The 55,961-nt window shown below is 64.7% G+C and carries 51 protein-coding genes; 34 read left to right on the top strand and 17 right to left on the bottom strand.

The window, feature by feature from the left end; all coding sequences use genetic code 11:
* Window positions 1-254 precede the first annotated feature (254 nt).
* Complete coding sequence (locus DDZ17_RS18720) at window positions 255-821, bottom strand: RNA polymerase sigma factor (RefSeq protein ID WP_116368500.1); 567 nt, start codon at window positions 819-821, stop codon at window positions 255-257.
* Between the two features lie 321 nt (window positions 822-1,142).
* Between DDZ17_RS18720 and DDZ17_RS18715 the strand changes: the two genes are divergently transcribed.
* A complete protein-coding gene (locus tag DDZ17_RS18715; protein ID WP_116368499.1) occupies window positions 1,143-1,421 on the top strand; it encodes a putative quinol monooxygenase in 279 nt (92 codons plus the stop codon).
* 235 nt (window positions 1,422-1,656) lie between these two features.
* On the opposite strand, the gene DDZ17_RS18705 is transcribed toward DDZ17_RS18715, so the two are convergent.
* A complete protein-coding gene (locus DDZ17_RS18705; RefSeq protein WP_116368498.1) occupies window positions 1,657-1,935 on the bottom strand; it encodes a CopG family ribbon-helix-helix protein in 279 nt (92 codons plus the stop codon).
* A gap of 574 nt (window positions 1,936-2,509) precedes the next feature.
* Between DDZ17_RS18705 and DDZ17_RS18700 the strand changes: the two genes are divergently transcribed.
* The 15 genes from DDZ17_RS18700 (at window position 2,510) to DDZ17_RS18630 (ending at window position 22,404) form a co-directional block, all read left to right on the top strand.
* Window positions 2,510-2,857, top strand: a complete 348-nt coding sequence (locus DDZ17_RS18700; protein ID WP_116368497.1) for a DUF3127 domain-containing protein — start codon at window positions 2,510-2,512, stop codon at window positions 2,855-2,857.
* Between the two features lie 23 nt (window positions 2,858-2,880).
* A complete protein-coding gene (locus DDZ17_RS18695; protein ID WP_116368496.1) occupies window positions 2,881-4,842 on the top strand; it encodes an alkaline phosphatase D family protein in 1,962 nt (653 codons plus the stop codon).
* Between the two features lie 164 nt (window positions 4,843-5,006).
* Window positions 5,007-6,431: a serine hydrolase domain-containing protein gene (locus DDZ17_RS18690; protein ID WP_241505955.1), complete on the top strand. Its 1,425-nt coding sequence runs from the start codon at window positions 5,007-5,009 to the stop codon at window positions 6,429-6,431.
* A 95-nt stretch (window positions 6,432-6,526) separates the two neighbouring features.
* Complete coding sequence (locus DDZ17_RS18685; RefSeq protein WP_116368495.1) at window positions 6,527-7,828, top strand: sigma 54-interacting transcriptional regulator; 1,302 nt, start codon at window positions 6,527-6,529, stop codon at window positions 7,826-7,828.
* Window positions 7,821-8,438: a hypothetical protein gene (locus DDZ17_RS18680; protein WP_116368494.1), complete on the top strand. Its 618-nt coding sequence runs from the start codon at window positions 7,821-7,823 to the stop codon at window positions 8,436-8,438. Before DDZ17_RS18685 ends, DDZ17_RS18680 begins: the two co-directional genes overlap by 8 nt.
* Window positions 8,428-9,048 (top strand): chemotaxis protein CheB, encoded by a 621-nt coding sequence (locus tag DDZ17_RS18675; RefSeq protein WP_116368493.1) that lies wholly within the window; start codon window positions 8,428-8,430, stop codon window positions 9,046-9,048. Before DDZ17_RS18680 ends, DDZ17_RS18675 begins: the two co-directional genes overlap by 11 nt.
* Window positions 9,049-9,222: 174 nt before the next feature.
* Window positions 9,223-9,633, top strand: coding sequence for a response regulator (locus tag DDZ17_RS18670; RefSeq protein ID WP_116368492.1), 411 nt, complete (start codon window positions 9,223-9,225; stop codon window positions 9,631-9,633).
* A 1-nt stretch (window position 9,634) separates the two neighbouring features.
* Window positions 9,635-10,198, top strand: a complete 564-nt coding sequence (locus tag DDZ17_RS18665) for a chemotaxis protein CheW (RefSeq protein ID WP_116368491.1) — start codon at window positions 9,635-9,637, stop codon at window positions 10,196-10,198.
* Complete coding sequence (locus DDZ17_RS18660) at window positions 10,195-12,294, top strand: methyl-accepting chemotaxis protein (RefSeq protein ID WP_116368490.1); 2,100 nt, start codon at window positions 10,195-10,197, stop codon at window positions 12,292-12,294. The genes DDZ17_RS18665 and DDZ17_RS18660 overlap by 4 nt, the downstream gene beginning before the upstream one ends.
* Window positions 12,291-13,142, top strand: coding sequence for a CheR family methyltransferase (locus tag DDZ17_RS18655; RefSeq protein WP_116368489.1), 852 nt, complete (start codon window positions 12,291-12,293; stop codon window positions 13,140-13,142). The genes DDZ17_RS18660 and DDZ17_RS18655 overlap by 4 nt, the downstream gene beginning before the upstream one ends.
* 3 nt (window positions 13,143-13,145) lie before the next feature.
* Window positions 13,146-15,599 (top strand): FimL-related protein, encoded by a 2,454-nt coding sequence (locus DDZ17_RS18650; RefSeq protein ID WP_157976727.1) that lies wholly within the window; start codon window positions 13,146-13,148, stop codon window positions 15,597-15,599.
* Between the two features lie 36 nt (window positions 15,600-15,635).
* Window positions 15,636-20,837: a hybrid sensor histidine kinase/response regulator gene (locus tag DDZ17_RS18645; RefSeq protein WP_116368487.1), complete on the top strand. Its 5,202-nt coding sequence runs from the start codon at window positions 15,636-15,638 to the stop codon at window positions 20,835-20,837.
* A gap of 71 nt (window positions 20,838-20,908) precedes the next feature.
* A complete protein-coding gene (locus DDZ17_RS18640; RefSeq protein ID WP_157976726.1) occupies window positions 20,909-21,328 on the top strand; it encodes a hypothetical protein in 420 nt (139 codons plus the stop codon).
* 25 nt (window positions 21,329-21,353) lie between these two features.
* Window positions 21,354-21,758, top strand: a complete 405-nt coding sequence (locus DDZ17_RS18635; protein WP_116368485.1) for a hypothetical protein — start codon at window positions 21,354-21,356, stop codon at window positions 21,756-21,758.
* Between the two features lie 322 nt (window positions 21,759-22,080).
* A complete protein-coding gene (locus DDZ17_RS18630) occupies window positions 22,081-22,404 on the top strand; it encodes a hypothetical protein (RefSeq protein ID WP_116368484.1) in 324 nt (107 codons plus the stop codon).
* Window positions 22,405-22,419: 15 nt separating this feature from the next.
* Here DDZ17_RS18630 and DDZ17_RS18625 read toward each other — a convergent pair whose 3' ends face one another.
* The 3 genes from DDZ17_RS18625 to DDZ17_RS18615 form a co-directional block, all read right to left on the bottom strand.
* On the bottom strand, window positions 22,420-22,938 hold the full coding sequence (locus DDZ17_RS18625) for a hypothetical protein (RefSeq protein WP_116368483.1): 519 nt from the start codon (window positions 22,936-22,938) through the stop codon (window positions 22,420-22,422).
* 5 nt (window positions 22,939-22,943) lie between these two features.
* Window positions 22,944-24,278 carry an energy transducer TonB gene (locus DDZ17_RS18620; RefSeq protein WP_116368482.1) on the bottom strand — a complete coding sequence of 445 codons (1,335 nt, stop codon included), beginning with the start codon at window positions 24,276-24,278 and terminating at the stop codon, window positions 22,944-22,946.
* 103 nt (window positions 24,279-24,381) lie between these two features.
* A complete protein-coding gene (locus DDZ17_RS18615; RefSeq protein WP_116368481.1) occupies window positions 24,382-25,719 on the bottom strand; it encodes a DNA recombination protein RmuC in 1,338 nt (445 codons plus the stop codon).
* Window positions 25,720-25,886: 167 nt separating this feature from the next.
* Here DDZ17_RS18615 and DDZ17_RS18610 point away from each other — a divergent pair, with 167 nt between their 5' ends.
* On the top strand, window positions 25,887-28,055 hold the full coding sequence (locus tag DDZ17_RS18610; protein WP_116368480.1) for an FdhF/YdeP family oxidoreductase: 2,169 nt from the start codon (window positions 25,887-25,889) through the stop codon (window positions 28,053-28,055).
* Window positions 28,056-28,171: 116 nt separating this feature from the next.
* Here DDZ17_RS18610 and gmhB read toward each other — a convergent pair whose 3' ends face one another.
* Genes gmhB through glyQ form a run of 3 tightly spaced genes read right to left on the bottom strand, consistent with a single transcriptional unit; the run spans window position 28,172 to window position 31,821 of the window.
* Window positions 28,172-28,753 carry a D-glycero-beta-D-manno-heptose 1,7-bisphosphate 7-phosphatase gene (gmhB, locus tag DDZ17_RS18605; protein ID WP_116368479.1) on the bottom strand — a complete coding sequence of 194 codons (582 nt, stop codon included), beginning with the start codon at window positions 28,751-28,753 and terminating at the stop codon, window positions 28,172-28,174.
* On the bottom strand, window positions 28,754-30,868 hold the full coding sequence (glyS, locus tag DDZ17_RS18600) for a glycine--tRNA ligase subunit beta (RefSeq protein ID WP_116368478.1): 2,115 nt from the start codon (window positions 30,866-30,868) through the stop codon (window positions 28,754-28,756).
* Window positions 30,865-31,821 (bottom strand): glycine--tRNA ligase subunit alpha, encoded by a 957-nt coding sequence (glyQ, locus tag DDZ17_RS18595; protein ID WP_116368477.1) that lies wholly within the window; start codon window positions 31,819-31,821, stop codon window positions 30,865-30,867. Before glyQ ends, glyS begins: the two co-directional genes overlap by 4 nt.
* A 96-nt stretch (window positions 31,822-31,917) precedes the next feature.
* Between glyQ and DDZ17_RS18590 the strand changes: the two genes are divergently transcribed.
* The gene (locus tag DDZ17_RS18590; RefSeq protein ID WP_116368476.1) at window positions 31,918-32,811 is read left to right on the top strand and encodes a lysophospholipid acyltransferase family protein; all 894 of its coding nucleotides are present in this window, start codon (window positions 31,918-31,920) and stop codon (window positions 32,809-32,811) included.
* A gap of 65 nt (window positions 32,812-32,876) precedes the next feature.
* Complete coding sequence (gene djlA, locus DDZ17_RS18585; protein WP_116368475.1) at window positions 32,877-33,674, top strand: co-chaperone DjlA; 798 nt, start codon at window positions 32,877-32,879, stop codon at window positions 33,672-33,674.
* 15 nt (window positions 33,675-33,689) lie between these two features.
* On the opposite strand, the gene DDZ17_RS18580 is transcribed toward djlA, so the two are convergent.
* The 5 genes from DDZ17_RS18580 to def all read right to left on the bottom strand — a co-directional run bounded on the left by DDZ17_RS18580 (window position 33,690) and on the right by def (window position 39,482).
* Window positions 33,690-35,138 carry a TrkH family potassium uptake protein gene (locus DDZ17_RS18580; protein WP_116368474.1) on the bottom strand — a complete coding sequence of 483 codons (1,449 nt, stop codon included), beginning with the start codon at window positions 35,136-35,138 and terminating at the stop codon, window positions 33,690-33,692.
* An 18-nt stretch (window positions 35,139-35,156) separates the two neighbouring features.
* Window positions 35,157-36,533 (bottom strand): Trk system potassium transporter TrkA, encoded by a 1,377-nt coding sequence (gene trkA / locus DDZ17_RS18575; RefSeq protein ID WP_116368473.1) that lies wholly within the window; start codon window positions 36,531-36,533, stop codon window positions 35,157-35,159.
* A gap of 131 nt (window positions 36,534-36,664) precedes the next feature.
* Window positions 36,665-37,957 carry a 16S rRNA (cytosine(967)-C(5))-methyltransferase RsmB gene (gene rsmB, locus DDZ17_RS18570; RefSeq protein ID WP_116368472.1) on the bottom strand — a complete coding sequence of 431 codons (1,293 nt, stop codon included), beginning with the start codon at window positions 37,955-37,957 and terminating at the stop codon, window positions 36,665-36,667.
* A complete protein-coding gene (gene fmt, locus DDZ17_RS18565; protein ID WP_241505954.1) occupies window positions 37,957-38,973 on the bottom strand; it encodes a methionyl-tRNA formyltransferase in 1,017 nt (338 codons plus the stop codon). The genes rsmB and fmt overlap by 1 nt, the downstream gene beginning before the upstream one ends.
* 2 nt (window positions 38,974-38,975) lie before the next feature.
* Window positions 38,976-39,482 (bottom strand): peptide deformylase, encoded by a 507-nt coding sequence (def, locus tag DDZ17_RS18560; RefSeq protein WP_116368471.1) that lies wholly within the window; start codon window positions 39,480-39,482, stop codon window positions 38,976-38,978.
* Window positions 39,483-39,717: 235 nt separating this feature from the next.
* On the opposite strand from def, the gene DDZ17_RS18555 reads away from it, so the two are divergent.
* The 6 genes from DDZ17_RS18555 to aroE all read left to right on the top strand — a co-directional run bounded on the left by DDZ17_RS18555 (window position 39,718) and on the right by aroE (window position 45,225).
* The gene (locus DDZ17_RS18555) at window positions 39,718-40,743 is read left to right on the top strand and encodes a LysM peptidoglycan-binding domain-containing protein (protein ID WP_116368470.1); all 1,026 of its coding nucleotides are present in this window, start codon (window positions 39,718-39,720) and stop codon (window positions 40,741-40,743) included.
* Between the two features lie 163 nt (window positions 40,744-40,906).
* Window positions 40,907-42,046 (top strand): DNA-processing protein DprA, encoded by a 1,140-nt coding sequence (gene dprA / locus DDZ17_RS18550; RefSeq protein ID WP_116368469.1) that lies wholly within the window; start codon window positions 40,907-40,909, stop codon window positions 42,044-42,046.
* A 241-nt stretch (window positions 42,047-42,287) separates the two neighbouring features.
* Complete coding sequence (gene purE / locus DDZ17_RS18545; protein ID WP_116368468.1) at window positions 42,288-42,791, top strand: 5-(carboxyamino)imidazole ribonucleotide mutase; 504 nt, start codon at window positions 42,288-42,290, stop codon at window positions 42,789-42,791.
* Window positions 42,791-43,351, top strand: coding sequence for an L-threonylcarbamoyladenylate synthase type 1 TsaC (gene tsaC / locus DDZ17_RS18540; protein ID WP_116368467.1), 561 nt, complete (start codon window positions 42,791-42,793; stop codon window positions 43,349-43,351). The genes purE and tsaC overlap by 1 nt, the downstream gene beginning before the upstream one ends.
* Before the next feature lie 52 nt (window positions 43,352-43,403).
* Entirely contained in the window at window positions 43,404-44,312 is a 909-nt protein-coding gene (gene hemF / locus DDZ17_RS18535) for an oxygen-dependent coproporphyrinogen oxidase (protein WP_116368466.1), read from the top strand.
* Between the two features lie 76 nt (window positions 44,313-44,388).
* Window positions 44,389-45,225, top strand: coding sequence for a shikimate dehydrogenase (gene aroE / locus DDZ17_RS18530; RefSeq protein WP_116368465.1), 837 nt, complete (start codon window positions 44,389-44,391; stop codon window positions 45,223-45,225).
* A 6-nt stretch (window positions 45,226-45,231) separates the two neighbouring features.
* On the opposite strand, the gene DDZ17_RS18525 is transcribed toward aroE, so the two are convergent.
* Complete coding sequence (locus DDZ17_RS18525; protein WP_116368464.1) at window positions 45,232-45,789, bottom strand: gamma carbonic anhydrase family protein; 558 nt, start codon at window positions 45,787-45,789, stop codon at window positions 45,232-45,234.
* 84 nt (window positions 45,790-45,873) lie between these two features.
* Between DDZ17_RS18525 and DDZ17_RS18520 the strand changes: the two genes are divergently transcribed.
* The gene (locus tag DDZ17_RS18520) at window positions 45,874-46,116 is read left to right on the top strand and encodes a YheV family putative zinc ribbon protein (protein ID WP_116368463.1); all 243 of its coding nucleotides are present in this window, start codon (window positions 45,874-45,876) and stop codon (window positions 46,114-46,116) included.
* A 5-nt stretch (window positions 46,117-46,121) separates the two neighbouring features.
* On the opposite strand, the gene DDZ17_RS18515 is transcribed toward DDZ17_RS18520, so the two are convergent.
* The gene (locus DDZ17_RS18515) at window positions 46,122-47,444 is read right to left on the bottom strand and encodes an MATE family efflux transporter (RefSeq protein WP_116368462.1); all 1,323 of its coding nucleotides are present in this window, start codon (window positions 47,442-47,444) and stop codon (window positions 46,122-46,124) included.
* A 332-nt stretch (window positions 47,445-47,776) separates the two neighbouring features.
* Here DDZ17_RS18515 and coxB point away from each other — a divergent pair, with 332 nt between their 5' ends.
* Genes coxB through DDZ17_RS18495 form a run of 4 tightly spaced genes read left to right on the top strand, consistent with a single transcriptional unit; the run spans window position 47,777 to window position 52,112 of the window.
* The gene (coxB, locus tag DDZ17_RS18510) at window positions 47,777-48,931 is read left to right on the top strand and encodes a cytochrome c oxidase subunit II (RefSeq protein WP_116368461.1); all 1,155 of its coding nucleotides are present in this window, start codon (window positions 47,777-47,779) and stop codon (window positions 48,929-48,931) included.
* 15 nt (window positions 48,932-48,946) lie between these two features.
* Window positions 48,947-50,527, top strand: a complete 1,581-nt coding sequence (gene ctaD, locus DDZ17_RS18505; protein ID WP_116368460.1) for a cytochrome c oxidase subunit I — start codon at window positions 48,947-48,949, stop codon at window positions 50,525-50,527.
* A gap of 12 nt (window positions 50,528-50,539) precedes the next feature.
* Window positions 50,540-51,100, top strand: a complete 561-nt coding sequence (locus tag DDZ17_RS18500) for a cytochrome c oxidase assembly protein (protein WP_116368459.1) — start codon at window positions 50,540-50,542, stop codon at window positions 51,098-51,100.
* 46 nt (window positions 51,101-51,146) lie between these two features.
* Window positions 51,147-52,112: a cytochrome c oxidase subunit 3 gene (locus DDZ17_RS18495; protein ID WP_116368458.1), complete on the top strand. Its 966-nt coding sequence runs from the start codon at window positions 51,147-51,149 to the stop codon at window positions 52,110-52,112.
* On the opposite strand, the gene DDZ17_RS18490 is transcribed toward DDZ17_RS18495, so the two are convergent.
* Window positions 52,113-52,373 (bottom strand): DUF2909 domain-containing protein, encoded by a 261-nt coding sequence (locus tag DDZ17_RS18490; protein ID WP_116368457.1) that lies wholly within the window; start codon window positions 52,371-52,373, stop codon window positions 52,113-52,115.
* An 88-nt stretch (window positions 52,374-52,461) separates the two neighbouring features.
* Between DDZ17_RS18490 and DDZ17_RS18485 the strand changes: the two genes are divergently transcribed.
* The 4 genes from DDZ17_RS18485 (at window position 52,462) to DDZ17_RS18470 (ending at window position 55,572) form a co-directional block, all read left to right on the top strand.
* Complete coding sequence (locus DDZ17_RS18485) at window positions 52,462-53,232, top strand: SURF1 family protein (protein WP_116368456.1); 771 nt, start codon at window positions 52,462-52,464, stop codon at window positions 53,230-53,232.
* A 3-nt stretch (window positions 53,233-53,235) separates the two neighbouring features.
* Window positions 53,236-53,913, top strand: coding sequence for an SCO family protein (locus DDZ17_RS18480; RefSeq protein WP_241505953.1), 678 nt, complete (start codon window positions 53,236-53,238; stop codon window positions 53,911-53,913).
* Window positions 53,914-53,934: 21 nt separating this feature from the next.
* Window positions 53,935-54,840, top strand: coding sequence for a heme o synthase (gene cyoE, locus DDZ17_RS18475; RefSeq protein WP_116368455.1), 906 nt, complete (start codon window positions 53,935-53,937; stop codon window positions 54,838-54,840).
* A 72-nt stretch (window positions 54,841-54,912) separates the two neighbouring features.
* A complete protein-coding gene (locus DDZ17_RS18470; RefSeq protein ID WP_116368454.1) occupies window positions 54,913-55,572 on the top strand; it encodes an SCO family protein in 660 nt (219 codons plus the stop codon).
* A 54-nt stretch (window positions 55,573-55,626) separates the two neighbouring features.
* Here DDZ17_RS18470 and DDZ17_RS18465 read toward each other — a convergent pair whose 3' ends face one another.
* The gene (locus tag DDZ17_RS18465) at window positions 55,627-55,905 is read right to left on the bottom strand and encodes a hypothetical protein (protein WP_157976724.1); all 279 of its coding nucleotides are present in this window, start codon (window positions 55,903-55,905) and stop codon (window positions 55,627-55,629) included.
* Between the last annotated feature and the right edge of the window lie 56 nt (window positions 55,906-55,961).

The raw sequence follows: 55,961 nt of genomic DNA, 5'->3' as shown, positions 1-55,961 counted from the left end.
CATTACCCAGCCGAGGGACGATGCAGCTTGGGATATCCCGGATTCTGCCGGTTTCCCAACACGTCCGGAACGACACAATCCGGAATGAAACCCACCGCGGTTTACGGATTATTAAGCGAGACAACAAGCGTCTGCTGCGAGCCAGAGGTTGAGCTCTGATCTTTCTGAATGACTAAGGCCTCGGTCTATTTTAGCCAACCACTCTGTGGCTAATTCAATAGCGTTCGAATGAGTGGATATTCTATACACGTTACTCACGATACATGACCTCCCGATCTGCGCTTCTGGCTTTTGCCTTCTTCGCGATCATCCCGTCCCTGCAGCATGTGCAAGACGCAGTGCTTCATTCCCTTCGCGATATGTTTTTCCACTGTACTTTCACTTAACTCCAATTTTTCTGCGATTTCGCGCTGTGAAAAACCGTATACCTTTTTTAGTACAAATACGCGTCGACACTGCTGAGGTAACTGTCTTACTACCTCACAGAAAAGTGCAAACTCCTCGTCTGAAGCGACCTTGTCGTAGGAGGGATCTTCAGACGATTCCTGAGATGCAAGTGTTTCAATCCATCCTTCTTCAGTAGAAGTGGACAAGCGGGTTTCGGCTCGCTTGATGTAGTCGATTGCTAGATTTCGAGCTGTGCTAAGCATTAAAGCCCGATGATTTGATATCTGATTTTTTCTTTGGAATTTGCAAACCCTAACGTATGTTTCCTGAACGATGTCCTCTATTTCGTGAGGAGGTACCATTCGTGAAACTACTCGCGCAATTATCGACTTGCACGAAGCGAAAATTTCGTTGATCTGATTGTCGATAGTCATAGGGCCATCCTGATGCCACTACCTCTTAAGTTATAAAGGACGATCGACCGCAAGTTTTCCGCTAGTCGTGCTGATACTTCTCTAGTCGTCCGGTCGATCGCAAGAATTGAGGCGTCTTCAGCATGAAACTATTTCGGAGGAACTGCCGTCCTTGCAAACCTTCCGCGGCATAACTATGCATACTGGAAAAAGCTTTTTATGTTTGGCAGAGTGGAAATTCTTCGAGATTTTGTGCGGTAAGAGTGGTTCTTTAATTCAAGACAAGAATGTCTGCATTGAGGACACAGTGATAGAAGGAAGTAAGCTTTTGAAGGAAATACCATGCCTGTTGTTACATTGAACGGATACATAGAAATCCCTGATGAGGATTTAGATGCTGTGTTGGCTGCTCTTCAGAAACATATTGACGCCACCAAAGCAGAAGACGGGTGTATCGATTTTGAAGTACTTCAGGATAAGGCGAGACCTAACCGGTTCAATGTTTCTGAGGTGTTTAAAGATATTGAGTCATTTGAATATCATCAAGAACGAACAGCAAGCTCTCCATGGGCAGTACTAACAGCCAACGCGGTAAGGCACTACGAAGTTACCGATGGATAGCTTCATCTCGCATGGGTATATCGGTGAAAGGACGTACCGCTGGTGTCTACAGAGCGTCCGCCTTGAGGACTTTCACGACTGTGTTCAATTTGCATAGTATGAATATTGTCCTAAAGCTGTTGATAGGGAGCCAACTGCTGAACGGAACGCGCAGGGGCCGGGGGATTGACTGCCGCCAGGAAATCGTAGAGTCGGACTAGATCGGACTGCGCTTTACTCGTCCATTTCAGTGCTATCACTTGTGCGTAGGTACTGGATTCGGTGTCGCATTGCCCAAACTCTCTGCCCAGGATTGGATTGCCTGATGGTCGATCAGACGTCCAGCATCGACATCCTCCAGTGCCTCCCGAGTCAGCCGACTGCGCTCCTCTTCCCGATCGAGCCAGTCAGTCAGAGCCTGCTTGAAGATCCAGCTCTTGGAGCGTTCTAACCGATCGGCGATTTCATCCACACGATATGCTAGTTCAATGGAGACATGAGCAGTGACGGCGCGAGTCTTAGGCGTAGCGGTCATGGCGATCTCCTCTCAGTTCTGACCATAGTTTACTTAGCCACTATGAAGCATTTTTATTCATTTTGAATAGCTACGATTAATCACTGATAAAGAATACACAGAGGCGACCCTGCGTATCCCCCTAGGTCTTGGCCCGGCGTGAACTGCCATGGAGGCACTGATCGCTATCGCATTGGGGCCAGTAAGATTGAGCAAGGCCAGATTTGCTTTTAGTAGGAAGCCGGTGATTTGGCATGGGGGGTAATCAGCAGTGAGGCTGTTATCCCAGCGCTCGGTGACCACTACCACCAATTAATTGGCCAAAAAGGCCAGAGTTGCATGATGGTTAAGCAATGCATCAATGTATAATGACCCCTTTTGGGCTGCTGCTGAAGTAACGCATTGATTATTAATGAATTATTCAGTCTGGATGATATTGGGTGGTTTTGATCACATGGAGTGCGAATTCGCCTGTATTTCTTCTCTGGATAGACGAAAAAATCTTTTTAAATCAGTAGCATATAAGATCAAAATGAATAGAAGCCCACACCGTAGTGACAACCGCTACCCCACTCGCTGTAACAGGAGACAAGGCTTGGCCTACGAACTGACCGGAAAAATCAAACTCATCCAGGAGCCGCAAACATTCAACAGCGGCTTCACCAAGCGCGAAATGGTGGTGACCGTGGACGACGGTCGCTATCCCCAGGACATCAACCTGGAATTCGTGCAGGACAAGATTGCCCTGCTCGATGGCCTGCAGAGCGGCCAGGAAGTGACGGTGAGTTTTGATATCCGCGGGCGTGAATACAATGGCCGCTACTTCAACAACCTGCAGGGCTGGAAGGTGGTTGCGGCCGCAGCCGCGCCCGAGGCTGCAGCTGCCGGGGCGCCTGCCGGCGAAGAGCCCCCGCCCTACGGCGACGACGACATTCCCTTCTGACCCTCGCTGGGGTACCCGCCGGGATGACGGAACTGCCGCTGTTGCTCGCCGGCCCGCTGCTGCGCCGTGTAGAACGCGGTCGTTTTGTCGCCTGGCTGGCGACCAGCCAGCCCTGTGACCTGAAGCTCACCCTCTGCGCGCAGGAAGAAAGGGCAGAGCAGCAGTATTTGCTGCAGTCCCGGGACGACGGCCTGACCCACATGCAGGCGGGCCAGCGCCTGCATTTGCTGCTGGTGGATGTGGCGCTGGCCACGGAGCTGCCCTGTGATACCTGGGTGAGCTACCAGATGGCCCTGCGTCCCCGGGATGAGGCCACCGCTGATTGGCAGACCCTGGCCGAGCTGGCGCCCGATCTGTGCTACAGCGGGCGCGCCACGCCCGGCTTTCGCCTGTGCAGCCAGGTGCGCTCGGTGTTGCACGGCTCCTGCCGCAAACCCCATCACGGGGCTGGGGACGGACTGGTCACGGCGGATAAGCTGCTGGCTGCGCACTTCAATGGCGCCGCCGCGCCCGATGACCATGACACCTGGCCTGCCGCACTGGTGATGACGGGCGACCAGATCTACGCCGACGATGTTGCCGGCCCGCTGCTGCGACGCATCCACCACCTGATACCCCTGCTGGGCCTGCCGGATGAGCCTTTGGCCGGCGTGGGAGACGAGGTCAGGGCGGCCAGCGCGTCGGCCCTGTACCAGCACCCGGACTGCTACTACCACCGCGACCGCCTGCTGCCGCGCACCCCGCGCAATCGCGGGTTGATGAATGTGCTGTTTCGCGGTGCGGAAAAGCCGGTGTTCACCACGGCCAATGCCCGCAACCACCTCATCACCCTGTCCGAAATGCTGGTGATGTATGTACTGGTGTGGTCCCCGGCGCTGTGGCGTTACGGTACAGGTGGAATGCCACCGGGCCTGAGCCAGGAAGATCAGGACCTGTACCGGCAGCAGCAAGCGGCCGTCGATCGGTTTGCCGATGGCCTGCCGGCGGTGCAGCGCCTGCTGGCCCACCTGCCGGTGGCGATGATCTTTGACGATCATGACATTACCGATGACTGGAACCTGACCCGTGGCTGGGAGGAAAGCGCCTACGGGCATCCCTTCTCCCACCGAGTGATCGGCAACGCCCTGCTGGCCTACCTGTTGTGCCAGGGTTGGGGTAACGCGCCGGATGCCTTCCCCGCCGAGTTGCTGCAGCGGGTTGCCAATACCCTCAAGCTGCCGGGGGGCGAGGAACACGACAAACTGCTCACCGACTTGCTGCGTTTTGATTGTTGGCATTACACCTGGAATTTAAACCCACCATTGGTGGTGGCCGACTGCCGCACCCACCGCTGGCGCTCGGAATCCTCCGCCGATAAGCCATCGGGCCTGATGGACTGGGAGGCCCTCACCGATCTGCAGCACGACCTGAAGGGGCTGCCGGCGGTGCTGCTGGTTTCCTCGGCGCCGATTTTTGGCGTCAAGCTGATTGAGGTGATCCAGCGCATGTTTACCTTTATCGGCCTGCCGCTGATGGTGGATGCGGAAAACTGGATGTCCCACAAGGGCGCCGCCGCGGCCATTCTCAATATCTTTCGCCATTCGCGCACGCCCGGGCACTTTGTCATTCTGTCTGGCGATGTGCACTACTCCTTTGTCTACGACGTGGAACTGCGCGGGCGCCTGCGGGGGCCGGACATTTACCAAATCTGCAGCAGTGGGCTTTCCAACAGCTTCCCCGAGCGCCTGCTGGCAACCCTTGATCACCTGAACCGCTGGCTGTACTCGCCGCGCTCGCCGTTGAACTGGCTGACCCGCCGGCGCCGCATGCGGGTGATTCCGCGCAAGCCGGAGGGCACCGCCCACGGCCGCCGCCTGCTGAACGGCGCTGGCATTGGCCTGGTGGAACTGGACGAAGACGGCGTGCCGACCCGCATTTGCCAGCATCTGGCCGATGGCAGCGCGGTGGACTTCACCCGGCGTGAACAGGAGTCGCGCTGGCGCTAGCGGGTTGGCCTGAAGCCGCCAGAGGGAAAGCCGCAAGGCTGAAAACTCTGAGACTGAAAGCAATAAGACCTTCAGCTGCCAGACCTGCAAGCTGTCAGACCAACTGTGGCGATGCCTGCGGGCCTTCTTTACACTGCCGGTGCACCCTGATCAGGAGATCGCCCTTGCTTGCCTTTCTGCCCCGCGCCGCCCCAGCCATTGCGCTAGCCGCCCTCCTTGCCCAACCCGCCACCGCCAGTGACTACTTCAAGCCCCAGCGCCAGCTGATCCGCCACGGGGTAGAGGCGGTGCTGGCCTGCAATGGTCTGTTCACCTCGAAGCGCACGCTGGCGCAGGTGAAGCGCCAGGAGCTGGCCTACCTGGTGCGCTTTGACGGCGACACTGCGCCGGGCGAGTTGCAGGTGCATGCCAAGGCGCAGGCGGTGACCGTGGCGAACCCGGAAGGCGGGCAAGCGGTGAGCGCCGCCTTCCGGCCCGGCATCGGCTGTGTGGTGATGGCGCCCGAGCAACGCCTTGCGGATATCGATACCCTGCCCCAGCTGCTTATGCCACCACCGGCGGGCGACCCGGCCACCCTGCCCTGGCCGATGGGTGACAAGGTGCTTGATGCGCCGCTGCCTGCCGAGATCAGTGATGCTGCGCTGCAGGCGGCCTCCGACTGGGCCTTTGAGCGCGACACGCCGGAGCAGGACACTATCAGCCTGCTGATCCTGTACCGTGGCCAGATTGTGCACGAGCGTTATGCCGACGGTTTCGACCGGCACACGCGCACCCGCACCTGGTCCACCGCCAAGAGTATCGCCGCCACCTTGATCGGTCAGCTGGTGGATGCTGGCAAACTGAGCCTGGATGAACCCCTGGCGCTGCCCTGGGCGCCGGCGCTGGAAGGCGGCACCGATCCGCGCACGCAGATTACCCTGCGTCACCTGCTGCACATGTCCAGCGGCCTGTACCCGGTGGACAGCTTTGGCCTGGAATACGCCACTGGCTCCGGGCTCGCCTACTGGGCCGGCGCCAGCTCTGTGGCTGGCGCGCTGAATCGCGGCCTGGTACGTGCGCCGGGCAGCTTTTGGGACTACGAGAACTACGACACCCTGCTCGCCGTGCTGGCCATGAAGCAGGTGCTGGGCGAGGCGGCCTACCGCGAATACCCCCGCCGCGCCCTGCTCGACAAACTGGGCATGCGCAACACCCTGCTCAGCACCGATCGTTTTGGCGATTTCATTCTCAGCAGCCAGGTGTACACCAACGCCCGCGACCTGGCCCGCTTTGGCCAGCTCTACCTGCAACAGGGCCAGTGGCAGGGCGAACAGCTGCTGTCGAAAGACTGGATCGACTTTGTGCGTCGCCCGGCGCCGGCCACCGCCGACAGCGGCAACTTTTATGGCGGGCAGTGGTGGCTGGTGCCGGATGAGCGCAAGGGTGAGGTGCCCCCGGATGCCTACAGCACCGCCGGCAACCGCGGCCAGTTCGTGATTGTGGTGCCCTCTCACGAGCTGGTGATTGTGCGCCGCGGTCTGGACTATGGCGCCCAGGGTTTTGATCGCTGGGCGCTGGCGCGGGAAGTGATCAAGGCCGTGCGCCGCTGAAGCACAACTGACACTGGCCAGGGGTGGTCGGAGTCCCTATATTGGGGCCTTTGTGCCATTTGGCACCATCACCGATAACAAGAAGCAGCAGGGGCGTGAAGCAGCAAGGACTCTGGGATGCCGAGGGTAGCGGCATTGCACACCGCAGCGGTGCCAAGGCCGGCTACGTGCTGGACAACATGGAAGGCGCCGTGGATCGGGCTGCCTTTCTTGCCAAGACCCACATGCCCATTGCCATCATCGGCGCGCGGGGCACCGGCAAAATGTACGTGGCGCGGGTGGTGCACCAGGAATCCGGTGGCCTGCCCGGCCACTTTGCCGCCATCGACTGCCGCGAGTTTCGCAACTGCGAGAGCGCCAATCACGCCATCACCGCCGCCCTGTCGGCCAGCGCCGACAAAACCCTGGTGTTCAAGTATCCCCACTTGATGTGCGCCGACGCCCAGCAGCGCCTGGCGCGCCAGTTGCGCAGCCGCACCCTGGTGCAGGATGGCCAGCCACCCCGGCCGCTGTCGGGCGCGCGCTTTGTCGCCCTGTTGCCCGATTCCATCGAGCGCCTGGTGCGCACCCGCCAGCTGCAGGAAGGCCTGGCCAGTGTATTTGCCGGCTATCCCATCTACGTGCCGCCCATTCGCGACCGCCAGCGGGCGGTGCTGCGCTGGGCCGACAAAATCCTGCTGCAGGAGTGTGAAGACCGGGAGCTGTGCCCCCACCGTTTCACCGCGGATGCCGAGCGCGCCATGCTCGCCCATACCTGGGAGGGCAACATCAGTGAAATGCGCCAGCGTATCGGCCGCGCACTGGCCCGGGCCGAGGGTGGCAGGGTGAGCCCGGCTGATCTCGATTTGCTGGGGGCCCCGCAGCCCGGTGAGCGGCCGCTGCGGGAGCCAATTGTCGACGGCTTTGGCGGCGAGCTTTCCAGCCTTGGCCGCTACCGGCCGAGCGCGGCGGAAGCGCTGGAACAGGCGCTGGCGGAGGCTGTGCACCACGCGCTCTCCAGTGCGGCGCCGCCCCCCGTGGGGCAGTGGCTGGAAGATGAAATTGTGCTGGCGGTGCTGGCGGAGTGCGGTGGGCAGTTTGCTCACTGTGCGCGCCGGCTGCACACCACCTCGCGCAACATCCAGCGCTGGCAGCCGCGCATTGCCGAACGCGCCGTGGCGCGTCGGGATGCCATGCTGTGGAAAAACATGGACGCCGCAGTGCGCCAGTGGCTGGCGGAGGGCGGCGACGGCACCGCCAGCCCGATTGGCTGCGCGCGGGCACTGGTGCAGAAACAGCTGGAAAACCAGGGCAGCGGCGTTGCCGTCAAGTTGCGTGCCGCTGCCGCCGGCGTTTCCGTTCCCACCTACAACAAACGCTTGAAGCAGGCGCGCGAGGCGGCCACTCACCATGACTGACAGCACCGACAGCGCACCAGCACCAGCACCAGCAGCGGCCAGCGCCCAGCGCCGCCCGCCGGCGGAGTACGCCGCCCAGTACCGCGCCCTGGCCGGGCAGCAGGCGCCCACGGCGCTGGGGTTTTCTGCCCGGCTCAACATGCTGTGGGATCTCAGCGGTGCGGTGCCGCCGCTGGCGGAGGGACGGGTGATCAGCCTGCTGGCCATCAACCCCCAGTGGCGCGAGGCCGAGGTGCGCAGCTGGCTGCAGAAAGATGTGCTGCCACCGCGGGAGGAACTCACCACCATGGTGCGCTTTCTGATGTCGCTGCTGGGCGAGCATCAGGACCCGCGGCACTGGGAGGCGTTTCTGGTCTACGGCCCGGGGGTGGTCTCCTCGCCGGTGGATCACCTCCTTTACCGCGAAGACCACGGCCGGCGCGAAATTGCCACGCTGATCTTTGCCCAGGTCACCGATCGCTATCGCATCCCCCCGTCAGCCTACGACGCCGAAGAGGCCTTCCAGCGCTGCCTGACCCTCATGTACCGGCTGAACATCTACGAGCTGGGCGACTTCCAGAGCGGCCACCTGGAACCCTTCCGCAACTTTATGTTTCCCCATGCTGAATGACGCCCGCCGCTGGCGCGCGCAGCAAGCGTCTGAGCCGGTGACTGATGTGCAGGCGGTGTGGCTATTGGCCGGCTCTGCCGGCGCCACGGGTGCGGTGCTGCGCTTTCTTGGCGCCTTTCGCCGCCGCCCGCCGGTGGCCTTTCTGTACGCCCAGCATTACGACCCGGCACGGCAGGAGCAGCTGCGCCAACTGGCCAGCCCCAGCTCCCTGTTTGCGCTGCGCCTGATTGAAGAGCGCCACCCCCTGCGCGCCGGCGAGGTGTTGATCGTACCGCCGCGCTGGCGCATCGGTATTGATGCCGAAGCGGTGTGGGCCGAGCGCGAGGCCGGCTGGGAGGCGGCGGGCCACACCCCGGACATCGACGAGCTGGAAGTGCTGCTGGCGGCGGCGCGCCTGCCGGCGCGGGGATTGATTCTGTTCTCGGGCATGGGCAACGACGGCGCCGGCGGTCTGGATGTGCTGGACACCACCGGCTGCCGGCTGTGGGTGCAGCAGCCGGCGTCGGCGGTGTGCAGGGGCATGCCCGAGGCCGCCCTTGCCAGCGGCCTGGTGCACCGCAGTGCCACGCCGGAGCTGCTGGCGGCGGCGCTGGAGCAGCTTTACGAGTGAGTGGCAAAAAGCCTTTGTGCAACAGCCAACCCCCTGTTTTGTGACCTGCGTCACGTTTCTTCGCTAACTGGAGAAAACTCCAGTTTTTCCTTGCTGGCCCGCAACGCAATTTAAATACTGTCCTCGCCGGTTGCCCTGGATGCGGCCACGAATCAAGAAGCTGCGAGGTTATAAATGACGGACCAGACAGAAGAACTCGACATCAGCGGGGTCAAGGTCGCCATCGTGGACGACGCCAAGACCATTCGCATGATGATGTCGCACACCCTGAAAAACATGGGCTGTGAAGTGGAGTGCGCCGAAGACGGCTACAAGGCCCTGGGCATGCTGCGCCGCTTCAAGCCGGACATCATCTTCCTCGACATCACCATGCCGGAACTGGACGGGTACCAGACCTGCACCCTGATCCGCAACGCCGAGGACACCCGCAATACACCGGTGATCATGCTGTCATCCTCCGATGGCATCTTCGACATCGCCAAGGGCGCGGCCCGCGGTGCCACCGCCCACGTCACCAAAATTCCCCCGGATTCGGTACTGCGCCAGCTGATTGCCGACCACACCGCGGCGCGCAAGGCAGCCTGAAGTGAGCACCGGCGCCCTGGCGGTTTTTCGCGAACTTGAGCGTCACTACGCCCGGTCGGCGGCCCCGAGCCCGGCCCGCGACAAGCCGGTTATGTTCTGGGTGGGCACGCACGTGAGCATTGCCGGTGTGCCCCTGCTGGTGGGCGCCGGCGAGCTGGATGAAATTATCGAGACACCGGCGGTTACCCGCATACCCGGCACCAAGCCCTGGGTGATGGGCCTGGCGGCCCACAAGGGCGGCCTGCTGCCGGTGTTTTCTGGGGACGTGCTGTTCCGGCGCCAGCCCTACAGTGGCCGGCCGCGGGAATACTGCATGGTGGTGCGCAAGCACGGCCTGCACTTTGCCCTGACCCTGAGCGGCGTGCACCGCGATCTCAAGTTTCCCATCGAGCAGCGCGACATGACCCGCGACATCGACGTGGATTTTGCCGAGATGTGTCTCGGCGGTTTCAGCTACAACGAACAGTTTCTGGCGGTATTGGACATCGACAAACTGGTCACCGACAGCGATCTCGGCAGCGCTTCGGCGACAACAGGGGAAAGCAACGAGGATAAAAACCCATGACCGAAGCGAAGAAAAGTGCAGCCTCCTCTTTTTGGGTAGGCGTTATCGCACTGGCGATTCTGGCCTGTCTCGGCGGCGTGATATACACGTTCGTCATGATCCAGCAGGACGCCGGCCAGGAGGGCGAGCACCGCAGCATGGCCAACGACCTGCGCCTGCAGGCCCAGCAGGTTGTGGCGCGCGCCCGGGAAACCGAACAGGGCGCCCAGCAGACCTTTGACTTGCTCAATGCCCAGGTGGAACAGTTCAACGCTTCCCTCGCCAGCTTCCAGGGAGCGGGTCTGGATGCCGAGATCAACGCCATTAGCAGCCAGTGGCAACCCATCGAAACGGCATCGCGCACCCTGGTGGATGCCGGCCCGCGCATTGTGTTCATCCACGGCGTATCGGCGGAACTGGAAAACAACATTCGCCCCATCCAGAGCGAGTTTGCCGCGGTGGTGGACATCCTGCTGGATGAGTCGGTGTCCAGCGACACGGTAACCGCCGCCCAGAAAACCCTGTGGCTGACCGAGCGTATCGCCCGCAACATCGACAAAATCCTCGCTGGCGGCGCCGAAAACCAACGCGCCGCGGATGAGTTTCGCACCGACGCGGCGGACTTCAACCGCACCGTGGACGCCCTGCGCAATGGCAACATGGTGATGGGGGTGCAGCGCCTAACAGACCCCGACGCCATCGACGCCATCAGCGAGGCGAACAAACTGTTCGCCGTGGTTTCCAGCTCCATTGAGCAGATTGCTGAAGCGGCCCCGGAAATGCGCAACGCCGCCGCGGCACGCCAGTCGGTGGCGGTGTCCAACGCCGCCCTGTCGGATGCCATCTCGGCGCTGATTCCCGCCATCGACCGCATGACCAATGCACGCATCAACGACCGCAGCACCCTGATGGTGCTGTTCGGCGCGCCGGCGCTGTTGTCGGTGGCCCTGCTGATCCTGATGTTCCGCAACCAACGCCGCCGGGTGGTGTACACCGAGCAAGGCGTGGCCGAAATCAACTCGGCCCTGGTGAAAATTTCCGAGGGTGACCTCACCGTGCACGCGCCGGAGGAAAACAGCGTCACCCAGGAAATCGCCCGGGAAATCAACGCCTCCACGGGCCGTCAGCGGGAACTGATCCGCAACATCCGCACCCCCTTCGAGATTGCGGTGGACGAGATCAACAAGATCGGCAAAACCGCCCAGGGGCAGGTGGACAAGGGCAAGGAACTGACCCGCTCGGTGGTGGAATCCACCACCGCCGCCACCGAAATGGTGCGCACCAGCGAGCAGATCAAGGCCTCCACCGTGAAGGCCGCCCAGACCTCCGAGCGCAACCGCCTGCAGGTGGCCAGAGGCTACGAGCTGACCAAGGATATGTCCAAGGCCTCCGCCGACGTGCGCGAGGCGGTGCAGGAAACCTCCAAGTCTGCCAAACGCCAGGGCGAGTTGATTCAATCGGTGACCACCGCCGCGGAGTACATCCAGGCCCTGAACACCAAGATTTCTGTTGTGGCGATCAACACCCGCATCGAGGCCGAGAAAGCCGGCGAACACGGCCGGCCCTTCCTGGGGATTGCCGAGGCCATCGGCGATTTGCTGCGCGAGGCAGAGGAAGAAGGCCGCAAGGTGATCTCGGAAGTGCGCATGCTGCAGAACCTGTCGGCGGAAAACCTCTCGTCCATGGAAAACACCGTGGGCACCGTTGTCACTATTTTGGAATACATCGACCGGCTGGACGCCTCGCTGGAAGAGATCAGCGAGGGCTCCAACGAAATTACCGCCATCATTAACTCGGTGGACGACGCCGCCGGCCAGTCCGCCGACAGCGCCCAGCACATGAACAGCTCCATGGCGGAGATTCGCGAGCGCAACCTGGACATCTCCGAATACAGCGAAAGCACCCAGGTGGGCGTGAGCGCACTGCAGCAGTCCATGCGCGCCGTGGCCGAGAGCCTGAGCCAGTTCCGCATCGAGCGCGATGCCGCCGCCGGCGACGCCGGGCTTGCCGAGCTGGATGACATGGAGCACATCACCGAGGCGCGCCGCATTTACGACGAGGACGAAATGAGCGCGCTGGAGCGGGCTGAATCCAGCGAGGAGAAAGTCTCCGTATGACCCTCGCCGCCCGCCAGCTTCCCCATTTGAACGGGCGCCAGTTCCAGCTGCTGATGCAGCAGCTGCAGCGCCACGCGGGGATTCGCATCGAAAGCCCCCAGGGGGTGATCGAGGGCTGCGTGGGTGAGCGCCTGCGGGCGCTGGGGCTGGCCAGCTACGACGACTACCTGGCCCTGTTCGACGACAGCATCTGCGCCCGCGCCGAATGGCTGGCGCTGGTGGATTTGCTCACCGTGAAGGAAACACGCTTCTTTCGCCAGGGCGCTGCGCTGGATGCGGTGGCGGACTACATCGACCAGTGGCTGCAGCGGGAGGATACCGGTAACGGCTTCTCTTTCTGGAGCGCTGGGTGCAGCGCGGGGCAAGAGCTTTACTCCATTGCCATGGTGGTTGAGCAGCGCCTCAAGGGGCGCGAGCCCTGGCTGGAATGGCACGGCATTGGCACCGATATCAGCTTCGGCGCCATTACCCAGGCGCAGCTGGGGCAGTATCGCGAGAGCGCCATCGCCCACCTGCCGGCGCCCTTTCGCCGCGACTGCCTGCGGCGCATCGATAGCCAGACCTGGGCGATAGACGATGAAATTCGCGCGCGCTGCCACTTCTTTCACAGCAACCTGCTGCATGTGAACGACGCGCCCTTTGCCGATTTCAACCTGGTGTTCTGCCAGAACGTACTGATTTATTTCGAACGCGACACGCAGCTGTGGATCATCAACCAGCTGTGCGACCGCCTGCGCAACGGGGGTTTGCTGGTGCTTGGCGCCGGCGAGGACATGGGCTGGAAACATCCGCGCATGCAGCGGGCCGCCTGGCCGGGCGTGACCGCCTATAAAAAACGGGAGGTATAAGTGGTGACTAGCAAGACCGACATCGTGTCCCTCAAGTGGGTCATCGGCCTGATGAACAAACAGGCGGAAAACGCCGAGCAGGCGCTGGTGGAATACAGCAAGGACCCGAGCCAGAAAAAACCGCTGCTGCAATGCATGTGGGCGGTGCACCAGATCACCTCCACCCTGCGCGCCCTGGGCATTAAGAAGGGTGAGATGCTGTCCATTGAGATGGAGCGTAGCCTCAACTTCCTCTACAAAGACAGAGTGCAGGGCGAGCGCCGCAAACTGACCATGGGCGGTTTGATGCAGGCGCTGAAGATCCTGCCCGCCTACCTGGCCCACGTGCAGACCAGCCGCGTGGATACCGGCCAGGGTCTGGAACAGTACGTGAACGACCTGCGCCGCTGGGTGGGCGAGCGCCCCCGCCCCCAGGCCTTCTTCTTTCACATGGAGATCCCCGAGGGCGCTGGCATCAGCGCCGGCGCCAGAGCGGCCCCCGACGAGGAAATCCGCAGCCGCGCCAACGTGATGCTGGCCCTCTACCTGGAAATGGCCAAGTCGGCCCTGCGCAAGCGCAATGTGGGCGATAGCATGAAAACCGTGGCGCGTATCGCGCGCAAAATGCAGACCCTGTTCGCCGGCACCGAGCCGGAGCGGTTCTGGTTCACCCAGGTGGGCCTGTGCGAGGGCATCGCCGGCGGGCTGATTGTGCCGGACGAGTGCATCGCCCAGGTGTTCAAGACCGGCGCCTTCATGATCAAGTACGCGCGGGAGAACGGCAGCGAGATCGACCCCAGTGTCGACTACAACAGCTACCTGCAGCAGATGCTGTACTACATTGCCAGTTGCCGCGCCAAGCCTGTGCACATCGCCAACATCCGCGACGTGTTCGGCATTGACGACAACACCCTGGAAGACAGCCAGCGTGGTCTGATTCACATCGACGCCCTGGTGACCGCACTGAGCGGTGCCCTGGAGCACCTGAACGCGGTAGCAGACTTTATCAACGCCAACGACCTGCACACCATCCGCAACGCCGACGAGGCGGCCGGGGTGGAGGTGCTCGACCATGTTGAGCAGGCCATGTTCCGCCTGTCTGCCGCCGGTCACGAGGCCCACGCCGAATCCCTGCAGTCGGTGTACAACAAATTGCAGAGCGTGTACCGCGGCGACTTCCGCGGTGATGCCCTGAAGCTGGAACAGGCCATCACCGGCATCGTGCGCGGCATTGTGGACGTCAAGCTGGATGTGGAATACAAACTGGAGCACGGCGTGTGCAGCGCCTTCTCCAGCCGCGAATTCGAGCTGCGTGAAAGTGTCGTCAACGCCACCTTCGGCCAGATGGCGCTGGTGGAAAACAACCTGCACGCGGTGTTGCGGGGCAAGGCCCTGGCCCAGGCCTTAAAGCGCAAGCCTTTTGGCATGCAAGACACACTGAAGCTGACCCACGCCCTGCACCGCTACCTGAACAAAACCGACCGTGGCCACGCGGAACTGCGCAAGGCCGTGGCGGATGCCGACAACGGCGAGGCCGATGTCGACCTGCTGTTTGATCTGGCCCAGCAGTTCCAGAGCCAGCTGGATGACGTGCCCGAGCGCAAGGCCATGGCCGTGTCCATCCAGTTGCTGTCGGAGATTTCCGGAGCCCTGACCTTCGCCGGCATGGAGCGCGAAGGCGCGGTGATGGAGCAGTGCCGGCGCTGGCTGGAGGCGGCCAGCAAGGCCGGCTGCGTACACGAGGACGAGGCCTTCCGCTGCTTTGCCGACGCCTTTGCCCAGATCGAGCTGCACCTGCAGCGCACCCTGATCGATCCCCTCGACGACACCGCCCACATGATTGCCTTCGCCGAGCAGCGCGCGGCGGAGCTGGACCAGCACATCGAGGCGCTGTCGGCCGGGGCCGCCGTGGCGGTGGCCGAGGCACCCGCTGCCAGCACCAACGCGGCGCCGGCAGTGCCGGCGGGCAAGTACGTTGAAGACAAGGACATTCCGGCGGAATTTCGCGAGGTGTTCCTGGAGGAATCGGAAGAGATTGTCATCGAGCTCACCCGCCTGATGGCGGTGTGGGAGCTGGACCCGGAAGTGAACCAGCACTTGAAGGACATGCGCCGGCATTTCCACACCTTCAAGGGCAATGGCCGCGCCGTGGGCGCCAACGTGCTGGGTGAACTGGGCTGGGCCGCCCAGGACATGCTGGATAGGGTGCTGGATGGCGACATCGCCCCGGACGACAACCTGCAGGCCCTGCTGCGCGATGTGGTGAACGCCCTGCCGGCGCTGGTGGCCTCCTTCGGAGAAAGCCCAGGCTTTGACGCCGCCACCACCCGGGAGCTGACCAACCGCTGCTTCCGCATGGCCGAAACCGGTGCCGACGACCTGGCCTCCGACATGCCGCAGCTGGATGAGGCTTCGATACCCGCCAGTGCCACCGGCGCCAACCCTGCCTCTGCCCTGCACCCGGCGGGGCACTCCTGAGCAGCGCTCGGGCCGGTACTGACAGGGAGACGCACCGTGTATTCAGATAACAATGGCAAGGACGAGGCGTCCACGCCGGAACAGGACCAGCGCAAAAAAACCCTCAAATGGCTGCTGGAGCAGGACCTCTCCGAACACAGCGACAGCCTATTTAGCCTGGCGGACGATGCCTTCCCGGTGGCCGACCTGTCCGAGAGCGAAGCCGCTGTTGCCGGGCGCCACATGATGGGGGGCAACGGATCCGGCGACGACCTGTCCGCCTTTGTCGGTGAAGAAATCGTACTCTCTGGCGACAGTGGCAGCGACATTTACGCCGACGCCCGCAAGCACCCCAATGGGGCTGATCACCACGGCGGTGGCCCTGGGGTCATGGCCATTGACCATCGCCGTCGTCAGCCATCGGCTGCTGGCGAAACCGGCCACATCAGCGACGGCAGCGATATCCTCGGCCTGCTGGACGACGACGACATTGGCGCCCAACCCCTGTTTTTACAGCGTAATCGCAAAACCGCTCCTGCCGCCCCTCAGGCGGCGCCGGTGCGTGAGCCTGCGGCTAAACTGACCGTTGAAGCCGAGGCCGAACCTGTGCCTGCGCTTGAACCCACGATTGAACCCGCCATTGAACCTGTCGTAGAACCTGCCGTTGTATCCGCCATAGCGCCTTCAGTTGAGTTCGACGCGGCACCAGCGCTTGCGCCTGAACAAGAACCTGACCTGGTGATGCCACCGTCGGTCGATGCGCTTGATGGCGGTGATGCGGCCGATGATGGCGAAGGCGCCTTTGAAGGACAGGGCTGCTGGGATGCGCTCGACCTCTGCGGGCAAGCGCTTGAGAAGGCGCCGGTTGCAGAAGGGCCGGTTGCAGAAGCGCTGGTGGAAGACGCACCCCTTGATACAGCACGGTTTGAAGAACAGGGCGTGGGCGACGCGCTGGATCTGGACGACGACAGCGCTACCAGCACGGATTACAGCGAGTTTCTCGGCGCCTTCGCGGCAGAGCAGGCCAGCAGCTCTGCGCCGGCTGCCGTCCCTGATGTAGCCCCTGATGTAGCCCCTGAAACAGTCCTCGATGCAGCCCTCGATAAAACCCCCGATACAGCCCCGCAGGCCGAGGATGACATCGACTTTCTGGCCGGCGAGCTGGACCTCAGTGACCTGGCGGCCAGCATGCAGGGCTTCACCGATGCCGCCAGCCCCGCCGCCGACGAACTGCCGGCCAGCTTCGACGGCGGCGACTGGGAGGATATCGATCTCAGCGATGTGGCGGCCTTTGCCGTCGCGGACGACGATGCGGCAGGGCCCGAGACGGTAGATCTTGCCGGCAGTGAATGGTCGCTTGATGAGCTGAGCCTTGATGAACCCACTTTTGTTGAGCCCACGCTTGGCGAGAGGGCGCTATTGGGCGCAGCACCCGACGCTGAGGCCGTCGCCGCCATGGCAGCGCCTGAGTCGATAGCGGAGCCGGAACAGGCAGCAGCCGATGAGCCAGCCGAGGATGTTTTTGCCTATGTCAGTCGCTACGCACCGCCCAGCGACGACAGCGAATTTGATCGCTACCTGCTGCAGGGCGGCAGTTTGGCTGACAGCCGCTGGGATATCGACGCCCTGGAAGTGGAGCGTACCGAGGGGGTGGTGTCGGTGGACCCGTCGCTGGATTCCAACCTCGATTACCACCAGGACTTCAGCCTGCCCCAGGACTTTAATCCCGCGACAGTGGCGGCCCTTACCCAGGTACTGGCGCCGGTGATGGAGAGCGTGTCGGCGGCAGTGGCCGCGCGCCTGGCACAGCTGGGCCAGAGCGAGGAGAGCGTGCTGCTGGATGCCATGCTGGCCACCGACCCCCTGTCGCGCCGCCAGAGCGTTGACGAGGGCTACCTGCCGGTGGCCGAGGTGTGCCCCGAGCTGCCCGCCGCCCTGCTGCGCCTGCCGCGGGAAGAACGCGACGCCCTGTGCTTGCGCCTGGCCTGGCGCAGCAGTGGCGACACCTGCAACCAGCTGCTGCAGGCGGACTTTGAGCTGCCTGCGCCAACACCGCAAGACAGCGCGGGGGATGCCTGGCCATCTCCTGCCGCCGAGGCGGGTCATGCTATCGGCCTGGACCTGTCCCTCGGGGGGGCCGGTATGGCTGGCAGCTTCGCCACGGACTCGGAATCAGCCAACGACGGTGACAGTGTCAGTAGCGCCGCCCCCAAGCGGGATGATGAGGTAGTGCAGGCGCTGAACCGACCGGCCCTGTCCCAACTGTCTGCAGCGCAAGACCATGCGGCCGACCCCGTGCAGGACTGGCCCAGTCTCGACGAGCCCCTGGACGAAGCGCTGCCTGAGCCGCTGGATGGGATGTTGGGCGGAGCGCTGGACGGAGCGTTGCAAGAGGCGCTGGATGGGTTGCTGGACGGGCTTCTGGACGAGCCTCTGGATAGTGCGCTGGAAGCGCCCTTGGATGACGCGGGGGTATTCGCCGTTGCGGCAGAGGGCGATGCCGATATCACAGAGGAGAATGTCACGGCCGAGAACCCCGGCACAGCAGAAGACGATGTGACGGCACCGGCGATTTTCTCCGCAGCGGATCTGGATGACTGGGACGATGACAGTGCCCCGGCCAGCGAGAGCGACGTGGAGGCCCTGTTTGACAGCCTCGGCGGCACCGACAATGACCTGGACGCGCTCTATGGCGTGCTCAATGAACTGGCCGCTGAATCCAGCGACGCCGACAATGCGACGCCAGGTAGAGACAATCTTCGTGATGATGCCGACAGCACCAGGGTCGATACCAATAGCGCAGACAGCGAAACTCATGCACCGGCGCCGCTGGCGACAGTGGCCCGCCCGGCAGCGGAGGACAGCGACGGCGATATGGCCTGGTGCATTCCCGCCACCATTCGCTTCAACTACACCAGCCGCAGCGGCACAGAAGTGTTCCGCGACTTTCTGGATGCCTTCCTTGAGGAGGGCGCCACTGAGATTGAAAAGCTCGAAGATGCCATCGGCCAGTGGGAGCAGGACATCCATTCACCGGCCGGCCGCGATACCGTGCCACGTGTACTGCATACCCTGAAGGGCATTGCCAAGGGCGTGGGCCTGCAGCGCTACGGCACCCTCATCCACAATTTTGAAACCCTGCTGGAGGGGCTGGCGCGCCCGGTTCCCGGGGATGAGCCCGCCTACTTCCGCATAGTGAATGCCTGGCTGGATGCGGCGGTGAACGGCTTTGCCCACATCCGGGACACCAAAACGGATGTGCCGAGCGAGCTGCCGCTGGCAGAGGCGGTGGTGCAACCGCAACAGGTGGACGATGCGGCCGCGGCGGTGGACAGCGATAGCGCCGTACACCACCACGCCACGCCACAGCCCGCCCTGGCCCCGGCGCAGGAAAAACAGCAGGACAAACAGTTGGCGGACGAGGGCGCCAAGGTACTGGCGGCCCAGCAGACCATTCGCATGACCTCCCAGGCGCTGGATCATCTGCTGAATCTGAATAACCAGGCCCAGCAGCTGGGGGTGCGCGCCTCCCAGAGCACGGTGCGCGGCAAGCGCGCCGCGGCGGAGCTGGCTGCGCGCCTGTCCTCGGTGCGCTCACACATTACCAAAATCGCCGACCGCGCCCTGCAGAACGTGACCTCTCACGGCGGGCGCATGGACAGCGAGATGGATGCGCTGGAAATGGATCGCTACTCGGAACTGCAGGAAGCGGCGAGCATTCTGCGCGAGGCGATCGAGGATCTGGACGACCTGATTCACGTCTCCAGCCGCCAGGCGGCCTCGGCCGAGGCGATGTTGAAACAGCAGACTGCGGTTGTCTCCACCCTGGGTTCGGCCATCCGCGATGCGCGGGTGGTGCCGGTGTCGCGGCTGATGCCGGGCCTGCGCCGCATTGTGCGCACCGTGGGGGCGGACCTTGGCAAGGCGGTGAACTTCCGGGTGCTGAACGAAGTGGGCAAGCTCGACCGCGACAGCCACGTGTGCTGCCAGATCATTCTGGAGCACATGGTGCGCAACGCGCTGGATCACGGCATCGAATCCCCCGAGCAGCGCCGCGCCGCTGGCAAGGGCGACACCGGCCTGATCAGCATCGACGTGCGCAAGGACGGCTCCGACTACCTGATCCGCCTGGCCGACGATGGCCGCGGCATGGACCCGGAACAGCTGCGCGAAACCGCCATCACCCGCGGCCTGGCGGTCAACGCCAGCGAGCTTAGTGACCGCGAGGCCCTGCGCCTGATCTTCCACAAGGGCTTTTCCACCGCCACCCGCCTGTCGGAAATTTCCGGCCGCGGGGTGGGCATGGACATTGTGCTGAGCGAACTGCAGCAGATCGGTGGCGATATCGATATCGAATCCACGCCGGGCCTTGGCACCACCTTCACCGTGCGCGTGCCCTCCAACGTCAACGTGAACGGCGCCCTGCTGGTGAATGCCGGCGAAGCCGCCTACGCTATTCCGCTGGATGGGCTGGTGGCGGTGGAGCAGGTGCCGGTGGCGACCTTCTACGCGGCGGTTAGTGCCGGCGAAAAGCTGCCCCTGTTCGAGCTGGACTGCGAGCCGGCCTACCTGGCCACCCTGTGCAACGGCGACAAGCTGCCCGAGCCCGGCGCATGGAACGGCAACACGGTGCCGGTGATTGTGGCCGGCAGTGAAGCGCGCTACATGGCCATTGCGGTGGACGATGTACAAGAGGCGCTGGAACTGGTGATTCGTTCCCTGGGGGTGCAATTTGCCCAGGTGCCGGGGGTGGCCGGTGGCGCGACCACCGCCGACGGGCAGGCCATTGTCGCCCTGGATTTGAACGCCCTGGTGCGCAGCATGGCCAGCAGCGTGGTGTCGGCCACCGCCTTCGAGCGCGAGCACAGCGAGCGCCTGCTGGTACTGGTGGTGGATGACTCGCGCACCCAGCGCATGGTGGCCACCAGCCAGTTCGACAATATCGGCGTGGAAACCGTCACCGCGGAAAACGGCATGGTGGCGATCGACCTGCTCAACACCACCCACCGCCTGCCGGATATTGTGCTGCTGGATGTGGAAATGCCGGTGAAAGACGGCATCCAGACCCTGCGCGAAATTCGCAAGTCGGCCCGCTACAAGCACCTGCCGGTGATCATGGTGACCTCGCGCACCGGCCCCAAGCACCGCGCCCTGGCCCAGGAGGCCGGTTGCAATGGCTACATGGGCAAGCCCTTTAACTTTCCGGTGCTGGTGGAGCAGATTGCCCAACTCACCGGCCACCGTTTGCAGCTCAATTGAGGACCGCAATGGCACAGACGCAATCCACGCGCTGTTTGTTCCTGCCCTGTTCGGCGCAGGAGATCTGGGCCGTGCCCCAGTCCTGCCTGGCGGAGATTGTGACCCTGTACAACGTGGCGGACACGCCCCCCGCCACGGTGAACTGGCGCGGGCAGGTGGTGCCGTTGCTGGATCTGGACGAGCGCGGCGAAACCCGCTGGCGCGATGTGCGCGCCGGCACCGGGCTGGTGGCCATTCTGCTGGGGGTGGAAGGCCACGGCTGCCCCTACTTTGCAGTTGCCCTGCGCGGCCAGGGGCTGGGCCTGCAACAGGTGCCGGTACAGGAAATGGTGGATCGGCCCGACGAGGCCCTGCCCCGCTCCCTGGGGGCCTTTCGCTGGCACAACGTGACCTATCAGGTGCCCGACCTGCTGGCCCTGCAGGATGAATTGGTCGGGCGGCTGGCGGCGCTTGCCGTGGACGACGGCCTGAGCGCCGGGCTTGGGGCCTGAGCCGGGTTTGGCGGCGGGAATCGGCGTGGATTCAGTGCAGCTCAACCAACTGGCGGATCGCATCGACAGTGCCTTTGGCGGCGATATGCCCTTCACCGACCGGGCCCTGAGCGAGAGTGATATCGACACCCTCAACCGGGTGTTTGCCGACGCTGGCTACCAGCGCTACCTGCAGGACCAGGTCAATCGCCAGATCATTCGCGACTACCTCACCAATGCGGTGCTGCTCAATGTCATCGGCAGCGAAGAACTGACGCGGCTCACCGAGCACGCCGCCAGCACCGAGGGCCGCTCCGAACTGTCGCTCTATATGTTGATGAACTCGGTGGAACAGGCGGGGCACCTGCCCATCGGTGCGCAGCCGGAGCCGCTGCAGCCCCTCGATGGCCGCCCGGGTGGCCCGCCCCACCTCAACCTGATTCGCAGCTAGGGTCGCTCAAGCGCCGTATCCGGCGGCCCTGGCCGCCCGCCGACAAAACATTGATGCCGTATGGCCTGTAAAAAATTGGCAGCGAATGGCATAAATTGATGCCCGAAATTCCCGCCGCAGAAAAAATTTGGCAAAAAATCCCTAGCACTTGCAAATTTGCGAATAAATAGCACTAACAAGCGTTGTCAGGGCTTTGCCCCCGCCCTATAACGTTAGTGCGCACGCAATAAAAACCAGTGCGTTCGGCGGAACGGCCGGGGGTTGGCCACCGCAGATAACCAGAGCAAAAAAGAAAAACCTGGGGGACAGAGGGATGCTGACAATGACGCCTACGGCGGAGCTGGGTGATAAGGCCGCCGCAGAATTGGAAGTATTTGCCGTGATCGAAGGGAAAAAAGTGTATCTGCCGACCGAGGCCAAATACGTGATGCAGGACTGTCGCGGCCTGTGGTTCTACAGTACCCGCAAGCCGCGCACGGCCGAAGGGGACTGGACGCCGAACAAGACCAGCATCTGCTGTCGCACCGATGGCGGCTTTGTACGGGTACTCAAAACCGATACCCGGGTGCCCTGGCTGGATACCTGCCAGCGCACCATCCGCATGGTAACGGGGAACCAGGGCCGTCGCCCCGCCGACGAGCACTGAGCGGGGCCGGCGTTTTCAGCCCACCGCCGCGTGTTCCGGGTGGCGGGCAAACTCACACCAGCGGCCGAGCTGTTCGGTATGCGCGAGGAGGATGTCCACCACTTCCTCGCGCAGCCGGTCGTAGGCGTCCTGCCACACCTTCAGGTGAACCACCATGGCGCAGCGCTGGCGCAGCGGCATGCTGCGCGGCAAATCCAGCGGGTCCATCTGCAGGCTGCGAAACCCGTGGCGCAGCACCGATGACACCACCTCGTCGTGCTTGTTGTCGCGCAGCTCGCCCTCAAAGCGGCGCAGCGGCATCAGCAGGCGGTGGCGCTGGGGAAAGTCCGGGTCGGTAATAATGTTGTGGATCCACAGCGGCAACTGCTCGGTGAGGATGTCCTTCAGCGACACCTGGCTGCCCGGCCGCGCCGCCGGCATTTCCGGCACTACCCGGCACATGGTGAGCGCCTCGCGGGTGTTGAAACCATAGGGCCGGAAGGCGTTGATGCGCGCGCCCACCAGGGCCGTATGGGTCAGTTGGAATTCAGCCATCGCACCTACTCGGTAAGAACAAAGTTAACCGGCACCGGTATCACCAGGCGCTGGCCATCGCCGCTGTATTCAGCAATGGCGACCTTGTCCAGCGGGTCCGCCAGCGGGTCTTCGAAGGCCTCCCGGGCGGCCTTCAGGGCGGAGTCGTCCAGCATGCCGTGGCCGGAAGAGCGGGCCACCGCCACATCCAGCAGGGCGCCCTGGGCATCCAGCACCACGTCCAGCTCCAGTTCGCCCTGAATGTTGCGGCGGATGGCGGCGCGGGGGTAGCGAATTTCCAGGTTTACCATGCGAAACACCATGGAGTTGAAGGCGGCCAGCCGCTGGGAGTATTCGATAATGCTGAGGCGGGTAATGTCGTTGGGGTCTGCCGGTGCGGTTTCGGCGGCCAGCGCCACCGCCGGGGCAGGCTCGGGGCTGATCACCGGCTTGGGCTGCGCCATGGCGATGCTGGGGGTGGAGGCGGCCTGCACCGGGGCACTGGCCGCGGCGGCTTCGGTGGCTGCCACCACGGCTGCCGGTACCGGCTTGACCGCCTCCGCCAGCGCGGGTTGGGTGGCGGCCTGCTTGGCCGGCGTTGGCGCGGGTTCAGCGGCGGCGGGCTGCGCAGCAGTTGCCGCGGCAACCTGCTGCTGGGGCGCAGGGGCCGGCACGGTTTCAGGCTTGGGCTTGGGCTTGGGCTTGGGCTTGGGCTCAGGCTCGGGTTCAGAACCGGTCGCTGCCGCGCCGCCCCAGGCGTTCACGGCGGCCAGTCGGTCGGCGCTCGGTTTCAGGCTGGCATAGGTGGCGCGCAGATCGATGTCGATGTCCGTCGCCAGCAGGCTGTCGCGAAAGGCGGTGGACGCGCCGCGCTCGTCAATCCAGCCAGCCAGGAAGTAGTCAAACACGACGGGGCTGGGGCTGCGGGCCACTTCGTGGCCGTCCACCAGGGCAACCACATCGCCCTCGCTGCGCAGGGTAAAGCTGTCGTTGGTGTACAGGCTGCCCTGCACGCTGCCCATGATGGCGTTGGCAAAATCCACCGTGGCGGCACTGGGGGCGGCGCCGGTGGCAACCTCCGCCTGCAGCAGAATGCCGCCCAGCAGGCTGCGCATGCTGGTGCGACGGGCGACAATGCGAAACTCCATCTCCCGCACGCCGCTGGCGTTGGCGATATCGGCAACCTGCACCAGCGCCTGTTCTGAGCGCAGGGCGCCAACGTAGATGTCGCGGCCGGTTTCGCGGTGCATGGCAAGGCCCGACAGGCCCAGCTCGCCTGCGGCCACCAGCGGAAGACAGGCAGAGGCCAGCACCGAGAACAGCCCCAAGGTCAGAAACCAACGTTTGGCAGGTTGTTTCATAGCGTTTGCTGCTGTTTGTCGTTTTTGTGGCAGCTAGCTTTGCAGAAGGGCAAAAGCCAAGGCAACAAAAAACCCGAGAAAAGTACAGAAGTTGGGCCCCGATTCACGCCGGGGCGGCCTGGCCTTCACCATCGCTGGCAGCTTCGCCCGCCTCGGCACCGGTGGTCAGGCGCTCCTGTTCCAGGTCGCTGTGCACCGGGGCCAGCTCCGGCATGTCGCGCCGGGCTCGCCCGGACAGCTGAGCGAAGCGCTCCACCTTGCCCTGCAGGCCCTGTTGGCCAGCTAGGGCGCGCACGGTGTCGTTGTAGTGATTGCCGGCGCTGCGCAGGCTGTTGCCAAGGCGGTTGAGGCGCTGGGCCACCAGGGCCACCTGGTTGTAGATCTCGCCGGCGCGGTTGCTGATTTCCCGGGCTTCGCGGTTGCTGCGATCCACCATCCACAGGTTGGCCACGGTGCGCAGCACGGGCATCAGGGTGGTGTGCGATACCAGCACCACACCGCGGTGGTAGGCGTCGTTAAACAGGGCGGGGCTGTGGCGCAGGGCTTCGATGTAGGCCGGCTCCACCGGCAGGAACATCAGCACAAAGTCGGGGCTGCCGAGCCCGGGCAGGTGGGCGTAGTCCTTGCCGGCAAGGTCTTCCATGTGTTGGCGTACGGCGCGAACGTGGGCGCCCAGGGCCGTCTCGCGCTCGGCGTCGCTGCCGGCGGCAATGGCACGGTCGTAGTCCACCAGCGACACCTTGCTGTCGATCACCAGATGCTTGCCATCCGGCAGTTTGATCAGAACGTCCGGCAGCTTGCGCCGCCCCTGGTTGTCGCGCAGGGCGGGCTGTGCCTCGTAGTGCTCGCCGGCCTGCAGGCCGGCCAGTTGCAGGCTGCGCTCCAGCTGGGCCTCGCCCCAGTTGCCGGTGGCCTTCTTGTCGCCCTTGAGAGCGGCGGCCAGGTTGCCGGCCTGCTCGTTCATCTGCAGGCCGATGTCCAGCACCCGGCGCAACTCGCCCGACAGGCTGGCCTGACCCTTGAGGGATTCGCTGTGCACCTGGTCCACGCGCTGCTGGAAGGCGCCAATCTGCTCGCGAAAGGGCTGCAGCAGGGTTTCCAGCGAGTGCTTCTGGTGGCTGGCAAAGTGCTGGCTGCGCTCTTCAAAAATACGGTTGGCGAGATTTTCAAACTCGCGCTTGAGCTGGTCGCGGTGCTCGTTCAGCAGGCCCAGCTGCTCGCGGTGCTGGCGCTCGCGTTCGCCACTGCGCTCCTCCAGCACGGCGTGGGCCTGTTGCAGCTGCCGGTGCTGGGCCTCCAGGTGCTGGTGGCGCGCCAGCAGTTGCCGGTGGCGCTCGGCGTGCTGGCGCAGGCGGTGCACCAGCCAGACAAAAAGCGCTGCCAGCAGGCCAATGCCGAGCCCGCCGCCGGCCAGCAGAAGGTGTTGAGCGTTCAATGCCATGGTCTGTCCCCGTTGTGCCGACCAGTTTACTGCAATAGCCGGGCACCGGCGCCCCGTGCGTGCCGCGCCGTACCTGTCGCCTGGGCGGTGGGGTAGAATCAGGCCCAGCGCCGGCAAGGGCGTTGCGACGCGGCGCGGGGCGGTGAGGGCCTAGTGAGGGCACAGTCATGAAAGAGCTGGTGGGCGGTGGCCCGAAAAAAGTGCTGTATACCCTGCAGACGGTGCGCCGTATAGGCCTGAAAAATTCCGCCAAGGCCCTGTCGGCCAAAAACACCTGCAAGGCCTGCGGCCTTGGCATGGGCGGCCAGCAGGGCGGCATGACCAACGAGCGCGGGGAGTTTCCCTCGGTCTGCAACAAGAGCGTGCAGGCCCAGTCCACCGACATCCAGCCGCCCTTGCCGCCGGAGCTGTTCCGCCACAGCCTGGCGGAGCTGCGTGAACTGACGCCCAAAGAGCTGGAACATGCCGGGCGGCTTGGCAACCCGATCTACAAGGCGGCGGGCGAGCAGCACTACCGCGAGGTGGACTGGGACTGGGCGCTGGAACATGCCGCACAGCGCTTTCGCGCCTGTGCGCCCGAGCGCAGCTTTTTTTATTCCTCGGGCCGCTCGTCCAACGAGGCCGGCTTCATGCTGCAGCTGCTGGCCAGGCTGTACGGCACCAACAACGTCAACAACTGCTCCTACTACTGCCACCAGGCGACCAGCGTGGGCCTGGGCTCAACCATTGGCACCGGCACCGCCACGGTGGAGCTGGCGGACCTGTCGGGTTGCGACCTGGTGTTTGTGATTGGCGCCAACCCGGCCTCCAACCACCCGCGCTTCATCCACCAGCTGAAAAACTGCCGCGACCGCGGCGGCGAAGTGGTGGTGATCAACCCGGCGCGGGAGCCCGGCCTGGTGAAGTTTGCTGTGCCCAAGAGCCCGGCCTCGATGATTGCCGGCGGCACGGAGATTGCCTCGGCCTACCTGCAGCCCCACATTGGCGGGGATATCGCCCTGTTCAAAGGCATTGCCAAGGCCCTGCTGGCCGCCGGCGCCGAAGACCGGGCCTTTATCGACCAGCACTGCGAGCACGGTGACGCCTTTGCGGCCGATATCGCCGCCACCACCTGGGCGGACATTGAAGCCGCCTGTGGCGTGGCCCGCGCAGACATCGAGCGGGTGGCAGGCCTTTACGCCCGCGCCAACGCGGCGGTGTTTGCCTGGGGCATGGGGATGACCCACCACCAGTTTGGCGCCCAGAATGTGGAGTACATTGCCAACCTGGCCCTGCTGCGGGGCATGGTCGGGCGCCGCTACGCCGGGCTGCTGCCCCTGCGCGGTCACAGCAACGTGCAGGGCATTGGCACCATTGGCGTCAAGCCGGTGCTGGCAGAGGCGGTGTTCGCCGCAATGGAAAAAACCCTTGGCGCCAGCCTGCCGCGCCAGCCCGGCATGGACACCCTGGCCTGCCTGGAAGCGGCCCACCAGGGCGCGGTGGACTGCGCCTGCCTGGTGGGTGGCAACCTGTACAGCGCCACCCCCGATGCGGCCTGGGCCGGGCAGGCCCTGGAGCGCATCGGCTTCAAGCTCTACCTCACCACCACCCTGAACCAGAGCCACCTGCAGGGGGTGGACGGCGGCGAGGCGCTGGTGTTGCCGGTGTGTGCCCGGGACGAAGAACCCCAGTCCACCACCCAGGAATCCATGTTCAATTACGTGCGCCTGAGCGACGGCGGCATCCAGCGCCTGGACAATGCCCGTTCGGAGGTGGCCATTCTGGCGGAACTGGCTGCGCGTATCCTGCCCGAGGCGCCGGTGGATTGCCGCCGCTTTGCCGACCACGACACCCTGCGCGAAGCCATTGCCGCCACCGTGCCGGGGATGCAGCAACTCAGGGACATCGGTGTCGCCAAAGCGGAATTCCATGTGCGCGGGCGCCTGATGCACCGCCCGGAATTTGGCACCAACAGCGGCCGCGCGGCGTTTCAGGTGCACCCCATTCCCCGGCCGCGGGAGGACGACTACCCCCTGCTGCTGGCCAGTGTGCGCAGCGAGGGCCAGTTCAACTCCATTATCTACGAGGAGAGCGACAGTTACCGCTACGGCGCCGGCCGGGATGCTGTGCTGCTGTCGCCGGAGGATATCCAGCGCCTGGGCCTGGCCGCGGGCCAGCGGGTGGATGTGGTGTCGGCCAACGGCCGGCTGGCGGGGGTGTCGGTGCAGCCCTTCGACCTGCCGCCGGGCAACATGCTGGCCTACTACCCCGAGGCCAATGTGCTCTGCCAACGGCGGGTGGACCCGCGCAGCCGCACGCCCAACTTCAAATCCGTGCCGGTGCGTATCGAGGTGTAGCGGATTGCCGTAATAAAACGGCTTGCTGCCTGTGGCTGGCCGCTGGCCTGCTTTTATAGGCAGCTGAGTGATGGTAAGCGCTTGCTTACCTGTGCTCGGCCGGTGCGCAGCTCAGGCTAGTTCGGACGCTTCGCCGAGGCCAGTTCGGCCGCCACTGCGGCGGCCAGGTCGGCATACACGGGTATGGCGGCGGCGCCTTTTAGCTGCAGGCTGGCGTCGTCCTCGGCCTGTAGGCGCGCCAGTGTGCCCTGCCCCTTGCCGGTGGTGACCAGCACAGGCCGGCAGCCGGCGCGCTGGGCGGCCTGCAAATCCTTCAGGCTGTCACCCACGAAGGCGGCGCCGGCCAGGGTTTCGCCGGTTTCCCGGGCGATGGCCTCAAGCAGGCCGGTGGCGGGCTTGCGGCAGTTGCAGCCGGCGTCCGGGGTGTGGGGGCAGTAGGCAATGCAGGCGATATGGCCGCCCGCCGCCGCCACCAGTTCCTGGAGCCGGCTGTGGATGGCTTCCAGTTCATCGAGGCCGAAATAGCCCCGCCCAAGGCCGGACTGGTTGGTGGCCACCGCCACTGAATAGCCGGCCCGGCACAGGTCGGCGATGGCCTCGATGCTGCCGGCAATCGGCTGCCAGTCGGCCAGGCAGCGGATGTAATCGTCCGAATCGGCGTTGATGACGCCGTCGCGGTCGAGAATGAACAGGCTCACCTATTTGTTCACCGCCAGCTGGGAGATGTCCGCCACCTGCAAAAAGCGCTGGCGCAGGGCGTTCAGCAGGTTGAGGCGATTATTGCGCAGGGCGTTGTCGTCGGCGTTCACCATCACTCCGTCGAAGAAGGCGTCCACCGGTTCGCGCAGGGCGGCCAGGGCCGCCAGGGCCTCGGTGTAGGCGCCCTGCTCCAGATGGCGCGCGCTGTCGGCACCAACCGTCGACAGGGCGTCGGCAAGGGCCTTTTCCTGGGCTTGTTGCAGTAAGTCGGCGCTTACTTCGGTGAAGTTGTGGCCCGCTTCCAGTTTGTCCAGGATGTTGGCCACCCGCTTGTTGGCGGCGGCCAGGGCGGCGGCTTCAGGCAGTTGGGTGAAGGCATGCACGGCGTGCACCCGGCGCTGGATGTCCAGCGGCCGGCTGGGGTCGGTGGCACTCACGGCGCGGAACACTTCCACCGCAATGCCCTCCTCCTCATACCAGGCGCGGAAGCGCTCCAGCATGTAGGCCAGCACCTGCTCGGTGGTGCCCTCTGCCAGCAGGCCGGCGGGGTACTGCTCGGCGGCCAGTTGCAGGCAGTCCCGCAGGTCCAGGTCGAGGGCTTTTTCCACCAGAATGCGCAGCACCGCCAGCGAGGCCCGGCGCAGGGCGAAGGGGTCCTTGGAGCCGGTGGGCGGCTGGCCGATGCCGAAGATGCCCACCAGGGTATCCAGGCGGTCGGCCAGGCCCACCGCCGCGGCGGTCAGGTTCTCCGGCAGGCGGTCGCCGGCAAAGCGCGGCCAGTACTGTTGGGCCTGGGCGGCGGCCACGTCGGCATGCTCGCCATCGTGGGCGGCGTAGTAGGCCCCGGCAATGCCCTGCATGTCGGGGAATTCCAGCACCATTTCGGTCACCAGGTCGGTCTTGGCCAGCAGGGCGGCGCGCGACGCCAGTGTCGGATCAGAACCGATACGCTGGGCCAGGGCTCCGGCCAGCTGCTCGATGCGGCGGCTTTTTTCCGCCAGAGTGCCCAGCTGCTGCTGGAAGACGATTTTCTCCAGCGCCGACAGGCGCTCCGCCAGCGGGGTTTTCTTGTCGGTTTCAAAGAAGAACGCCGCATCCGACAGGCGCGGGCGAATCACCCGTTCGTTGCCGTCGATCACCTGCACCGGGTCTTCACTTTCGATATTGCTGACGGTGATGAAGTGGGGCAGCAGCTTGCCGCTCGCGCCTCCATCGCCTTCACCTTCGCCCTCTACGACGTGGAAGTACTTCTGGTGTTCCTTCATGGAGGACACCAGGGCCTCCGCGGGCACCGCCAGGAAGCGCTCTTCAAAGGCGCCGGTGAGGGCCACCGGCCACTCGACAAGGCCGGTCACCTCGTCCAGCAGGTCGTCGTCGATCACCGCCGTGGCCTTGAGGGCGCTGGCCTCAACCTCCACCTGCTCGCGGATCATCTGCTGGCGGCGCTCGAAGTCGGCCACCACCCTGGCTTCAAGCAGGGCCTGCTCGTAGTCCTCGGGGCGCGCGAGGGTTATCTCGCCGCTGCTGTGGAAGCGGTGGCCACGGGTGGTGTTGCCGGTGGCCAGGCCCAGCACCTCGCCGTGGCTGGCGTTGTCGCCCAGCATGGCAACCACCCAGTGCACCGGGCGCACAAACTCCACCCGGCTGGCGCCCCAGCGCATGCGCTTGGCGATGGGCAGGTTGCGCACCGCCTCGTTGATGATGTCGTTCAGGCAGTCGCCAGCACTGGCCCCGGCCACCGTCTGGCGCAGGCCAAGGCGCGGGCCTTTGGGGGTGTCGATGGTCTCCAGTTGCTCGGGTGCAATGCCCTGCTTCTTGGCAAAGCCCGCCGCCGCCGGCGTCCAGTGGCCGGCATCGTCCCTGGCGCGGTCCGCCGGGGGCCCCAGGGCTTCCACGGTTTTGTCCGCAGCCTGCAGGGCCACGCCCTCAATCAGCACCGCCAGGCGGCGCGGGCTGGCAAACCAGCGCACGGAGCCGTGGCCCAGTTCGCGCTGGGCCAGGCCCTCGACAATACCATCGCGCAGGGCCAGGCCCAGGGTCTTCAGGTTCTTGGGGGGCAGTTCTTCGGTGCCCAGTTCCACCAGCAGCGTGTCGGTCAAGGTGTTGGTGCTCATGCCTTGGCGGCCTCCGCGTCCAGTTTTTCCAGTACTTCTTGCGCCAGGGCCGGTGCCGCCAGGGGGAAGCCCAGGGCGGCGCGAGCCTTGAGGTAGCCCTCGGCCACGGCCCGGGCCAGGGTGCGCACGCGCAGGATGAAGCGCTGGCGCTCGGTGACCGAAATGGCGTGGCGGGCATCCAGCAGGTTGAAGGTGTGGGAGGCCTTCATCACCATCTCGTAGGCCGGCAGGGGCAGGTTCTTTTCCACCAGGCGCAGGGCTTCGCCCTCGCAGTGGTCGAAGTGGGTGAACAGGAAGTCGGTGTCGGCTTCCTCGAAGTTGTAGCGCGACATTTCCACCTCGTTCTGGTGGAACACATCGCCGTAGGTGACGGTGCCTGCCGGGCCCTCGGCCCACACCAGGTCGTAGATGCTGTCCACGCCCTGCAGGTACATGGCGATGCGCTCAAGGCCGTAGGTGATCTCGCCGGTCACCGGATAGCACTCCAGGCCGCCGGCCTGCTGGAAGTAGGTGAACTGGGTCACCTCCATGCCGTTCAGCCACACCTCCCAGCCCAGGCCCCAGGCGCCCAGGGTGGGGGATTCCCAGTTGTCTTCCACAAAGCGGATGTCGTGGATGGCGGTGTCGATGCCCAACGATTGCAGGGAGTCCAGGTAGAGCTGCTGGAAGGCCGCCGGCGACGGCTTCATCACTACCTGGAACTGGTAGTAGTGCTGCAGGCGGTTGGGGTTCTCGCCGTAGCGGCCATCGGTGGGGCGGCGGCTGGGCTGCACGTAGGCGGCGTTCCAGTTTTCCGGGCCCACGGCCTTCAGGAAGGTGGCGGGGTGAAAGGTGCCGGCGCCCACCTCCATGTCCAGCGGCTGCAGCACCACGCAGCCCTGGGCCGCCCAATACTGCTGCAGGCGAAGGATAAGTTCCTGAAAAGTGAGGGTTTTCGCTTTGTCCTGGGACACGGGTCCACCTGTGAGGGGAGTGCAAAAAGCCGGGTATTATACAGGCACTTTCCTCGGCATAATACGCGCTTTCACCCACCCGCCCGGAACGATCGCATGGACCGAATCAAGGCCCTGGCCGTGATGGCTTTGCTCCGCTTCAGCGCCCTGTTGCCGCTGGGGCTGGCGCGCGCCCTGGGGCGCGTGGTGGTGGCCCTGTACTGGCCCTTCAAGGCCCGCTCCCGGCGGGTCACCGAGCGCAATATCGCCCTCGCCTACCCCGGCCTGTCCAGCGCCGAGCAGCGCGCCCTGGCCCGGGCCAGCCTGGCCGCCACCGCCGAGCTGATGGCGGAGATGGGCCATGTATGGCTGCGCGGCTGGGACCATGTGCGCGCCCACATTGTGCGGGTGGAGGGCGCCGAGCAGGTCACCGAGGCCCAGGCGGCGGGGCGCGGGGTGATTGTGCTGGCCCCCCACCTTGGCAACTGGGAGGTTACCGGCCAGCACCTGGGCACACTGGGGCCCACCGTGTCGCTCTATGAGCCGCCGAAGCTGGCGGGCCTGGGGCCGCTGATTCGCCGCGGCCGGGAACACAGCGGGGCCACCCTGGTGCCCACCGACAGCCGCGGGCTGGCGCGCCTGCTAAAAAGCGTCCGCGGGGGGCATATCTCCGGCATCTTGCCGGACCAGTGCCCGGCGGACGAGGGCTCGGGCATGAATGTGCCCTTCATGGGCATTCCCTGCTTCACCGGCACCCTGGCCAGCAACATGATCCGCCGCACCGGCGCCCTGGCCCTGTTCGCCCTGGCCGAGCGGGTAAAGGGCGGTTGGGTGGTGCGCTACTTGCCGGCGGAAGACGCCATCTACGATGCCGACGATGCCACCTCGCTGGCGGCACTGAACCGCGGGGTTGAAACCTGTCTAAGCCTCTGCCCCGCCCAGTACCAGTGGGAGTACAAGCGCTTCCGGGTGCGTCCGCGGCAGGGGCCCGGGCTGTACGCCGGCCTCTGAAGACAGGCGGCACTGCGCCGCATTCTCTGCATTCACAGCAGACTCACAAGCAAGCAAGGAGCAGCATGTTCTACGGCAAATTGGTCGCCGGCACCCTCGGCCTGTTACTGGGCGGCCCCATCGGCCTGATCCTCGGCGTGGTGCTGGGCCACTTTTTTGATCGCGGGCTGAACCGGGTGCAGGCCTTTGCCTCTCCTGAGAATATCGCCCGCATCCAGCGCAGCTTTTTTGATACCAGCTTCCAGTTACAGGGCTACCTGGCCAAGGCCGACGGCCGCGTGTCGGAGGTGGAGGTGGCCCACACCGAGGAAGTGATCCGCCAGATGCGGCTCACCCCGGAGCAGCGGCAGGAGGCCATTGCCCTGTTCAAGCGCGGCTCGGCGGCGGATTTTCACCCGGAGCCGGTGGTGGCATCGTTTCTTCAGGTGTGTGGCAGCCAGCGCCAGCTGGCCCAGGGCATGCTGATGTTCCTGGTGTCGCTGGCGCTGTCGGACGGTAGCTTGGACGACGCCGAGCGCCAGGCCCTTATGCGCATTGCCCAGCTGATGGGGGTCGGTGCCGCCCAGCTGGAGCAGATGCTGCGCATGGCCCAGGCCCAGGGCCGCTTTCACCAGGGCGGGGCCGGTGACGCCACCGCCTCCAGCGCCAGCCGCCTGGCAGACGCCTACACCGCCCTGGGGGTGAGTGAAACGGTCAGCGACCGCGACCTCAAGCGGGCCTACCGCAAGCTGATGAGCGAAAACCACCCGGACAAACTGATCGCCCAGGGCGTGCCGGAGCACATGGTGAAGGTGGCGACGGAAAAGTCCCAGGATATCCAGGCCGCCTACGAACTGGTGCGCAAGCACCGCGGCGGGCGCTGAAGCGAGCGCCAGGCATCAGAGGCGCCAGAACATGGGGGTGAACAGCACCAGCAGGGTGAACACCTCCAGCCGGCCCAGCAGCATGGCAAAGCACAGCAGGGCCTTGGCGGTTTCGTTGATGCCGGCGTAGTTGGCGGCCACGTCGCCCAGCCCCGGGCCGAGGTTGTTGAGGGAGGCGGCCACGGCGGAGAAGGCGGTGATGAAATCCAGCCCGGTGCCCATCAGCAGCAGCAAAATGGTGATGAACGAAAACATATACACGGCGAAGAAGCTCCACACGGCGCTGACCACCGCCGCCTCCACCCGCCGCTTGCCCATCTTCAGGGGGATCACCGCCTGGGGGTGCACCAGCTGCTTCAGCTCGCGAATCCCCTGCTTGTAGATCAGCATCAGGCGCATGGCCTTGATGCCGCCCCCGGTGGACCCGACGCAGCCGCCCATAAAGGAGAACATCAGCAGCATCACCGGCAGGAAGGTGGGCCAGAGGGCGAAGTTCTCGCTGGCAAAGCCGGTGGTGGTGGTGATGGAAATGGCCTGGAACAGCCCGTGTACCACCGCGTCTGCCGGCGCGATGGCTCCGGACAGAATCAGGTGGGCGCAGGTAATGGCGATGCACACCAGCACAATGCCACCGAAAAACTTGGTTTCGGAATCCCCCAGGTACTGGGTCAGCGAGCGGCGCCGCCAGGCCAGGTAGTGCAGGCCAAAGTTCATCGCCGAAATGCACATGAACAGGCTGCAGATGAGCAGGATCACATTGCTGTCGAACCAGGCCATACTGGCGTCGTGGGTGGAAAAACCGCCGATGGTCACGGTGGAAAAGGCGTGGCCGATGGCGTCGAAGGCGCTCATGCCCGCCAGGTAGTAGCACAGGGCGCACACCGCGGTGAGGGCCACATACACGGTGAACAGGGCCTTGGCTGTCTCGGTGATGCGTGGGGTGAGCTTGGAATCCTTGGTGGGGCCGGGGATTTCCGCGCGGTACAGCTGCATGCCGCCGATGCCCAGCATGGGCAGCACCGCCACCGCCACCACAATGATCCCGATGCCCCCCAGCCACTGCAGCATCTGGCGGTAGATGAGGATGGAGTGGGGCAGGCTGTCCAGGCCGGTGATCACCGTGGCCCCGGTGGTGGTGAGGCCGGAGATGGATTCAAAGATGGCCTCGGTGGGGGTGAGGTCCAGGGCATCCTCGAAGGCAAAGGGCAGGGCCCCGAACAGGCCGAGCACCGTCCAGAACAGGGAGGTAATCAGGAAGCCGTCGCGAATGCGCAGCTCATGGCGCGTGGCCCGCGCCGGCAGCCACATAAGCAGCCCGGAGAAAAAGGTAATGGACAGGGCCACCAGAAAGCCATTTACCGTGTGGTCGTCGGCGATCAACCCCACCACCAGCGGCACCAGCATGGTGCTGCTGAACAGCATCAGCAGAATGCCGAGAACGCGAAGCGTGGTGCCAAGATGCATGGGGTTGCGTGCCCGGCGTCAGGAAAAGAAGCCGAAGCCGACCGCGAACAGCTTTTCCACCTGCGGGATACGGCTGCGGTCCACCAGGAACAGGATGACGTGGTCGTCGGTTTCCACCACCACGTTGCCGTGGGCGATGAGCACTTCCTCGCCGCGCACGATGGCGCCGATGGTCACCCCCTCGGGCAGGTTGATCTCGTCCAGCTGCCGCCCCACCACCTTGGAGGAGTAGGCGTCGCCATGGGCAATAAGCTCAATGGCCTCGGCGGCGCCCCGGCGCAGGGAGTGCACGTTGGAGATGTCGCCCTTGCGCACGTGAGTGAGCAGGCTGCCGATGGTGATCTGCTGGGGCGAAATGGCGATGTCGATTTCGTCCCCCACAAGGTCGGCGTAGGCGGCGTTGGTGATCAGGGTGATTACCTTCTTGGCGCCCATGCGCTTGGCCAGCATCGACATCATGATGTTGGATTCGTCGTTGTTGGTAAGGGCGCAGAACACGTCGGTGTTCTCGATATTCTCCGCCGTCAGCAGTTGCGGCTCCGCCGCGCTGCCGCACAGCACAATGGCGTGCTTGAGTCGCTCCGACAGCATGCGGCAGCGGTTATAGGATTTTTCGATCACCTTGACCTGGTACTGGCTGTCGATGCTCTGGGCCAGGGTGGCGCCGATGTTGCCGCCGCCGGCGATCATCACCCGCTTGTAGGGCTTGTCCACCTTGCGCAGCTCGGACATCACCGCGCGGATGTGCTGGCGGGCGGCGATGAAGAACACTTCGTCGTCCACCTCGATCACCGTGCTGCCCTCGGGCAGGATGGGCCGGTCCTGGCGGAAAATGGCCGCCACGCGGGTGTCCACCTTGGGCATGTGCTTGCGGATTTCCTGTAGCTCCTGCCCCACCAGCGGGCCGCCGTAGTAGGCCCGCACCGCCACCAGCTGCACCTTGCCATCGGCAAAGTCCAGTACCTGCAGGGCGCCGGGGTTGGCGATCAGCTGGCGAATGTTCTTGGTGACCAGCTGCTCCGGCCCGATGATTACATCCACCGGCACGTTGGCCGGGTTGAACAGCTGTTCCTGGTGGGCCAGGTAATTGGGCGAGCGCACCCGGGAAATTTTGGTGGGGGTATTGAAAATACTGTGTGCCACCTGGCAGGCCATCATGTTGATCTCGTCGCTGTTGGTGACGGCAATCAGCATGTCGGCATCCTCGGCGCCGGCGCGGTACAGGGTATTGGGGTGGGAGGCGCCGCCAAGCACGGTGCCGATGTCCAGGCGGTCCTGCAAATTGCGCAGCTTGTCGGCGTCGGTATCGACCACCGTAATGTCGTTCTGCTCGTTGGCCAGGTGTTCGGCCAGTGTTCCCCCTACCTGACCGGCGCCCAGAATAATGATTTTCATGGCCCGGGGACCCCGTGGGAAGTTCTCAGCACCTTAATGGATGGGGCGATTGTAAGCACATGGGCCAGGGCTGTATAGCGTGGCGCCTGGTAAAAAGAGGGCAGCGGCCGGCAGATCGCTAAGCACCGGCATCAGGTCGACTTGGTCAGCAGCGCGAAATAGAGTCCATCCGGCCCGTCTTCCTGTGGCAACAGCTGGCGGCCGTGCGCGCGCACCTCGCCCCAGTTCACCGCTAGCACCTGCTCAGCGGCGTCGTGCTGGGTGTCGAGGAAGCGGGCCACCACCGCGCTGTTCTCCTCGGCCAGCACCGAGCAGGTCACATAGAGCAGGCGTCCGCCCGGTTTCAGCAGGGGCCACAGGCCCTTGAGAATGGCCAGCTGTTGGCCGGCCAGCTGGGTGATATCCGAGGGCCTGCGCAGCAGTTTGATGTCCGGGTGGCGGCGAATCACGCCGGAGGCGGAGCACGGGGCGTCGGCGAGGATGGCGTCAAAGCTCCCGGCGGCCAGTTCCGGCGGTGGCGCGGCGCCGTCGCCAACAATCACCCGGGCGGCGAGCTGCAGGCGCTGCAGGTTGTCCTCCACCCGAGCCAGCCGTTCCCCGTCGATGTCCATGGCCACCAGCTCCGCCAGTTTGTTCTGGCCTTCCAGCAGGTGGCAGCTCTTGCCGCCCGGGGCGGCGCAGGCGTCGAGAACGCGCTCGCCGGCACCGGCCGCCAGCAGCGGCGCGGCGAGCTGGGCGGCCTCGTCCTGCACGCTGACCAGGCCTTCGTCCCAGCCCGGCAGGCTGGTGACGTCCACCGCCTGCTCCAGGTACAGGGCACTGCCTGCCAGCGCCCCGGGGCGGGCGGCGATACCGGCCGTCTCAAGCTGGTGCAGGTAATCGGCGCGTTGCACGCGGGACAGGTTGACCCGCAGGGCCATGGGCGGGCGGGTGTTGTTGGCGGCAAGCAAGGCATCCAGCATGTCGAATTCTTTCTGCAGGCGCTTCAGCAGCCAGGCCGGATGGGCGGCGCGGGCGGCGGGCGGCAGGGCGGCCTCCAGCGCATCCCGCTCCCGCAGATAGCGGCGCAACAGGGCGTTGACCAGCCCCCGCGCCCAGCCCTTGCCCAGGGAGCGGGTGGCGCCCACCGTGCTGGCAACCGCCGCGTGATCGGGCACCCGGGTGGCGTCAAGCTGGTAGAGGCCGACCAGGATCAGGGCATAGATGTCCCGGTCTTTGCCGCGCAGGGGCTTGTCCAGCAGCTGGTCGGCCAACGCCTCCAGCCGCGGCCACAGGCGCAAGCTGCCGTAGCAGAGCTCGCGCAGCAGGGCGGTATCCCGCGGCGCCACGGCGCCCAGCTGTTCCGGCAGCGCCTGGTTCAGCGACTGGCCGCCGGCCACCCGGGCCAGAACGCGGGCAGCAGCGGCCCGGCAGTCCCCGGCCATCAGCCGGCGTTGCCGCGGGTGGTGAGAGTGGCGGTGCCAGTGGTGGTGCCCGTGCTGGCGTGTGCCCCGAAAACGGCACCCGGGGCAAAGCGCTCGCCGTGGGCATTCAGCAGCGCCTCCACCGGCAGGGCCTTGCCGCCCGGCAGTTGCAGCACCTGCAGGCAAAGGCTGCCTTCGCCGCAGGCCACGCGAATGCCATCGCGGTCGCTGTGCACCACGGTGCCGGGCGCCGCCAGCCGGCCACCGCCCTCGGGGCGGGCCTGCCACACCTTCACGCGGGTCTCGCCCAGCTCGCTGAAGCAGACAGGGAAGGGATTGAAGGCGCGGATGCGACGGTCCAGCTCGGCCGCCGGTAGCGCAAAGTCCAGCCGGGCCTCTGCTTTCTCGATTTTGCTGGCGTAGGTGGCCAAGCTGTCATCCTGCACCCGGGCGCGGGCCTGGTGGGCGGGCAGGTCATCCAGCACCTCAAGCAGGCAGGGCGCGCCAAGGGCCGCCAGCTCGTCGTGCAGGCTGGCGGTGGTGGCGTGGGGGCCAATGGCGCAGCGGGCGGTGGCCAGCATGGCGCCGGTATCCAGGCCGGCGTCCATCTGCATGATGGTCACGCCGCTCTCGGTATCCCCCGCCGCAATGGCGCGCTGGATGGGCGCGGCCCCGCGCCAGCGCGGCAGCAGGGAGGCGTGCACATTCAGGCAGCCCAGGCGCGGCGCATCCAGCACCGCCTGGGGCAGAATCAGGCCATAGGCCACCACCACCAGAACGTCGGCACCGTGGTCCGCCAGCGCGCGCTGGGCCTGTTCATCCCGCAGGCTGGCGGGCTGGCAGACCGGGAGGTGTGCCGCCAGGGCGCGCTGCTTGACCGGGCTGGCCTGCAGCTTTTTGCCGCGCCCGGCGGGGCGGTCGGGCTGGGTGTACACCGCCACCACCTGATGGCGGCTGCCGAGCAGGGCATCCAGGTGGTGGGCGGCGAATTCGGGGGTGCCCGCAAACAGCAGGCGCAGCGGTGCGGTATCCGCCACGGTCAGGCCCGGCGGCGCTGGTCTTTCTCCAGCTTTTTGCGAATGCGCTGACGCTTCAGCGGGGAGATGTAGTCAACAAAGAGTTTGCCGTCCAGGTGGTCTATTTCGTGCTGCAGGCAGATGGCCAGCAGGCCCTCCAGCTCGCGGGTGAAGGCTTCACCGTTGCGGTCCAGGGCGCTGACCCGCACGCGGCGCGGGCGGTTCACGGTTTCGTAGAAGCCGGGCACCGACAGGCAGCCCTCGTCGTATTCGCCAAGCACCGGGTCCAGCACCTCCACTTCGGGGTTGATGAACACCAGCGGCTCCGAACGGTCCTCGCTGACATCGATCACCAGCAGGCGCTCGTGGACATCCACCTGGGTGGCGGCAAGGCCGATCCCGGGAGCGGCGTACATGGTCTCAAACATGTCGTCGATCAGCGCGTGGGTGGCATCGGTGACCTCGGTCACCGGGCGCGCGGTGGTGCGCAGGCGAGGGTCGGGAAATTCGAGGATGTCGAGAATGGCCATCGGTTTCCTGGGGGAGATTGGCAGGCCGGGCGGCCCGAGTGAATTAATAACATTTGCACTTGCCAGTGGCGAATGACCACCGCAAACTGTTGGCAATTATACATCCGCCAGCGCAAATGTGCCCAGCGCCAGGGCATCAGGGGCTGCGCAACTGGGGAGCGGCGCCACCGGCCGCATCGGTAGGGAGGTGGCGGCGGCGGGGCGGATAATAACAAGCTTGGGCAGGGACAGAACCATGGGATCCAGGGCACTTTCGGGACTGCTGTTGACGGTGTGGCTGCTGTTTTGTTCAGCGCTGCAGGCGGTGGAGCTGAACGACGACGTGCCGGAGGTCTACATCGTCAAAAAGGGCGATACCCTCTGGGATATCTCCGGCATCTACCTGCGCGAACCCTGGCTATGGCCCGAACTGTGGGACGTGAACCCGCAGATCGACAACCCTCACCTGATCTACCCCGGCGATGAACTCTACCTGGTCTGGGTCGATGGCCAGCCGCGCCTGCGCCTGCGCCGGGGCGACATGAAGCTCTCCCCCAACATGCATGTGAGCCCGCTGGATCTGGCCATCCCGGCCATCCCGCTGGACCAGATTGGCGCCTTCCTCAATCGCAACCGCATCATGAGCGCCGACGAGCTGAACAACTCCGCCTACGTTGTGGCCGGTGCCCAGGGGCATTTGATCAGCGCGCCGGGCGACCATGTCTACGGCCGCGGCCCCTTCCCCGAAGGTGAGCGCGCCTATGGCATCTATCGGGCCGGCGAGGCCTACCGCGACCCCATCAGTAACGAACTGCTCGGCTATCGCGCCCAGGACATCGGCAGCACCCGCCTGCTCAGCAGCCATCGCGACGAGGTAACCGAGCTGGAAGTGACCCGCGTGACCGAGGAAGTGCGCATTGCCGATCGCCTGCTGCCCAACGAGGAGCGGGTGCTGGACGCCACCTTCTACCCGCGCGCGCCCGCCGAGGAGGTCGAGAACGGCTTTATGATTGCCGTCGATGGCGGTGTCACCCAGATCGGCACCACCGACATCGTGGTGCTCAACCGCGGCGAGCGCGAGGGCCTGCGCATCGGCGATGTGCTGGCCATCTACCAGACCGGCGAGCTGATTTTCGACCAGGTGGCACGCGACAACGTGCTGCTGCCCGATGTGCGCGCCGGGCTGGCAATGGTGTTCGAGACGGCAGAAAAAGCCAGCTATGCCATCGTGCTCAAGGCCAGCTATCCGCTGAAGGTCGGCGACAAAGTCAAAAATCCCTGACGGGCGGCGGGTCGCCCGCCCTCTCCCCCTGAAAACCTGATCCATTTCCGGCAGTCGGTTGCATGGCGCTGCGGCCACTTTCATAGTGGCGGCGCGAGCACCGCCCGGCACGGCATTTAGCTCGACACTCAACAAAGCACCGCAGCACTCAGGGACGAGGGTTATGGCGGTTGAAACACTCAGGCGCGCCCTGCTGTTGCAGGCGCTGCCGAAACTGACCCCGGGCCAGCTGGGGCAATTGCTTGGCCACTACGGCGGCATCGACGCCCTGTGGCAGTCCGACCCCGGGGGCTGGCCCGCGCTGCGCCGCGCGGCACCGGGGTTGGCCGACGCCTTCGGGCGGCTGCGGGACAGGGGGCGCAGCCCTGATCCGCGCATCGACGTCGACTGGCAACTGGAAGCGGCGCTGTCCTGCGAGGCCCGCCTGCTCTGCCTTGCCGATGCCGACTACCCGTCTCAACTCAAGGCCATCTACGATCCGCCGCCGCTGCTCTACTACCGGGGCGACGCGAGCCTGCTGCAGCGCCCGCAGCTGGCCATCGTGGGGGCGCGACGGGCCAGCGGCGATGCCCTGCGGGCAGCCGGGGAGTTCGCCGCGGAACTGGCGCGGGCGGGGCTGGTGGTCACCAGTGGCCTGGCCCTGGGGGTGGATGGCGCCGCCCATCGCGGCGCGCTGGACGCGGGCGGGGCCAGCGTGGCGGTGATGGCCACCGGCATCGAGCAAATCTACCCCCGCCGGCACCGCCCACTGGGGGCCGAGCTTGCGGCCCGGGGCTGCCTGGTAACCGAATTTGCTTCAGGCAGCCAACCGCTGCCGGAGCATTTCCCGCGCCGCAATCGCATCGTCAGCGGCCTGGCCCTCGGGGTGCTGGTGGTGGAGGCAGCCCTGCCCAGTGGCTCCCTGATCACCGCCGGTACGGCCCTGGAGCAGGGGCGGGAGGTGTTCGCCCTGCCCTGGTCGGCCTATCACAGCGGTGGCGCCGGCTGCCTGCGCCTGCTGCGCGACGGCGCCGGCCTGGTGCAGAGCCCCGACGATTTGCTGGCGGAGCTGGCCCTGCTGCCGGGCAGCGGCCAGGAGCCGCGTGCTGCAGCGCCGCCGCAAGCCGGCCCGGCCACCGACGCGCCGCAGCAAACCCCGGCGGAGGACGACCCCCTTCTGCAACTGATCGGCGATGGACGCGCCACGGCCGACGAGCTGGTGCTGCACAGCGGCCTGCCCCTGGCCCAGGTGCTGGCACGCCTGGCGGCGCTGGAACTGGCCGGCCGGGTGCGGCGACACAGCGGCGCCTACAGCCGCGCCTGAGGCTGCCGCTGGTCGGCGGTCGGAAGGGCGCGAAGCCCCGTATTGTTCTCAACCATATCCCACCCCGCCCGCCCTCTATTCCCTTCCTGCCCTGCGACTATTCTCTCCCTGCCCCCACTACCCTCTCCAAACCCTTCCTAACCCCCGTTGCGCCTTGCCTTCCCGGGCACCTTTGGGTACATTTCGCGCTCTTTCACCCCCCCGGACTGACACGGTCCATCCCAATTCGCGGAGAAACGCTATGAGCAAGCCCTTTGTTGCTATCGTTATGGGTTCCGATTCCGATCTGCCGGTAATGGAGGCGAGCTTTGCTGTGCTGCGCTCCTTCGGCATTCCCTTCGAAGCCCGCATCACCTCTGCCCACCGCACCCCGGAAGTGACCAAGGCCTTCATCAAGGATGCCGAGGCCCGCGGTTGCCAGGTCTTTATCGCCGCTGCCGGCATGGCTGCTCACCTGGCCGGTGCGGTATCCGCCACCACCGTCAAGCCGGTGATCGGCGTGCCGATGAATGCCTCCATGGACGGCCTGGACGCCCTGCTGTCCACCGTGCAAATGCCCGCGGGCATCCCGGTGGCCAGCGTGGCCATTGGCAAGGCCGGCGCCAAGAACGCCGCCTACCTGGCCGCCCAGATCCTGTCAGTGGGCGACGAGAGCCTGGCCGAAAAGCTGCGTGAAGAGCGCGCTGCCAATGCCGAGGCCATCCGCCAAAAAGACGAAGCCCTGCAGGCCTCCCTGAAAGGCTGATGTCCGCCACCCCCCTGCGGTTGCAGGAGGCCGTCCGCACCCTCGCTGCGGGCGGCGTGGTGGCCTGCCCCACCGAAGCCGTGTGGGGCCTGAGCTGCGACCCTGACAACCTCGACGCCGTTGAGCGCCTGCTGGCGCTGAAGCAGCGGCCGATGGACAAGGGGGTGATTCTGGTGGCCGCCTCCACCGACCAGGTGGCCGCACTGCTGGAGGGGCTGACCGAGGCCCAGCACAGCAAACTGGCCCTGTCCTGGCCCGGCCCCACCACCTGGCTTATTCCGCACCGCGGCCTGGTGCCCGCCTGGATTCACGGCGGGCGTGAATCCGTGGCGGTGCGGGTGACCGCCCACCCGGGCATGGCGGCCCTGTGCCGCGCCTGGGGCGGGCCGCTGGTGTCCACCTCTGCCAACCGCTCCGGTTGCCAGGCGCCGCGTTCGGCCTTTCAGGTGCAGCGCTATTTTGGCGCCGAGCTGGATGCGCTGGTGCCCGGTGCCGTCGGCGGTGCCGCCCGCCCCAGTGTGATTCGCGACCTGCTTACCGACCAAATTATTCGAACCTGAGCCCGCGGCGGCCTATAATGCCCCGCCTGTCCTCAACGCGGGTTTTCTCAGCATGCAAATCGACGCCGTCAAACACTACCTCCTGACCCTGCAGGACAGCATCTGCGACGCCCTGGCCGCCGAGGATGGCCAGGCGGAATTCATCGTGGATGAATGGCAGCGGGAGGCCGGAGGCGGTGGCCGCAGCCGGGTGCTCGGCGAAGGCGCCGTGTTTGAAAAAGCCGGGGTGAACTTCTCTCACGTCTATGGCGAGGGCCTGCCCGCCTCCGCCAGTGCGGCGCGGCCAGAGCTGGCCGGACGCAGCTTCCAGGCCATGGGTGTGTCGCTGGTGATTCACCCGCGCAACCCCTATGTGCCCACCTCCCACGCCAATGTGCGCCTGTTCGTGGCGGAAAAGCCCGGCGAAGCCCCGGTGTGGTGGTTTGGCGGCGGTTACGACCTGACCCCCTACTACGGCAACCGCGAGGACTGCCAGCATTGGCACCGCACTGCCTTCGAGGCCTGCGAGCCCTTCGGTGACACTGTCTATCCCGAGTTCAAGCAGTGGTGTGACGACTACTTCTACCTCAAGCACCGCCGTGAACCACGCGGCGTCGGCGGCCTGTTCTTCGACGATTTGAACCGCTGGGATTTCGACACCAGTTTTGCCTTCCTGCGCGCGGTAGGGGACTCCTATATCCCGGCGTACCTGCCCATCGTGCAGCGCCGCAAGGGCACGGATTACGGCGAGCGCGAGCGTCAGTTCCAGCTCTACCGCCGGGGGCGCTATGTGGAGTTCAACCTGGTGTTTGACCGCGGTACGCTGTTTGGGCTGCAGTCTGATGGGCGCACCGAGGCGATCCTGATGTCACTGCCGCCGCTGGTGCGCTGGGAATACGACTACCAGCCGGCCCCGGGCACACCCGAGGCGGAGCTGACCGAGTACTTCCTGCAGCCGCGGGACTGGTTGCAGCCGGCCTGAACGGGCAGCAGCACCGGCGCCAGCGCCGGAACGACAACCGGAACCAGAACCGGAACCAGCACTGGAAATAGGGGATATGAGTAGCAGCGACAAATATGCCGTCTTTGGCAATCCCATCAAGCAGAGCAAGTCCCCGTTGATTCACGCCGCCTTTGCCGAGCAGTGCGGCCAGGCTATGCAGTACCGCGCCGTGCGGGTGGAGCTGGATGCTTTCGAGCGCTCCGTGCGCAACTTTTTCGAGGGTGGCGGCGCCGGCCTCAATGTCACCGTGCCCTTCAAGCAGCAGGCCTTTGCCCTGGCGGACGAATGCAGCCAGCGTGCCCGTCGTGCCGGCGCAGTCAATACCCTCTACCTGAGCGATGAGGGCCAGCTCTATGGCGACAATACCGACGGTGTCGGCCTGGTGCGGGACATGGTGGCCAACCTGGGCTGGACCCTGCAGGGCCAGCGCATGCTCGTGCTCGGTGCCGGCGGCGCGGTGCGCGGGGTGCTGGAACCCCTGCTGCGGGAAAAGCCCCGCTCGCTGACCATTGTCAATCGCACCGCCGAAAAAGCCCGCGACCTGGCGGCGGAATTCGCCGAGCTGGGCGCCATTGATGGCGGTGGTTACGAATTGCTGGCGGACCGCCAGTTCGACCTGGTGGTGAATGCCACCAGCGCCAGCCTGAGCGGCGACATGCCTGAATTGCCCGGCAGCCTGCTGACAGCGCGCAGCTGCTGCTACGACATGGTGTACGGCGCCGAGCCCACCGTATTCATGCGCTGGGCGGCCCTGAACACCGCCTGGGCGGTGGCCGATGGCCTCGGCATGCTGGTGGAACAGGCGGCGGAATCCTTCTATCGCTGGCGGCGGGTGCGGCCCGCCACCGGCCCGGTGATCAACCAGCTGCGGCAGGCCCTGGCCGCCGCCTGAGCCGCCTCAGGCCTCCAGCTCCGCAAGGTGCTGCTCTTTCAGCTGCACGTAGTTGTTGGCGCTGTAGCAGAAGTACTCCCGCTCTGAATCCGACAGCGCGCGCATTTCCCGCGCCGGGCTGCCGGCGTACAGGTAGCCGCTGCGCAGGCGCTTGCCGGGGGTGACCAGGGCGCCGGCGGCGATGACTACCTCGTCCTCTACCACCGCGCCGTCCATCACCGTGGCGCCCATGCCCACCAGCACCCGGTTGCCGATGCTGCAGCCGTGCAGGGTGGCGTTGTGGCCGATGGTGACGTCCTCGCCGATCAGCAGGGGCCAGCCCTCGGGGTTGTAGGGCCCGGCGTGGGTGATGTGCAGCACGCAGCCGTCCTGCACGCTGGTGCGGGCACCCACCCGGATGCGGTGCATATCGCCGCGCACCACGGCCTGGGGCCACACCGACACATCATCGCCCAGTTCCACGTCTCCCAGCACCACCGCGCTGGGGTCGATCAGTACCCGCTCGCCGAGTACCGGGCGCTGGCCGCGGAAACTGCGCAGGCTGGTTGGGGTGTAGTGCTTCATCGCAGGGTGCTCCGGCAAAACTGCTACAATAGCGGCCCTGTTTTCACCCTGCCAGCCCCGGCAACGCCGCAACGAGGTCTATCCATGCCTGCCCACCGCCGCCGCTTTATCGCCGGAGCCGTCTGCCCCCGTTGCAGCGAGATGGACACTATCGTGGTGGATGCGGACACCGACGAGCGCGAATGCGTGGCCTGCGGTTTCAGTGAGGCCCGCCCCACCGACGCCCCCCGGCAGGAGCCCCGCACCCGGGTCAACCGCCCTGCCCGGCGCAGCGATGCACCGGAAGAAGCGGTGCGGCTGTTGGACCCGGCCAAAAAACCCGACTGATACCCTCAACACCCCCCTTGTTTGCCGCCCCAGCGCCGCCGGTAGGCGGGATAGAGGGTGGTGCCGCGGGCGGCGTTGAACAGCACAAAGGCCAGCCACAGGCCGTGGTTGCCCCAGCCCCGGCTCAGGTACCACACCGGCAGGTAGACCAGCGCCATGCTGGCCAGCATCGACACCATCATCGGCCGGGTTTGCGCGGTGCCGATGAACACCCCGTCCAGCAGGTAGCTGGGGCCGGCGGCCAGCGGCATCAGCAGCAGCCAGGGCCAGTGCTCGCGCAGTGACTGACGCACCGGCTCCAGGGCGGTCAGCCACTGGGGCAGCAGGTAGCCCCCCAGCCACAGCAGCGCGGTCAGCAGCACGGCGGTGATGCCGCACCACAGGGCGCAACGTTGCACCGCGGCCCGGAAGCCGGCGCGGTCCCCGGCGCCCTGCCGCTGGCCGGTCAGCCCTTCGGCGGCAAAGGCAAAGCCGTCCAGGGCATGGGCGCAGAACATCAGCAGTTGCAGCATCAGCGCGTTGGCGGCCAGTACGGTGGCGCCCAGCTTGTCGCCGGCGGCGGTGAAAAACGCAAAACCCGCCAGCAGGCAGATGGTGCGCACAAACAGGTGCCAGTTGCTGCGCAGTAACGCGCGGTACTGCGCCGGCTGCCACAGCTGGCTGGCGATGTGTCGCCACGGGGTATCCGGCAGGGCCCGCCACACCAGCCACAGGGCCAGGGCGCAGCCGGTGTATTCGGCGATTACCGTGGCCAGGGCGGCACCGTCGCTGGTCAGGCCAAGGCCGAGGATAAACAGCAGGTCCAGCAAGATGTTGAGCACATTGGCGCTCACCACGATCAGCAGGGGTCGGCGGGTGTCCTGGCGGCCAATGCACCAGCCCACCACGGCGTAGGTGATAAGCACCGCCGGTGCGCTGTACAGGCGGATGCGCACATAGCTGTCGGCGAAGGGCAGGATGTCCGCCGCCGGCGCCATCAGCGCAAAGCCGGCACCAAGCAGCAGGGGGTGCAGGGCCAGCAGGGCGATGGCAATCAGCAGCGCCAGCAGGGCCGAGCGCGCCAGCACCAGCAGTGCCTCCTGCTCGCGCCCGGCCCCGGCGGCGCGGGCCACCAGCCCGGTGGTGCCCATGCGCAGAAAGCCAAAGCCCCAGTACAGAAACGCCAGCAGGGAGCCGCCGATGGCGACCGCGCCCAGGTAGCGGGGGCTGTCCAGGTGGCCGAGAATGGTGGCATCCGCCAGCCCCAGCAGGGGTATGGAAATATTGGAGAGGATCGCCGGCCAGGCTATACCCCAGATTTTGCGGTCCAGCGCGCTAAATGCGGGCATATATTGTGCCTCTGGGGCTTCGGTGCCAAACCAGCACCGGGCCTGGCTGGGGCGGGTGTACCTCGACCGGGGTGGGGAAAGCCTTGCACCGTGTAGGTTTTGCGATTTTCTTTCGGTATACTCGGGAAGCTTGCCTCCCGCGACAATTGGTCGCAGGGGCTGCGACTGTGTCAGCTGGTACGTTCAAGACGTCTCCTAATTCTGCACTCCCAACGGTCAGTGGCCGCATCTGCCAGCGGCTACGGACTTTACACAGGGGTGTGGCGAGCAGACTTCACCGGGCGCGCTGGCTGTGGGGACAATAACCGATATAAATAATGGAGACACGGGAAATGTTCTTGAGAGCGAAGCGGCTCACTGCCCTGGCGCTTGGTCCTGTGCTGATGCTGTTCGGCCTGCTGCAAGCCGGTACCGCTGCCGCGGCTGCCAAGGTGAATGAAATCAATATGTCACCGGGCGCTACCGAAGTGGGCCAGCGTATCTTTGATCTGCACATGACCATCTTCTGGATCTGCGTCATCATCGGCGTGCTGGTATTCGGGGTGATGTTCTACTCCATCTACTACCACCGCAAATCACGGGGTGTTACACCCGCTACCTTTCACGAGAGCACCAAGGTCGAGATCGCCTGGACCGTTGTGCCCTTCTTCATTCTTATCGGTATGGCGGTTCCCGCCACTTCCACCCTGCTGGAAATCTACGATTTTGAGGACGCCGAAATGGACGTGCTCATTACCGGCTACCAGTGGAAGTGGAAATACGAATACCTGAACGAAAGCGGCGAAAATGTCGCCTTCTTCAGTAACCTGCGCACGCCGCAGGGCGAAATCTACAACACCGAGGACAAGGGCGAGCACTACCTGCTGGAGGTGGACGAGCCCCTGGTGATCCCGGTGGATACCAAAGTCCGCTTCCTGGTGACCGCCAACGACGTGATACACGCCTGGTGGGTGCCGGAGCTGGCGGTGAAGAAAGACGCCATCCCCGGGTTCATCAACGAAACCTGGACCCACGCGTCCGAAGAGGGCGTGTACCGTGGCCAGTGCGCGGAGCTGTGCGGCAAGGATCACGGCTTCATGCCCATCGTGGTCAACGTGGTGAGCAAGGAAGAGTACGCCAGCTGGCTCAGCGAGAAGCAGGCGGAAGCGGCCGAAATCAAGAAGCTGATGGCCCAGACCTTCTCCATGGACGAACTGATGGAGCGCGGCAAGGCGGTTTACGATCGCAGCTGTGCGGCCTGTCACGGCGCCAGCGGTGAAGGCGGCCTGGGTAATGCCATCGCCGGCAGCCCGATTGCCACCGGCGATCTGGCCGGCCACCTTGAGGTGGGCATCAACGGCGTGCCCGGCACCGCGATGCAGGCCTTTGGCGGCCAGCTCAACGATGTCGACATGGCGGCTGTCATCACGTATCAGCGCAACGCGTTTGGCAACAACATGGGCGACACCGTCCAGCCGATCGACGTTTTCAATCACAAAAAAGGCTAATTGGAGGAGATAACGATGGGAGATCATCATCACGGTCCTGCCAAGGGCCTTTCACGGTGGCTCTTTACCACCAACCACAAAGACATCGGAACCATGTACCTGTGGTTCTCGTTCGCCATGTTTATCCTGGGCGGCTCCTTCGCCATGGTTATCCGTGCCGAGCTGTTCCAGCCCGGCATGCAACTGGTTGACCCGCTGTTTTTCAACCAGATGACCACCCTGCACGGGCTGGTGATGGTATTCGGCGCGATCATGCCCTCCTTCGTGGGCCTGGCCAACTGGATGATCCCGATGATGATCGGGGCGCCGGACATGGCCCTGCCGCGGATGAACAACTGGAGCTTCTGGATCCTGCCTCCGGCCTTCCTGCTGCTGGCCAGCACCCTGTTCATGGACGGCGGCGCCCCGGCCTTCGGCTGGACCTTCTACGCCCCGCTGTCCACTACCTACGCGGCGCCGTCGGTGACCATCTTCATCTTCTGTATCCACGTGCTGGGGATCTCCTCCATCATGGGCTCGATCAACATCATCGCCACGGTGATGAACCTGCGCGCCCCGGGTATGACCTACATGAAGATGCCGCTGTTCGTGTGGACCTGGCTGATCACCGCCTTCCTGCTGGTGGCGGTGATGCCGGTGCTCGCCGGGGCGGTGACCATGATGCTGATGGACATCCACTTCGGCACCAGCTTCTTCAGTGCTGCCGGTGGCGGTGACCCGGTGCTGTTCCAGCACGTGTTCTGGTTCTTCGGCCACCCCGAGGTATACATCATCATCCTGCCGGCCTTCGGCGTGGTGTCCCAGATCATCCCAGCCTTCTCGCGCAAGCCGCTGTTCGGCTACGACTCCATGGTCTACGCGACGGCCTCCATCGCCTTCCTGTCCTTCATCGTGTGGGCCCACCACATGTACACCGTGGGCATGCCGATCGCCGGTGAGCTGTTCTTCATGTACGCCACCATGCTGATTGCCGTGCCCACCGGGGTGAAGGTGTTCAACTGGATCTCCACCATGTGGCGCGGTGCGCTGACCTTCGAAACCCCGATGCTGTTCTCACTGGGCTTTCTGGTGCTGTTCACCATCGGCGGCTTTACCGGCCTGATGCTGTCCATTGCCCCGGCGGACTTCCAGTACCATGACAGCTACTTCGTGGTGGCCCACTTCCACTACGTGATGGTGGCGGGCGCGGTGTTCTCCATGACCGCTGCGGTGTACTACTGGCTGCCCAAGTGGTGCGGCAAGATGTACAACGAAACCATGGGCAAGACCCACTTCTGGATTTCCTTCATTGGCTTCAACCTCACCTTCTTCCCGCAGCACTTTGTGGGGCTGGCGGGCATGCCGCGGCGGATTCCGGACTACGCCCTGCAGTTTGCTGACTTCAACATGATGTCCAGCATCGGCGCCTTCATCTATGGCTCCTCGCAGATCCTGTTCCTGTACAACGTGATTGCGACCATCGTGGCCGGCAAGCCCACCTCCGACGAAAAAGTCTGGGATGGCGCCGAAGGCCTGGAGTGGACGGTGCCGACGCCGGCGCCCTACCACACCTTTGAAACGCCGCCCAAGATCGACCCGGGCCACGCGCACTCCTGAGGGTAGCCAGCCGTGATACGCATCAGCGCAAATCCCGCCATCGACACCGCCGCCAAGCTGGTGGCGGTGGCGATTTGCATGTTTGCCTTTGTGTTTGTGGTGATGGTGCCGCTGTACAACGTGCTGTGTGATGCCCTTGGCATCAACGGCAAGACCTCGGGTCAGGCCTATACCGCGGTGCAATCCGGTGTGGACGAGGACCGGGTGGTTACCATCCAGTTCGTGGCCACCAACAACGAAGGCATGCCCTGGGAGTTTTCCCCCAGCCAGACGGTGATGAAAGTGCACCCGGGCGCGTCCAACGACACTGTGTTTAACGCCTACAACCCCCTGGCGAAGGACATGGTGGCCCAGGCGATACCCAGCGTGTCGCCAAGCCGCGCCGCCGAGTACTTTCACAAAACGGAATGCTTCTGCTTCAACCAACAGCCGCTGGAGGGCGAGTCCGGGGCGGAAATGCCGCTGCAGTTCATTGTCGATCGCGAACTGCCGCGGGATATCCACACAATCACGCTCTCGTATACGATATTTGATGTGACCGATATGGCGCAGGGTGCAATCGCCACGCGCTGATGTCACCGGTCGGGGGCCGGTGTGAGTTCAATGGAGAACCAATAAGATGAATACCGAAACATCCACTGAGTACGAAAAGTATTACGTACCGGAGAAGAGCAAGCTGGCGGTGTGTGCCACCATCGGCTTGATTCTCAGCATCTTCGGCGCGTCCCACGGCCTGAACCAGATGACCTTTGGTGACGGTGCCCCTTCGTGGACCATTCTCTACGTCGGCCTGGCCTTCTTTGCCGGCACCCTGTTTGTGTGGTTCCGCACCACCATTCGCGAAAACATCGCCGGCATGAACAGCGCCCAGCTGAAAAAGTCCTATGTGCTGGGTATGTTCTGGTTCATCTTCTCCGAGGTGATGTTCTTCTTCGCCTTCTTCGGCACCCTGTTCTACGTGCGCACCCTGGCCGGCCCCTGGCTGGCCGGTGAGGGCGAAGCCGGACGCATGAACGATCTATTGTGGGAAGGCTTCCAGTACAGCTGGCCGATGGCGGCCACGCCCCAGGAAGCGGTGGGCGGTGTTGGCAACCAGTTGATTGCCAATAATGGTGAGTTCCAGAGCTACGAGAAGAGCATGGCCTTCGCCGAAGCCGGCGCCTGGTACAAGTGGTTGCCCCTGTGGAACACCATTATCCTGCTCTCCTCCAGCGTGACGGTGCACATTGCCCACCTGGGGCTGCTGGATGGCAACAAGAAGAAGTTCAATCTCTGGCTCGGCCTGACCGTGCTACTGGGGATTACCTTCGTTGGCCTACAGGCGCTGGAATACTACGAAGCCTACGCCCACTTCGGCCTGACCCTGAACTCAGGGATCTACGGCTCAACCTTCTTCATGTTGACCGGCTTCCACGGCTTCCACGTGATGATGGGCATGACCATGCTGCTGATCCAGTGGATTCGCTCCGTGAAATACGGTCACTTCACCGCCGATGACCACTTTGGCTTTGAAGCCTCCAGCTGGTACTGGCACTTTGTGGACGTGGTGTGGGTGTTCCTGTTCCTGTTTGTCTACATTCTGTAATCAGTTCGCCGTGTCCCCGGATGCCGCTGGCGCCTGTTGCGCCGGCCCGGCATCCCAGGGATTGCGGTGGCCCAGCTGGCCGGTGGCCACGCCGTAGACAATCAGGGCCGCCAGCCCAATGGCCAGGCCCAGGCGCACACCCAGTGAATGCCACAGGCGGCGCTTGTGGCGGTCGCCCTGGTCCACCATCAGAAAATAGAACCCGCTCGCCAGGCTCGCCACCAGCGCAACCATCAGCAGTATTATCGCGATCTTCAGCAATGTTCACTTCCTCGTTCAGGGCCGGGCAGTATAAACCAGGCGCACCCTTGTTGCCGCCGGGGCCCGGCCGGCCCCCGGGAGCGCACTGATGGTGCAACCTGCCGTGGGCCTTAAGTTCGACCTGGAGTGGCGCACTACCCTGTTTACCGCCCTGCTGCTGCCCCTGTTGATTGGCCTTGGCTTCTGGCAATTGCAGCGGGCCGATGAAAAGCGCGCCCTGGCGGCAACCTTTGAGGCGCGCCGGGCCCTGCCAGCGGCGGAGGCCGGCCAGCTGTGGCAGCTGCCGCCGGCGGAGCTGGCCTACCGCCCTGCCCTTGCCCGTGGCGAATTCGACCCCCAGCGTTACCTGCTGCTGGACAACCGCATCAAGCAGGGCCGCTTTGGTTATGAAGTGATTGGCCTTTTTCATTTGGCGGGCAGCGAGCGCAGCCTGCTGGTGAACCGCGGCTGGGTGGCGGGCGATCCGGCCCGGCGTGCCCTGCCCCGTGTGCCCCAGCCAGCGGGTGCGCAGGTTATCCACGGCAGCCTGTACGTACCGCCCGACGAGCCCTACCTGCTGGGCGAGCAGGCCCTGGATGGCGACTGGCCGCTGGTGGTGCAGTCGGTGGAAGCCACCGGTGTAGCGCAAGCGCTGGGCGAGCGAATTGGCCGCCCTGTACTGCCCTGGTCGCTGCGCCTGGCGTCCGAGGATCCGGCGGCACTGGTGGCCGAGTGGCCGGTGGTGAACGCAAGCCCGGCCAAGCACACCGGCTACGCCGTGCAGTGGTTCTGCATGGCGCTGGCGCTGGTGATACTGTTCCTGCTGCGCAGCTCCAACCTCTGGCAGTGGCTGCGCCGGCGTGAAACCCAGGAGAACTAAGTGGTGCAAAGTAACAGCAAAACCCCCGCCGCAGCTGGCGCCAGTAATGGGCGCCTGGTACTGCTGCTGATCGCCGGGCTGCCGGTGACCATGATCCTGGCTGCCTCCTGGCTGTGGTTCTTCGTGGTGAAGGGCGATCTCGACATCGTCGGCGTGCTGGGCACGGCCAATCGCGGCAACCTGGTGCAGCCGCCGCGGCAGCTGGCGGAGGCCGGGCTGACAGAGGCCGATGGCAGTGCCTTTGCCTTCAGTGTGCTGGAGCCCCAGTGGACCTTTGTGGTGGCCAACGAGAGTGCACGCTGCGACAGTGCCTGCGAGCACCTGCTGTACCTGACCCGGCAGATACACCTGGCGATGGGCAAAGAGTACAATCGCATCCGCCGTTTCTACGTGAGCGACATCAAGCCCGGCAGTACCCGCCTTGCGGTGGACCAGCTCAGCGACGGGCATCCCCTGCCAGCGGATTTTGCCACCTACCTGGAGCGCGAACACCCGGAGGTACTGGCGCTGACAGGGACCTCCGGCCAAATGCAGAGCCTGTTCCCGGAGCATGCCGACGCCCCGGACAGCTGGTACCTGGTGGACCCGGCCGGCTGGATCATGATGCGCTACGATGACAGCGTCTCCTACAAGGATGTCATCGCCGACCTTAAATTCCTGCTGAAAAACTCCAGCAACTGATTAGCGACCTAGTGCCACACCATGTCTGAAAGCAGCGCAATCGCTGGCCAGAAAGCCAGCTGGCGGGACTACAAGGAGCTGACCAAGCCCAATGTTGTCCTGCTGATGATCCTCACCTCGGCCATCGGCATGTTCATGGCGGTGCCGGGCATGGTGCCCTGGCACGTGCTGATTCTGGGCAACCTCGGCATTGCCCTGTGTGCCGGCGCGGCTGCCGCCGTCAACCACCTGGTGGACCAGCAGGTGGACCAGCGCATGGCCCGAACCCGCAACCGCCCGGTGGCCAAGGGGCGGGTCAGCACCCGTGGCGCCATCGTGTTCGCTACCGTGCTGGGGGTGGCCGGCATGGCCATCCTGATGATCTGGATCAACGCCCTCACCGCCTGGCTGACCCTGGCCTCCCTGGTGGGCTACGCCTTTGTCTACACCATGTTCCTGAAGCGGGCCACGCCCCAGAACATTGTGATTGGCGGGCTGGCGGGCGCGGCCCCTCCCCTGCTCGGCTGGACCGCCGTCACCGGCGAAATTCACGGCCACGCCCTGTTGCTGGTGTTGATCATCTTCGCCTGGACGCCGCCGCACTTCTGGGCCCTGGCCATCCACCGGCGCGAGGAATATGCCGCGGTGGACATCCCCATGCTGCCGGTGACCCACGGGGTAAAGTTCACCAAGGTGCACATTCTGCTCTACACCCTGATGATGTTTGCCATCACCCTCCTCCCCTTTGTCACCCGCATGAGTGGGCCGCTCTACCTGCTGGGCGCGGTGGTGCTGGGCGGCGGCTTTTTGTACTGGGCCATCGAGCTGTTGCGTGACCGCAACCCGAAGGCGCCGATGGAAACCTTCAAATACTCCATTATTTACCTGATGGCCCTGTTCGTTGTGATGCTGGTGGACCACTACCTGTTCCCGGTGGCCACCCTGTAAGCTGCGAACGCGCGCAAAAGCCGATGAAGGAGCGACGATAGATGAGACTGATGGCAGCGAAAAGAGCGCAACATGACTGAGGCGGCGCGCCGCCAGCGACGCGGCATTCAGTGGACGGTAGCGGTTGTGGTGCTGTTCATGGTGGTGGTGGTGGCGGGCTTTGTGCACCGCATTGGCCTGCCGCGCATCATGAGCGAGCCAGAAATGAAGGCGAACGGCGCCTATATGTTTGAAACGCCGCGGGATATCGGTGAGTTTGCGTTGGTGGATCAGGCCGGCAAGCCTTTCACGCCGGCGCGCCTGGAGGGGCACTGGACGCTGGTATTCTTTGGCTTTACCTATTGCCCTGATATCTGCCCCACCACCATGAGCTTCCTCAATGACTTTGTCGGGGAGCTGGAAGGCACCGAGGCGGCGGATACGCAGGTGGTGATGGTGTCAGTGGATCCGGCGCGGGATACCCCCGAGCAACTGGCCCAGTACGTGCCCTACTTCAACCCGGCGTTTGTCGGGGTAACCGGCGAATTCCTGGACCTGCACCGCTTTGCCACCGCCCTGAACACCCCTTTTCGCAAGGTGCCAGGGCAAGGCGAGAACTACCAGGTGGATCACAGCGCCAACGTGGTGCTGATCAATCCCCGTGGTGACTACCACGGCTTCTTCAAGGCGCCGCTGGATCTGGCGAAGATGAAGGTCACCTACCGCTCGGCCCGTTATCTCTGGGACCACTGAGCACCAGGGTGACGGCGGCGCGCCGCAATAGCGCGCCGGTGCGTGGCGGGTGACTTAGTTGCTCACCAGCATGGCTTCCGACGGGCGGGGAATGTCGCCGCCGCGATCGAAGCGTTGCTCCAATACCTTGTCCAGGTCTACCGCAACCAGTTCGACTTTAGTCGCCAGGTTGGCCACGTCACGCTCGCTGGCGGGGGCCTCCTGGGCTTCCTGCGCCTGGATTTCGGCCTTGGCGGCCTGCGCGGCGCGCACCAGCACCTGGTCAACGGATTGGGCGTTGGCCAGGGGAGCCACGGCCAGTGTTAAAAGAGCTAAAACAGAACGTACTTTCATGATGTCATCCTCTATGGGTGTTACCAATTTCCTTTTCGGGTAACACTTTTGTTACT

Source organism: Parahaliea mediterranea (genome assembly GCF_003402235.1).
GTDB classification, from domain to species: Bacteria; Pseudomonadota; Gammaproteobacteria; order Pseudomonadales; family Halieaceae; genus Parahaliea; species Parahaliea mediterranea.
This window is presented reverse-complemented; position numbering and strand designations above follow the sequence as displayed.

Coding starts and splice junctions, on each gene's coding strand:
- DDZ17_RS18470 (WP_116368454.1), top strand. CDS start 54,913: ATGACTGAGGCGGCGCGCCGCCAGCGACGCGGCATTCAGTGGACGGTA.
- hemF (WP_116368466.1), top strand. CDS start 43,404: ATGCAAATCGACGCCGTCAAACACTACCTCCTGACCCTGCAGGACAGC.
- def (WP_116368471.1), bottom strand. CDS start 39,482: ATGGCCATTCTCGACATCCTCGAATTTCCCGACCCTCGCCTGCGCACC.
- DDZ17_RS18680 (WP_116368494.1), top strand. CDS start 7,821: ATGACTGACAGCACCGACAGCGCACCAGCACCAGCACCAGCAGCGGCC.
- DDZ17_RS18515 (WP_116368462.1), bottom strand. CDS start 47,444: ATGCCCGCATTTAGCGCGCTGGACCGCAAAATCTGGGGTATAGCCTGG.
- DDZ17_RS18715 (WP_116368499.1), top strand. CDS start 1,143: ATGCCTGTTGTTACATTGAACGGATACATAGAAATCCCTGATGAGGAT.
- DDZ17_RS18705 (WP_116368498.1), bottom strand. CDS start 1,935: ATGACCGCTACGCCTAAGACTCGCGCCGTCACTGCTCATGTCTCCATT.
- DDZ17_RS18630 (WP_116368484.1), top strand. CDS start 22,081: ATGACGCCTACGGCGGAGCTGGGTGATAAGGCCGCCGCAGAATTGGAA.
- dprA (WP_116368469.1), top strand. CDS start 40,907: ATGGCGGTTGAAACACTCAGGCGCGCCCTGCTGTTGCAGGCGCTGCCG.
- DDZ17_RS18495 (WP_116368458.1), top strand. CDS start 51,147: ATGAATACCGAAACATCCACTGAGTACGAAAAGTATTACGTACCGGAG.
- aroE (WP_116368465.1), top strand. CDS start 44,389: ATGAGTAGCAGCGACAAATATGCCGTCTTTGGCAATCCCATCAAGCAG.
- DDZ17_RS18615 (WP_116368481.1), bottom strand. CDS start 25,719: ATGGCATTGAACGCTCAACACCTTCTGCTGGCCGGCGGCGGGCTCGGC.
- ctaD (WP_116368460.1), top strand. CDS start 48,947: ATGGGAGATCATCATCACGGTCCTGCCAAGGGCCTTTCACGGTGGCTC.
- DDZ17_RS18670 (WP_116368492.1), top strand. CDS start 9,223: ATGACGGACCAGACAGAAGAACTCGACATCAGCGGGGTCAAGGTCGCC.
- purE (WP_116368468.1), top strand. CDS start 42,288: ATGAGCAAGCCCTTTGTTGCTATCGTTATGGGTTCCGATTCCGATCTG.
- DDZ17_RS18620 (WP_116368482.1), bottom strand. CDS start 24,278: ATGAAACAACCTGCCAAACGTTGGTTTCTGACCTTGGGGCTGTTCTCG.
- tsaC (WP_116368467.1), top strand. CDS start 42,791: ATGTCCGCCACCCCCCTGCGGTTGCAGGAGGCCGTCCGCACCCTCGCT.
- cyoE (WP_116368455.1), top strand. CDS start 53,935: ATGTCTGAAAGCAGCGCAATCGCTGGCCAGAAAGCCAGCTGGCGGGAC.
- DDZ17_RS18580 (WP_116368474.1), bottom strand. CDS start 35,138: ATGCATCTTGGCACCACGCTTCGCGTTCTCGGCATTCTGCTGATGCTG.
- DDZ17_RS18525 (WP_116368464.1), bottom strand. CDS start 45,789: ATGAAGCACTACACCCCAACCAGCCTGCGCAGTTTCCGCGGCCAGCGC.
- coxB (WP_116368461.1), top strand. CDS start 47,777: ATGTTCTTGAGAGCGAAGCGGCTCACTGCCCTGGCGCTTGGTCCTGTG.
- DDZ17_RS18610 (WP_116368480.1), top strand. CDS start 25,887: ATGAAAGAGCTGGTGGGCGGTGGCCCGAAAAAAGTGCTGTATACCCTG.
- DDZ17_RS18660 (WP_116368490.1), top strand. CDS start 10,195: ATGACCGAAGCGAAGAAAAGTGCAGCCTCCTCTTTTTGGGTAGGCGTT.
- DDZ17_RS18695 (WP_116368496.1), top strand. CDS start 2,881: ATGACGGAACTGCCGCTGTTGCTCGCCGGCCCGCTGCTGCGCCGTGTA.
- DDZ17_RS18625 (WP_116368483.1), bottom strand. CDS start 22,938: ATGGCTGAATTCCAACTGACCCATACGGCCCTGGTGGGCGCGCGCATC.
- glyS (WP_116368478.1), bottom strand. CDS start 30,868: ATGAGCACCAACACCTTGACCGACACGCTGCTGGTGGAACTGGGCACC.
- DDZ17_RS18485 (WP_116368456.1), top strand. CDS start 52,462: ATGGTGCAACCTGCCGTGGGCCTTAAGTTCGACCTGGAGTGGCGCACT.
- DDZ17_RS18590 (WP_116368476.1), top strand. CDS start 31,918: ATGGACCGAATCAAGGCCCTGGCCGTGATGGCTTTGCTCCGCTTCAGC.
- djlA (WP_116368475.1), top strand. CDS start 32,877: ATGTTCTACGGCAAATTGGTCGCCGGCACCCTCGGCCTGTTACTGGGC.
- DDZ17_RS18720 (WP_116368500.1), bottom strand. CDS start 821: ATGACTATCGACAATCAGATCAACGAAATTTTCGCTTCGTGCAAGTCG.
- rsmB (WP_116368472.1), bottom strand. CDS start 37,957: ATGGCCGGGGACTGCCGGGCCGCTGCTGCCCGCGTTCTGGCCCGGGTG.
- DDZ17_RS18520 (WP_116368463.1), top strand. CDS start 45,874: ATGCCTGCCCACCGCCGCCGCTTTATCGCCGGAGCCGTCTGCCCCCGT.
- DDZ17_RS18555 (WP_116368470.1), top strand. CDS start 39,718: ATGGGATCCAGGGCACTTTCGGGACTGCTGTTGACGGTGTGGCTGCTG.
- trkA (WP_116368473.1), bottom strand. CDS start 36,533: ATGAAAATCATTATTCTGGGCGCCGGTCAGGTAGGGGGAACACTGGCC.
- DDZ17_RS18465 (WP_157976724.1), bottom strand. CDS start 55,905: ATGAAAGTACGTTCTGTTTTAGCTCTTTTAACACTGGCCGTGGCTCCC.
- DDZ17_RS18655 (WP_116368489.1), top strand. CDS start 12,291: ATGACCCTCGCCGCCCGCCAGCTTCCCCATTTGAACGGGCGCCAGTTC.
- DDZ17_RS18675 (WP_116368493.1), top strand. CDS start 8,428: ATGCTGAATGACGCCCGCCGCTGGCGCGCGCAGCAAGCGTCTGAGCCG.